This window comes from Chryseobacterium sp. C39-AII1 (assembly GCF_039672645.1).
Lineage (GTDB): Bacteria > Bacteroidota > Bacteroidia > Flavobacteriales > Weeksellaceae > Chryseobacterium.
In genome coordinates this window covers 181,438-239,108 of the sequence record NZ_JBDFPQ010000004.1, presented here as the reverse complement: position 1 = coordinate 239,108, position 57,671 = coordinate 181,438, and the positions used below count along the sequence as shown (strand labels likewise).

At 34.4% G+C, this 57,671-nt stretch carries 56 protein-coding genes (2 of these 56 only partly in view); 29 read left to right on the top strand and 27 right to left on the bottom strand.

The window, feature by feature from the left end; all coding sequences use genetic code 11:
• The 5 genes from ABEG63_RS09135 to ABEG63_RS09115 form a co-directional block, all read left to right on the top strand.
• A protein-coding gene (locus tag ABEG63_RS09135; protein ID WP_346584256.1) for an MFS transporter crosses the window boundary here: on the top strand, positions 1 to 1,110 show its 3' portion. The gene continues 57 nt to the left of window position 1, outside the view; the window shows 1,110 of its 1,167 coding nt (coding positions 58-1,167); its start codon lies off the left edge, out of view; it ends in the stop codon at positions 1,108 to 1,110.
• A gap of 76 nt (positions 1,111 to 1,186) precedes the next feature.
• Entirely contained in the window at positions 1,187 to 1,768 is a 582-nt protein-coding gene (locus ABEG63_RS09130; protein WP_346584255.1) for a 5'-methylthioadenosine/S-adenosylhomocysteine nucleosidase, read from the top strand.
• Positions 1,769 to 1,851: 83 nt separating this feature from the next.
• Complete coding sequence (locus ABEG63_RS09125) at positions 1,852 to 2,646, top strand: AraC family transcriptional regulator (RefSeq protein ID WP_346584254.1); 795 nt, start codon at positions 1,852 to 1,854, stop codon at positions 2,644 to 2,646.
• A gap of 65 nt (positions 2,647 to 2,711) precedes the next feature.
• Positions 2,712 to 3,719, top strand: coding sequence for a S41 family peptidase (locus tag ABEG63_RS09120; protein WP_346584253.1), 1,008 nt, complete (start codon positions 2,712 to 2,714; stop codon positions 3,717 to 3,719).
• 10 nt (positions 3,720 to 3,729) lie between these two features.
• A complete protein-coding gene (locus tag ABEG63_RS09115) occupies positions 3,730 to 4,251 on the top strand; it encodes a GNAT family N-acetyltransferase (protein WP_346584252.1) in 522 nt (173 codons plus the stop codon).
• Positions 4,252 to 4,254: 3 nt separating this feature from the next.
• Here ABEG63_RS09115 and pdeM read toward each other — a convergent pair whose 3' ends face one another.
• Complete coding sequence (gene pdeM / locus ABEG63_RS09110) at positions 4,255 to 4,899, bottom strand: ligase-associated DNA damage response endonuclease PdeM (RefSeq protein WP_346584251.1); 645 nt, start codon at positions 4,897 to 4,899, stop codon at positions 4,255 to 4,257.
• 225 nt (positions 4,900 to 5,124) lie between these two features.
• Here pdeM and ABEG63_RS09105 point away from each other — a divergent pair, with 225 nt between their 5' ends.
• The 4 genes from ABEG63_RS09105 to ABEG63_RS09090 all read left to right on the top strand — a co-directional run bounded on the left by ABEG63_RS09105 (position 5,125) and on the right by ABEG63_RS09090 (position 8,485).
• Entirely contained in the window at positions 5,125 to 5,637 is a 513-nt protein-coding gene (locus ABEG63_RS09105; RefSeq protein ID WP_346584250.1) for an FKBP-type peptidyl-prolyl cis-trans isomerase, read from the top strand.
• 81 nt (positions 5,638 to 5,718) lie between these two features.
• Entirely contained in the window at positions 5,719 to 6,756 is a 1,038-nt protein-coding gene (locus ABEG63_RS09100) for a peptidylprolyl isomerase (RefSeq protein WP_267403257.1), read from the top strand.
• A gap of 118 nt (positions 6,757 to 6,874) precedes the next feature.
• On the top strand, positions 6,875 to 7,450 hold the full coding sequence (locus ABEG63_RS09095) for a hypothetical protein (RefSeq protein WP_346584249.1): 576 nt from the start codon (positions 6,875 to 6,877) through the stop codon (positions 7,448 to 7,450).
• A gap of 264 nt (positions 7,451 to 7,714) precedes the next feature.
• A complete protein-coding gene (locus ABEG63_RS09090) occupies positions 7,715 to 8,485 on the top strand; it encodes a hypothetical protein (RefSeq protein ID WP_346584248.1) in 771 nt (256 codons plus the stop codon).
• Between the two features lie 70 nt (positions 8,486 to 8,555).
• Here ABEG63_RS09090 and ABEG63_RS09085 read toward each other — a convergent pair whose 3' ends face one another.
• Together ABEG63_RS09085 and ABEG63_RS09080 are read right to left on the bottom strand one after the other, a co-directional pair.
• The gene (locus ABEG63_RS09085; protein ID WP_312395331.1) at positions 8,556 to 8,807 is read right to left on the bottom strand and encodes a hypothetical protein; all 252 of its coding nucleotides are present in this window, start codon (positions 8,805 to 8,807) and stop codon (positions 8,556 to 8,558) included.
• A 19-nt stretch (positions 8,808 to 8,826) separates the two neighbouring features.
• On the bottom strand, positions 8,827 to 9,555 hold the full coding sequence (locus tag ABEG63_RS09080; RefSeq protein WP_346584247.1) for a DUF6261 family protein: 729 nt from the start codon (positions 9,553 to 9,555) through the stop codon (positions 8,827 to 8,829).
• 676 nt (positions 9,556 to 10,231) lie between these two features.
• Here ABEG63_RS09080 and ABEG63_RS09075 point away from each other — a divergent pair.
• Positions 10,232 to 11,071, top strand: a complete 840-nt coding sequence (locus tag ABEG63_RS09075; RefSeq protein ID WP_346584246.1) for a hypothetical protein — start codon at positions 10,232 to 10,234, stop codon at positions 11,069 to 11,071.
• Positions 11,072 to 11,628: 557 nt separating this feature from the next.
• Here ABEG63_RS09075 and ABEG63_RS09070 read toward each other — a convergent pair.
• The 6 genes from ABEG63_RS09070 to ABEG63_RS09045 all read right to left on the bottom strand — a co-directional run bounded on the left by ABEG63_RS09070 (position 11,629) and on the right by ABEG63_RS09045 (position 18,330).
• Positions 11,629 to 12,987, bottom strand: a complete 1,359-nt coding sequence (locus tag ABEG63_RS09070; RefSeq protein WP_346584245.1) for a M20/M25/M40 family metallo-hydrolase — start codon at positions 12,985 to 12,987, stop codon at positions 11,629 to 11,631.
• 1 nt (position 12,988) lies between these two features.
• Positions 12,989 to 14,395 (bottom strand): M28 family peptidase, encoded by a 1,407-nt coding sequence (locus ABEG63_RS09065; protein WP_346584244.1) that lies wholly within the window; start codon positions 14,393 to 14,395, stop codon positions 12,989 to 12,991.
• 55 nt (positions 14,396 to 14,450) lie between these two features.
• Complete coding sequence (locus tag ABEG63_RS09060) at positions 14,451 to 15,695, bottom strand: DUF1015 domain-containing protein (RefSeq protein ID WP_346584243.1); 1,245 nt, start codon at positions 15,693 to 15,695, stop codon at positions 14,451 to 14,453.
• 3 nt (positions 15,696 to 15,698) lie between these two features.
• Complete coding sequence (locus ABEG63_RS09055) at positions 15,699 to 16,661, bottom strand: D-2-hydroxyacid dehydrogenase (protein WP_346584242.1); 963 nt, start codon at positions 16,659 to 16,661, stop codon at positions 15,699 to 15,701.
• Positions 16,662 to 16,786: 125 nt separating this feature from the next.
• Entirely contained in the window at positions 16,787 to 17,851 is a 1,065-nt protein-coding gene (serC, locus tag ABEG63_RS09050) for a 3-phosphoserine/phosphohydroxythreonine transaminase (RefSeq protein WP_346584241.1), read from the bottom strand.
• Between the two features lie 128 nt (positions 17,852 to 17,979).
• Positions 17,980 to 18,330 (bottom strand): 4Fe-4S dicluster domain-containing protein, encoded by a 351-nt coding sequence (locus ABEG63_RS09045; protein WP_074228974.1) that lies wholly within the window; start codon positions 18,328 to 18,330, stop codon positions 17,980 to 17,982.
• Positions 18,331 to 18,389: 59 nt separating this feature from the next.
• On the opposite strand from ABEG63_RS09045, the gene ABEG63_RS09040 reads away from it, so the two are divergent.
• From ABEG63_RS09040 to ABEG63_RS09030, 3 genes are read left to right on the top strand one after another with little or no spacing between them, the layout of a single operon-like run.
• A complete protein-coding gene (locus ABEG63_RS09040) occupies positions 18,390 to 19,424 on the top strand; it encodes an acyl-CoA reductase (RefSeq protein ID WP_346584240.1) in 1,035 nt (344 codons plus the stop codon).
• Positions 19,425 to 19,470: 46 nt separating this feature from the next.
• Positions 19,471 to 19,932 carry a peptidylprolyl isomerase gene (locus tag ABEG63_RS09035; protein WP_346584239.1) on the top strand — a complete coding sequence of 154 codons (462 nt, stop codon included), beginning with the start codon at positions 19,471 to 19,473 and terminating at the stop codon, positions 19,930 to 19,932.
• Positions 19,933 to 19,949: 17 nt separating this feature from the next.
• A complete protein-coding gene (locus ABEG63_RS09030; RefSeq protein ID WP_346584238.1) occupies positions 19,950 to 20,636 on the top strand; it encodes a Bax inhibitor-1 family protein in 687 nt (228 codons plus the stop codon).
• 176 nt (positions 20,637 to 20,812) lie between these two features.
• On the opposite strand, the gene ABEG63_RS09025 is transcribed toward ABEG63_RS09030, so the two are convergent.
• The 6 genes from ABEG63_RS09025 to ABEG63_RS09000 all read right to left on the bottom strand — a co-directional run bounded on the left by ABEG63_RS09025 (position 20,813) and on the right by ABEG63_RS09000 (position 26,852).
• Positions 20,813 to 21,061 carry a hypothetical protein gene (locus tag ABEG63_RS09025; RefSeq protein WP_072959348.1) on the bottom strand — a complete coding sequence of 83 codons (249 nt, stop codon included), beginning with the start codon at positions 21,059 to 21,061 and terminating at the stop codon, positions 20,813 to 20,815.
• A 1-nt stretch (position 21,062) separates the two neighbouring features.
• Positions 21,063 to 21,368 carry a thioredoxin family protein gene (locus ABEG63_RS09020; protein WP_047402181.1) on the bottom strand — a complete coding sequence of 102 codons (306 nt, stop codon included), beginning with the start codon at positions 21,366 to 21,368 and terminating at the stop codon, positions 21,063 to 21,065.
• A gap of 130 nt (positions 21,369 to 21,498) precedes the next feature.
• On the bottom strand, positions 21,499 to 22,131 hold the full coding sequence (locus ABEG63_RS09015) for a peroxiredoxin (RefSeq protein ID WP_267403130.1): 633 nt from the start codon (positions 22,129 to 22,131) through the stop codon (positions 21,499 to 21,501).
• 249 nt (positions 22,132 to 22,380) lie between these two features.
• On the bottom strand, positions 22,381 to 22,578 hold the full coding sequence (locus tag ABEG63_RS09010) for a hypothetical protein (protein ID WP_346584237.1): 198 nt from the start codon (positions 22,576 to 22,578) through the stop codon (positions 22,381 to 22,383).
• 109 nt (positions 22,579 to 22,687) lie between these two features.
• A complete protein-coding gene (locus tag ABEG63_RS09005; RefSeq protein ID WP_346584236.1) occupies positions 22,688 to 25,627 on the bottom strand; it encodes an insulinase family protein in 2,940 nt (979 codons plus the stop codon).
• Positions 25,628 to 25,658: 31 nt separating this feature from the next.
• On the bottom strand, positions 25,659 to 26,852 hold the full coding sequence (locus tag ABEG63_RS09000; RefSeq protein WP_346584235.1) for a pyridoxal phosphate-dependent aminotransferase: 1,194 nt from the start codon (positions 26,850 to 26,852) through the stop codon (positions 25,659 to 25,661).
• A 140-nt stretch (positions 26,853 to 26,992) separates the two neighbouring features.
• On the opposite strand from ABEG63_RS09000, the gene ABEG63_RS08995 reads away from it, so the two are divergent.
• The 5 genes from ABEG63_RS08995 to ABEG63_RS08975 all read left to right on the top strand — a co-directional run bounded on the left by ABEG63_RS08995 (position 26,993) and on the right by ABEG63_RS08975 (position 32,265).
• Positions 26,993 to 27,823, top strand: a complete 831-nt coding sequence (locus ABEG63_RS08995; RefSeq protein WP_346584234.1) for a GLPGLI family protein — start codon at positions 26,993 to 26,995, stop codon at positions 27,821 to 27,823.
• A 96-nt stretch (positions 27,824 to 27,919) separates the two neighbouring features.
• The gene (gene rsmG, locus ABEG63_RS08990; RefSeq protein ID WP_346584233.1) at positions 27,920 to 28,555 is read left to right on the top strand and encodes a 16S rRNA (guanine(527)-N(7))-methyltransferase RsmG; all 636 of its coding nucleotides are present in this window, start codon (positions 27,920 to 27,922) and stop codon (positions 28,553 to 28,555) included.
• Positions 28,556 to 28,619: 64 nt separating this feature from the next.
• Positions 28,620 to 29,033, top strand: coding sequence for a hypothetical protein (locus ABEG63_RS08985; RefSeq protein WP_312395239.1), 414 nt, complete (start codon positions 28,620 to 28,622; stop codon positions 29,031 to 29,033).
• Complete coding sequence (locus tag ABEG63_RS08980; RefSeq protein WP_346584232.1) at positions 29,033 to 29,569, top strand: DUF922 domain-containing protein; 537 nt, start codon at positions 29,033 to 29,035, stop codon at positions 29,567 to 29,569. Before ABEG63_RS08985 ends, ABEG63_RS08980 begins: the two co-directional genes overlap by 1 nt.
• Entirely contained in the window at positions 29,566 to 32,265 is a 2,700-nt protein-coding gene (locus tag ABEG63_RS08975) for a PD-(D/E)XK nuclease family protein (RefSeq protein WP_346584231.1), read from the top strand. Before ABEG63_RS08980 ends, ABEG63_RS08975 begins: the two co-directional genes overlap by 4 nt.
• A gap of 57 nt (positions 32,266 to 32,322) precedes the next feature.
• Here the strand turns inward: ABEG63_RS08975 and ABEG63_RS08970 are convergent, their stop codons facing one another.
• The 3 genes from ABEG63_RS08970 to ABEG63_RS08960 all read right to left on the bottom strand — a co-directional run bounded on the left by ABEG63_RS08970 (position 32,323) and on the right by ABEG63_RS08960 (position 35,620).
• Entirely contained in the window at positions 32,323 to 33,501 is a 1,179-nt protein-coding gene (locus ABEG63_RS08970; RefSeq protein WP_346584230.1) for an acyl-CoA dehydrogenase family protein, read from the bottom strand.
• A 116-nt stretch (positions 33,502 to 33,617) separates the two neighbouring features.
• Positions 33,618 to 34,409 (bottom strand): NUDIX domain-containing protein, encoded by a 792-nt coding sequence (locus ABEG63_RS08965; RefSeq protein ID WP_346584229.1) that lies wholly within the window; start codon positions 34,407 to 34,409, stop codon positions 33,618 to 33,620.
• Between the two features lie 23 nt (positions 34,410 to 34,432).
• On the bottom strand, positions 34,433 to 35,620 hold the full coding sequence (locus ABEG63_RS08960) for an MFS transporter (RefSeq protein WP_267403119.1): 1,188 nt from the start codon (positions 35,618 to 35,620) through the stop codon (positions 34,433 to 34,435).
• A gap of 177 nt (positions 35,621 to 35,797) precedes the next feature.
• Between ABEG63_RS08960 and ABEG63_RS08955 the strand changes: the two genes are divergently transcribed.
• The 7 genes from ABEG63_RS08955 to ABEG63_RS08925 all read left to right on the top strand — a co-directional run bounded on the left by ABEG63_RS08955 (position 35,798) and on the right by ABEG63_RS08925 (position 47,691).
• Positions 35,798 to 38,707: a TonB-dependent receptor gene (locus ABEG63_RS08955; protein ID WP_346584228.1), complete on the top strand. Its 2,910-nt coding sequence runs from the start codon at positions 35,798 to 35,800 to the stop codon at positions 38,705 to 38,707.
• 12 nt (positions 38,708 to 38,719) lie between these two features.
• A complete protein-coding gene (locus ABEG63_RS08950; RefSeq protein WP_346584227.1) occupies positions 38,720 to 40,270 on the top strand; it encodes a RagB/SusD family nutrient uptake outer membrane protein in 1,551 nt (516 codons plus the stop codon).
• A 16-nt stretch (positions 40,271 to 40,286) separates the two neighbouring features.
• Positions 40,287 to 41,165, top strand: coding sequence for a hypothetical protein (locus tag ABEG63_RS08945; RefSeq protein WP_346584226.1), 879 nt, complete (start codon positions 40,287 to 40,289; stop codon positions 41,163 to 41,165).
• Positions 41,166 to 41,184: 19 nt separating this feature from the next.
• On the top strand, positions 41,185 to 42,639 hold the full coding sequence (locus ABEG63_RS08940; RefSeq protein WP_346584225.1) for a glycoside hydrolase family 30 beta sandwich domain-containing protein: 1,455 nt from the start codon (positions 41,185 to 41,187) through the stop codon (positions 42,637 to 42,639).
• 157 nt (positions 42,640 to 42,796) lie between these two features.
• Positions 42,797 to 45,019, top strand: a complete 2,223-nt coding sequence (gene bglX / locus ABEG63_RS08935) for a beta-glucosidase BglX (protein ID WP_346584224.1) — start codon at positions 42,797 to 42,799, stop codon at positions 45,017 to 45,019.
• Between the two features lie 372 nt (positions 45,020 to 45,391).
• Positions 45,392 to 46,201 carry a glycoside hydrolase family 16 protein gene (locus ABEG63_RS08930; protein ID WP_346584223.1) on the top strand — a complete coding sequence of 270 codons (810 nt, stop codon included), beginning with the start codon at positions 45,392 to 45,394 and terminating at the stop codon, positions 46,199 to 46,201.
• A gap of 50 nt (positions 46,202 to 46,251) precedes the next feature.
• Entirely contained in the window at positions 46,252 to 47,691 is a 1,440-nt protein-coding gene (locus ABEG63_RS08925) for a glycoside hydrolase family 30 beta sandwich domain-containing protein (RefSeq protein WP_346584222.1), read from the top strand.
• A gap of 202 nt (positions 47,692 to 47,893) precedes the next feature.
• On the opposite strand, the gene ABEG63_RS08920 is transcribed toward ABEG63_RS08925, so the two are convergent.
• The 6 genes from ABEG63_RS08920 to ABEG63_RS08895 all read right to left on the bottom strand — a co-directional run bounded on the left by ABEG63_RS08920 (position 47,894) and on the right by ABEG63_RS08895 (position 52,540).
• Entirely contained in the window at positions 47,894 to 48,934 is a 1,041-nt protein-coding gene (locus ABEG63_RS08920) for an alpha/beta hydrolase (RefSeq protein ID WP_346584221.1), read from the bottom strand.
• The gene (locus tag ABEG63_RS08915) at positions 48,935 to 49,642 is read right to left on the bottom strand and encodes a carboxymuconolactone decarboxylase family protein (RefSeq protein ID WP_346584220.1); all 708 of its coding nucleotides are present in this window, start codon (positions 49,640 to 49,642) and stop codon (positions 48,935 to 48,937) included.
• Entirely contained in the window at positions 49,642 to 50,070 is a 429-nt protein-coding gene (locus ABEG63_RS08910) for a cupin domain-containing protein (protein ID WP_346584219.1), read from the bottom strand. The genes ABEG63_RS08915 and ABEG63_RS08910 overlap by 1 nt, the downstream gene beginning before the upstream one ends.
• Positions 50,071 to 50,173: 103 nt before the next feature.
• Complete coding sequence (locus ABEG63_RS08905; protein ID WP_346584218.1) at positions 50,174 to 50,746, bottom strand: sugar O-acetyltransferase; 573 nt, start codon at positions 50,744 to 50,746, stop codon at positions 50,174 to 50,176.
• A 101-nt stretch (positions 50,747 to 50,847) separates the two neighbouring features.
• The gene (locus tag ABEG63_RS08900) at positions 50,848 to 51,672 is read right to left on the bottom strand and encodes an AraC family transcriptional regulator (protein ID WP_346584217.1); all 825 of its coding nucleotides are present in this window, start codon (positions 51,670 to 51,672) and stop codon (positions 50,848 to 50,850) included.
• Positions 51,673 to 51,757: 85 nt separating this feature from the next.
• A complete protein-coding gene (locus ABEG63_RS08895) occupies positions 51,758 to 52,540 on the bottom strand; it encodes an AraC family transcriptional regulator (protein ID WP_346584216.1) in 783 nt (260 codons plus the stop codon).
• A gap of 83 nt (positions 52,541 to 52,623) precedes the next feature.
• Between ABEG63_RS08895 and ABEG63_RS08890 the strand changes: the two genes are divergently transcribed.
• The 4 genes from ABEG63_RS08890 to map all read left to right on the top strand — a co-directional run bounded on the left by ABEG63_RS08890 (position 52,624) and on the right by map (position 56,186).
• On the top strand, positions 52,624 to 53,772 hold the full coding sequence (locus ABEG63_RS08890; RefSeq protein WP_346584215.1) for an Atu1372/SO_1960 family protein: 1,149 nt from the start codon (positions 52,624 to 52,626) through the stop codon (positions 53,770 to 53,772).
• Between the two features lie 18 nt (positions 53,773 to 53,790).
• The gene (gene dapB, locus ABEG63_RS08885; RefSeq protein ID WP_346584214.1) at positions 53,791 to 54,594 is read left to right on the top strand and encodes a 4-hydroxy-tetrahydrodipicolinate reductase; all 804 of its coding nucleotides are present in this window, start codon (positions 53,791 to 53,793) and stop codon (positions 54,592 to 54,594) included.
• An 81-nt stretch (positions 54,595 to 54,675) separates the two neighbouring features.
• Positions 54,676 to 55,356 carry a LexA family transcriptional regulator gene (locus tag ABEG63_RS08880; RefSeq protein WP_346584213.1) on the top strand — a complete coding sequence of 227 codons (681 nt, stop codon included), beginning with the start codon at positions 54,676 to 54,678 and terminating at the stop codon, positions 55,354 to 55,356.
• Positions 55,357 to 55,421: 65 nt separating this feature from the next.
• A complete protein-coding gene (gene map, locus ABEG63_RS08875) occupies positions 55,422 to 56,186 on the top strand; it encodes a type I methionyl aminopeptidase (protein WP_346584212.1) in 765 nt (254 codons plus the stop codon).
• A gap of 54 nt (positions 56,187 to 56,240) precedes the next feature.
• On the opposite strand, the gene ABEG63_RS08870 is transcribed toward map, so the two are convergent.
• The 3 genes from ABEG63_RS08870 to ABEG63_RS08860 form a co-directional block, all read right to left on the bottom strand.
• Positions 56,241 to 56,525 carry a hypothetical protein gene (locus ABEG63_RS08870; protein WP_346584211.1) on the bottom strand — a complete coding sequence of 95 codons (285 nt, stop codon included), beginning with the start codon at positions 56,523 to 56,525 and terminating at the stop codon, positions 56,241 to 56,243.
• Between the two features lie 194 nt (positions 56,526 to 56,719).
• Positions 56,720 to 57,004: a hypothetical protein gene (locus ABEG63_RS08865; protein ID WP_346584210.1), complete on the bottom strand. Its 285-nt coding sequence runs from the start codon at positions 57,002 to 57,004 to the stop codon at positions 56,720 to 56,722.
• 304 nt (positions 57,005 to 57,308) lie between these two features.
• Positions 57,309 to 57,671 carry the end of a TolC family protein gene (locus ABEG63_RS08860; RefSeq protein WP_346584209.1) on the bottom strand. It continues 819 nt past the right edge of the window, so only the last 363 of its 1,182 coding nucleotides appear in the window; the start codon falls outside the window, past its right edge; it ends in the stop codon at positions 57,309 to 57,311.

Sequence of the window (57,671 nt, the reverse complement as noted above, 5' to 3'; positions counted from 1 at the left end):
TTTGGAGTCATTGGAATTTTACCACAAATTGCCGAACATTACAAAATTAGCATCGATAAAGCGGGCTATTTATTAAGTGCTTTTGCTTTGGTAATCGCACTTACAGGTCCTTTTATGACTTTATTTACTTCGGGGTTCGACAGGAAAAATATCATGTTTACTTCAATTGCCATATTCCTGATCACGGGGTTTGTTTCCTCATTTTCACCTCCGTTTTGGGGTTTAATGCTGGTTCGGATTCTTCCCGCTTTTTTACAGCCCGTTTATATCGCAACAGCTTTGTCAGTTGCCGTTTCTAATGCTGAAGATAGTAAGAAAAATGAACTGATGAGCATTGTTTTCAGTGGAGTAACTGTAGCAATGGTTACCACGGTTCCTTTTGCTACCTGGATCTCAAGTTTGTGGTCTTGGGAATATTCATTTATGATTCAAACTGTTGTAAGCTTTATTGCATTAATCGTGATTTATTTTATGCTTCCTTCAATGCCTGTAAAAGAAAAGAAATCATACGGAACCCAATTAAAAATTCTTAGTCAGCCTACTTTTATTTTAAGTACGGCAGCCAATTTTTTCATGATTACTGCGTGGTTTTCAACGTATAGTTATTTTGCTGATTATCTGAATAAAGCGAAGGGAATGAATGAAACAATGGTAAGTTATATGCTATTTATTTTTGGAATTATTGGAGTTATCTCGACTTGGTTAGCTGGAAAAATGCTTAATAAAAATGTAACTAGAACCACAGCCTTTTTTCTTTCTGGAACATTGATTATTCCTATTTTACTGTATTTTTCAAATGGAAATTTATTATCGACCATTGTGGTCATCGGAATTTGGGGTTTCATGTACTCACCAAGCTTCCTGAATGCTTCTACTTACATGATCTCATCCGTACCCCATTCTCTGGAATTTGCAAACAGTTTGGCAACTTCATTCGGGAATTTAGGGGTAACATTAGGAACCACTTTAGGCGGCTGGATGATTGTAACTAAAGGAGTGGAATACAATCCTTGGATTGGCTTCGTGTTTGGTATTTTAGCTTTTTTAATGATGATGCTAAGAAGTTTTTACGAGAAAAAAGAAAGCAGAATATTGGTTTGTAGAGAATAAAATATATTGTTAAATCACTACCTTTGACAGCAGATTTCAGCAATAAAGTTGATTAAATTTTAATCTTAAATTATATATGATAATTGTAAACGAAGGACAGCAGTTTGAGATTTCAGAAACCCTTTTTGTTTTCGCTTTAGACTCAGAAGCGGGAAAAGTGTTTGATGATAAAAATAAATTGGTCACAGGTATCGGAAAAGTAAATGCTGCGATGGAATTAACGAAAGAAATTCACCGTAAAAAGCCAAAATTAATTGTTAATTTAGGTTCGGCAGGAAGTAAAAATTTTCATAAAGGAGACGTAGTTTGCTGTACAAAATTCATTCAGCGGGATATGGATGTAAGAGGGTTGGGATTCAGTTTGTATGAAACTCCGCTATCTGGAATTCCACCTGTTTTAGAATATGGTTTACAAAAAGAAAACCTTCCTGAAGGTATCTGTGGTAGCGGTGATAGCTTTGAAATGAATCATTCTGAAACTGCCTATAATGTTGTTGATATGGAAGCTTATCCATTAGCTTTGATTGCAATGAAAGAAGAGATTCCGTTCCTGTGTTTAAAGTATATTTCGGATGATGCAGGAAGTGAGGCGGCAGACGATTGGTCTGTTCAGGTTCATTTGGCATCAGAAGCTTTTAATAAAATTTTATTTTCATAAATTCATAAGATCTGGAGAATTTTCTTCAGATTTTATTTTTGTTATTATTATCTTGTATTTAAATGTTTTAGAGAAAATTTTTAATGAAAATCAATTTTTATAAGCCTAATCATCCCATCTTGAAAAAGTATATCGAAGGATATTACTTCATGGCAAAAGATGATAATGATGAGCCTTTGAAATATTGTACTTTTCCGGATAATTACTTCATTATTTCGGCTTGTCAGAATATTACTTTCTCCCGAGAAAATAATACTATTGAAATTGATTGTTCTGAAGAAGAAAATCTCATTATAGACTTTGTTTCCCGTTGCAATTCGCCTGTTGAAGTTCATTATAAAAAATCAATTAATGAAGTAACTGTTTATTTTAAACCGTTGGGGATTTATCATTTTTTTGAAGCGAATGAAGCCCAGTTTTTACAAGATGAAATAATTTCTTCTGATTTTGAAGAATTCATGAAAAATATTTTAAATGAAACTGATCAGAAAATTCAAATTGAAAAATTGGAGAATTACTGGCTCTCAAAATTTCAGGAAAAAAATTTAGAAAAAATTGAAAAAATTATAGAAGATTTAGATTCTGATTTAAATATTGAAAAAATAGCAAAAAAGCATCAAATTTCCCGTCAGTATTTAAATAAAATATCAACAAAATATTTGGGAAAACCAGCTTCAGAATTTAGAAAAATTCAACGTTTTAGAAATTCTGTAAATCAGAATAAAAATGTTAAAAATTTAACGGAACTTTCTTATGAAAATCTTTTTTATGATCAATCGCATTTCATTAAAGATTTTAAGGATTTAACGAAAATTCAACCGAGAAAATTTTTCGAAAAAGTGAATACAGAACAGAAAAATATTTGGTTGTTTATCTAGTTTCCATTTTTACAATTTTAATCATCTTCATTGAAATAATTTTGCTTAAAATAAAATAGCATTCAATGAGAAAAATAAGTTTTCTAATTCTCACATTATTCTGTTCAGCAGTATTTGCGCAAACTGACAGAACCGAATTGTTAAAAGAAATTTCAGTAAAAATCAAAGAAAATTACATTAATGAAAATGTTTTAAAAAGTATTGATTCACTATTTCAAAGTGAAATTAAGTCAAAAAATTTTAATGCTTTAAACGAAAAAGAATTTACAGAAGATTTAACCCGAAAATTAAGATTTGTTGCTAAGGATAAACATTTTTTCATCAAATATTTAGAAAATTATACATCTCAAAAAAATATTAATGATACAGAGCAACAAAGACTAGATAATTATCATAATAGTCTGGAAAATTTCGGTTTTGAAAAAGTAGAACGATTAAAAGGAAATATTGGATACATTAATTATAAGGGATTTGCAGAAAAAAAATCGAGTCAAAAATCTTTAGAAGCTGTGATGAATTTTGTCTCTAATACGAATTCGTTAATTTTTGATTTAAGAGAAAATGGAGGCGGTGATAATAATATGTTGATCTTATTTTGTAGTTATTTTTTTAAAGATAAAAGCAATTTATATCAAACATATTTTAGAAATTCAGGTAAAACGGTTAATAATAGAACCAAATCAAAAGTGAAAGGAGAAAAATATCTTAACAAAAATATTTATTTCCTGACGAGCGAAAAAACATTCTCCGCAGGAGAAGCTTTGGCGTATTTTTTACAGGAAAGAAAAATAGCAAAAGTAGTTGGTGAAAAGACAGGTGGTGCTGCTAACCCTGTTGATCATTTTTTCATTCAGAATAAATATATTTTGCTGGTTCCGACCGGAAACATAACGTCTACTTTTTCAGGAAAAAACTGGGAACATGTTGGGGTTATTCCTGATGAAACGGTAAAGACTGAAAATGCTCTTAAAGTAGCTTACAGTTTAGCTTTGAAAGAAACTCTAAAAAATAAAATCAAAACGGAAATTTCTGAAACTGAAATGCAAAATCTTATCACTAAATTAGAAGAATAAATCAAGAAAAATGAAGTTGATTACAATAAAAAAAGCTTCCACTGCAGAGTTGGAAATCATTCAAAAGCTTGGAAGAGAGACCTTTTACGAAACTTTCGCGCCACATAATTCTGAAGAACATATTCAAGAATATCTTGCAGAAAGTTTTGCTTTTGAAAAGTTAAATGAAGAATTAAATAATCCTGATTCTCAATTTTTTGTTGCTTATGAAAAAGAAGAACCCATCGGTTATCTGAAAGTAAATTCAGGAAAAGCGCAAACTGAACTTCAGGATAAATCTTCTCTGGAAATTGAAAGAATTTATGTAAAAAGCTCGCATCATGGAAAAAAGGTTGGTCAGCTTTTATATGATAAAGCTTTGGAAATTGCTTTAAATGAAAATAAAAAATACCTTTGGTTAGGCGTTTGGGAAGAAAATCTAAGGGCAGTTAATTTTTACAAGAAAAATGGTTTTATAGAATTTGATAAACATATTTTTAAGCTTGGAAATGATGAACAGATTGATCTGATGATGAAAAAAGTTTTAGAATAAATCTTAAATTTCATAGATTTCAGTATCTGTAAAAACATAGAATCTTCCTTTTTTAGGGAGATTTTTAGTATCCAATCCTGTAAATTCACTAAAAGCGGGAAGTAATAATTGATTTTCCGTTGCCACAAAGCAAGGCAGTTTTATTTTTTTTACCGGAGAATTAATAACAAATCCGGGATGGATATGCCCTGTAATCTGAAATTTTGGTTGTTTTTTTTCAAAATCGTGAATGAAAATAAAATTCTCAATTTCTAATGTTTCAGATTTAAAATTTAAACATAATTTAGATTCCAATTTTTTAGAAATTTTATCGTGATTTCCTTCAATCAAATAAAATTGTAAATCAGGATATTGACTTCTCCAGATACAGAAATCGTCAACATCCGAGTTATCACCAGCATGAAGTAAATCACCAACAACAATAAACTTTTCAGGTTGAAAATATTCAATTAAAACTGATAATCTTTCCAAATCACTTTTCATAATATGATTAGCCAATGCAATACCATTTTTTCGGAAATGAGCTGTTTTTCCGATATGTAAGTCTGATAGAATCAATGCTTTTTCTTTCTTCCAAAAAGCAGCACGCTGATTGGTTAAGGTGAAAATTTCGTTTTGGATTTTTATATTTTTTGTTGATATGTTCATTTTTGTTAGTAAGACAGTATTTAGATATGATTATTCTATTGACTAAAACAAAGATATGGAAAAGTAAAAATTATATTAAACGGCTGAAAATGCTAGTTTGTGGTAATCAAAAACTGATTATATTTGAATTAACTAAATAAAAATTGTAATCCATCAAAAATCTCAACCAATAAACCCATCAAGTTTTGTAATTAATTCCCGAAATGCGTATTTTCGCAAAAGTTTATGAAAAAATTACTCTTCATATCGGTATTGGGATTGCTGAGCTGCAATAGAAATACTCAACAAGCACACCCTCCGGTGGGTGGTGTTTTAAGCCAAAATGATCTGGATGTTTCGAAACAGCGAATGAGAAATCTGAACGATGTTGAGAGAATCCATATGCAACACTGGATAGACGGGCAGTCTGTAAAATATTATCAGATGCCTTTGAATTATTGGGTGAGCATAGAAAATTTTAGCCAAAGAGAAAGAAGACAGGATAATACACTGATTTCTTATTCTTATGATCTGTATGATTTTGATCAGACTAAAATTTACGATCAGCCGATAGAAAGAAGAGATGCCAAATTCGGACATTTTGATGAAATAAAAGCTGTAGAAGATGCTTTGCGTTTTATACATGATGGTGAGGAAGTTACGCTTTTGGTTCCATCTTCTCTTGCCTACGGAACGTTTGGTGACGAGAAGAAAATAGATAACGACGTACCTTTAATCATAAAATTAAAAGCATTATAACTAATGAAATTGTTTAACAAGAATATAATTCTGGCGGCGGCAAGTGTTTCGCTGATGAGTTGTACACCAATTTATAAAAAAATGAACGTAGACAAAGAAACTTACGAAGGGCTTAAAGACGGACTTTATGCTAATATCCAAACTACAAAAGGTAACTTAATTGTACAGTTTGAAGACAAAAAAGCACCGGTAACGGTAGCAAACTTTATCGGTCTTGCAGAAGGTAAAATCGATAACAAGGCGAAAGCTAAAGGAGTTCCTTATTATGACGGAACAATTTTCCACAGAGTAATTAAAGATTTCATGATCCAAGGGGGAGATCCTCAGGGAACAGGAATGGGAGATCCTGGATATAAATTTGAAGATGAAAGAAACGACCTTAAACATACAGGAAAAGGTATTCTTTCTATGGCGAATTCTGGTCCAAATACAAACGGTTCTCAGTTTTTCATTACAGAAGTGGCTACACCTTGGTTAGACGGAAGACACACGATCTTCGGAAAAGTTGTAAAAGGTGAAGATGTAATTGATGCCATTGCAAATGTAGAAAAAGGTGCGCAGGATAAGCCTAAAACTGATATCGTTCTTGAAAAAGTAGGAATTTTCAGCAAAGGTGATGAGTACAAAAACTACGATGCAGCTAAAACTTTCAACGAAGGAAAAGCTAAAATCGCTGAAAATAACAAAGCTTTTATTGCTAAAGAAGAGGCTGAAAAAAAGAAGAAAGAAGAGGAGTTTAAAGCAAATCAGTTGAAAATGGTTGATGATTTAAAAGCTGGAATGCAGGTAACTGAATCTGGTCTTTACTACAAAATCACTAAAACAACAGACGGAAAAGCGCCTAAAGCAGGTGATAACGTATCTGTACATTATGCAGGTAAGTTAGTTGACGGGACTAAATTTGATTCTTCATTCGACAGAAATGAGCCTATCGAAATTCCTATTGGGATGGGTAGAGTAATCAAAGGTTGGGACGAAGGTATCATTTTATTGAAAGAAGGTGAAACTGCTACTTTATTGATTCCGCCAGCATTGGGTTATGGAGAAAGAGGTGCAGGAGGAGTTATTCCGCCAAATGCATGGTTAGTTTTCGATGTTGAGCTTGTAAAAGTAAAATAATTGAACCTTAAAAATATACTGAAAAGCTGTCTGAAAGGATGGCTTTTTTGTTTGATTGAGTTGTAACGATTGGTCTGAACCGTGCGACAGATTTAGTTACAATTTATATTTAATCATCATGAGAACCAAATCACTTTTATTTCTATTTATTTTTCTATCATTCATATCTTTTGCTCAAACAAAAGCAAATCCGGACGATGCAGCGATAAAAAAATCATTCACTTATTTCGTTAACAGCATCAAAGCTAAAAAAATAGATCAGGCAGTAAACTGTATTTACCCCAAATATTTTACTATTATTTCTAAAGAACAAATGACTCAGGTTTTAGAAATGACATATAATAATCCGTTCTTAAAAATTGAGGTACAAAATCTTCAATTCGGAAATATAGAAAAGCCGGAATTGATTAATGGTGAATATTTTTCCATTACAAATTATCTATTTAAATTAAAATGTGATGTCAGTTCTTTAAATGATGACATGAAAAAGAAAATAAATACAGCTTTAATCTCAAAATATGGAAAAAATAATGTGAAATATTTAGCAAACGAAAATTCATATCTCATCAATGCCAATATGAAAGCTTTAGCAATTTCAAAAGATAAAAAAGCTTGGAAATTTATTATTGCTGAAAAAGAATATAAACCCCAATTAGTGAAAATTTTACCTAAAAAGATTATTGATAAGATTTAAAATTTAAGAAAACGCTTAAAATTATTTGGCAGTAAAAGCTTTTTTGTTATTGAAATAATCTAAACTTACATTAGTTAAATAAAATGATTATGTCAAATCAATGTATTTATTTATAAAAATATATCAATCTCTATAATGTGTGAATTTTTAAAAATTAAATTTACGAATTAACTAATTTTTTATTTTAAAAATTATCTGTAATTTATTGATTAAGGTGGTTTTGGTGCGAAAAAATTAAAAACTTACTACCTTTGCAAAAAAAGTATGAAAAAAATTATGGGTGTAGCCTTTTTAGGAAGTGCTATGATGATGTATGGTCAGGTTGGTATTAGCACTGCTTCCCCACAGGGATTATTTCATGTAAATGGAGGTGCTAGTGCAACCGATAACAATCCGAGTAATGATGTGGTTATTACAAAAGCAGGAGATATGGCGATAGGGCATCATTCACCTTCTGTGAAACTTGATATTAAAACAGCAGGAACTTCTACAAATCCTGTTTATGGCTTTAAGCTTGCAGATGGTAATCAAGATGCTAACAAAGTTTTGTACAGTGATACAAATGGAGTAGGAACATGGAAGGAACTTTCTATATTTACAGGAACTAATATCGTAGGAAATTTTACCTGGGCAGCTAATACAGAAATCGGGAATACAAATTGGAACAGAATTGCCACTCTTACGATTACTCCCGGAACGCACATGATCTATACCAAAATACATATCCTAAACAGCGCAAATACAGGATACGTAAGAACCTATATCGGAACGAAAAACGTAGGAACAAACAATGCAAATCCGCAGGATACTCCCATTTTAGGAAGCACAGACTTTCAACCATTACGAGGTAGAGATTTTGAAATGAATCAGTCGTTTGTGTATAATAACTTAACGAACTCAAACGTAACGTTATATTTTGTACTTCAATCTGATAGCAATAACATCAGCCGAAGTGTTTATACGTTTAACAATCAATCATCATTTAAAGGAGTTAATTTGATAGAAAACTATTTTTTCTCAACTCCGGTTGATTAATTTAAGTGTATTAAAAATCAAAACCCGTTCAAAAATTGGACGGGTTTTTTAGTAAAATTAAATAAAAGAGTTATGTGTGTCTGTCAAGTCTCTTTTTTATTTGCATCGGGTGGTTGGTCTCTCTTAAAGAGCTTATAAATACAAGGCTGAAGCCAATGTATGCCCCGAAGGCGATTAGATATATCATCAAGTTGCTTACATTTAATTTAGACATATAGATTAATACCGAGAAAAGCGCAAAGCCAATCAACAGTACAATGCTCCAAATAGTCATTGTTGCAGAAACTTCCTGAGTTTTCAATCTTTCAAAATACTTCATCATAATTAAACTTTTTTGGTTGTTAAACATCTTTTTTATTTCCAGTACGTCTGGAGAGAACAACAGAGGAGAAGTAAGTTCTTCCGTTATTCAGGGCTGCAAGTACATCTTGGTAAAAAGTATCATCTTTTACGTTGGCTAAGGTCAGGATGTAGCTTGCCATTTGTTTATAATCTTGAGTGAGCAATTTTCTCAGCTCTTTCACATCAAAATTGGTCTTCTTCGCTTGCTGAAAAGATCGTATCCCAAATGTTCTGTTGAAATCGTTGTTAGAATCAGACAAATGATTCGCAAACTTTATGATTCCCAATACTGAAACCTGAGAACTGTAATCCGAAGACAACAATTTTTCAACAAGTGTATTTACACGGTTGGTTTCCTCTTCATAAGAAGCATGTTGCACTTTTTTGTACTGATCCAAAAGGATTTTTACAGAAACATACGCATCTTTTTCAGTCTGCGTTTTGGCGTTCTTGTAAGGCTTTAGAGAATCTCTCAGCGCTTGCAGATCGGCATCACGAATCACGTCTAATTCAGCTATTTTAGCAGATTCTTCATTAGCTCTTATTTGATCGAGAGCACCATTGTATGTTGGGATTTGAGCCTGAATTGCATCAAGCATTCTTTTGAAATCCGCGTCTGTACCTGTATTTACAGAAGAACCATCTAAGTCTTCAAAAAATCGTACGATGAGTTGGCCGAATTCGGCGTGATGGAGCCTCGGAAGATCCAAGGATACGAGTTTTTTCATCGAGTTTATTGTGTTTTTAATTTTTAAACTTTTTAAATAGCCATTATCATGCCAAAGTATAGTATTTAATGTTAATTATGAGTGAGTTAATTAGCTTAATTAAATTTAAAGAGTAATATTGTTTATATTATAAAAGAAAAAATAATTTTCCGTCTGAGGTTCAGACGAGTCAACATTTTTTATTCTCGTCTGAACTTCAGACAGGCAGAATTACTATTTGGTGAGCATTTCTGAAAATCAGACGACTAAAACTAAAATAAGTTGAGACTTTCTGAAGTTCAGACGGGCAGAAACAATATTGGTTTAAACAAGTTTTGTTCTCAGACGATAAAAACTAAAATAGATTGAAGTATTCTGAAGTTCAGACGAAACAAACCAATATTTCTTACAAATGTTTTAATAAAAACTCAAGATTTGAAAATAATCAGAAAAAATTATTTAACTGAATAATTATAGATCACATTTTATATGAAAAACTAATAAGTGCCAAAAAATGTTAATGTATATATTATAAAAATAAATATAAAGTTTTCCTGTGATACAAAGTGTTAGGAGTATGAAATAGCGTTGAAAAATTATCACAAAATCGGTTATTTAATTGTTAATTTTTTTTAAAAAATTGATTAAATCATGAATATTTAATTATATTTGCCTCAGTTTATAAAACCTTATTGAAATGAAAAAAATGTTATTATCGACGTGTATATTCGTGTGCACAATTGTCTCGGCGCAAGTAGGTATTGGTACAAACAATCCTAACAATTCAGCAATTTTAGATGTGAATGTAGCTAATTTGCCAGCCAACGGCAAAAAAGGATTACTTCTTCCTCAGGTAGCTCTTACTAGTGCTACAGACATTGTTACAATTCCTTCTCCCGCAAATGGTTTATTGATTTATAATACCGCTAATGCAGGAACGTCTCCTAATCAAGTCGTTGCCAATAGCTATTATAAATACAGTACGACAAATAACAGATGGGAGCTCATGGTAGATCAAAACTCTTTGGCTGGTTTAAGTATTCCTAGTGTTGCCTGTATATTGGGTTTTAAAGCCACAGGAAATGATACAACTTATTTAGGACCAGATTTATCTTCAAGTATTAGGCAGGTACTGTATGATGATGTAAAACTGCAATCATCTATAATGTCATATGATACTACAACCAATGAACTTATAGCCAATAAAACGGGATATTATAATTTTCAGGTAAATCTTGTTCCGAGAGGGCCGTACAATAACACGGCAAGGTTCGGAGTTTCAAGACCTTATACGGGAGCAAAACCAACTACTGCAGCCAATTCTACGATTGCATTTTTATCAATGCATACGTATAATGTAGATAATCTTACACCAATGCCATTGCACGTAAGCGGACTTCTATATATGACCGCAGGGCAGAAGGTGATTATTTTAACGAGATTTATTGATCCGACAGTCAATACATTGAATGTGGAGGCTATTAATTATAACAGAACATTTTTGAATTCGCTGGATGTGACCTATTTTTCTAACTAAAAGTTTATCAAAATACAATTTATTACCATAAAAGTTCCCTCTTGAAATGGATTAAGCTCTCTTTTACAGGGAGCTTTTTAATGTTTAATAGTAATCTTGAAGTATAAAATATTATTATTGATGTTGAGCAAGTTATTTAGCTTATTTTATAGGCAGGTAAGTTATTTCATTAACTTGTGCCCCAGTCACTTCGAGTAACGCAGCGAAGCGAAGTGTATCGAGAAGTTTTTGAATAGAAGACCTTATTTAAAATAACTAAACTTCTTCGATGTATGTTTTGAAAAGCCACTTCTCGATACGATTTTTTCAAAATCTACTCGAAGTGACGACGCAGAAACGTATAAAGATTTGCCATCTATTCATAATGACATTCGAACGTTTTATTTGTAAATACATTCTCAGTTTATGATACACCGTCACTTCGAGTAACGCAGCAAAGCGAAGTGTATCGAGAAGTTTTTAAATGAAGGGTTTCATTAGAAAACATGATCCTTTAAAAATAAAAAAAGTTTAAAAGATAAACAAAAACCGCCCTTTTAAAGGCGGTTTTTTTATGCTTACCAATTCTTATCTATCATATAAATAAGTTGGGTCATTACAGTTGCACCGAGCAATAATTCTCTTCGGTTCACCTTTTCAAAAGTATCTTCTTCCGTGTGGTGAATATCAAAATATCGCTGAGAATCAGGCATCAATTCGGCAGTCGGAACACCCATGTCATGAAGAGGATAAATATCTGTTCCCGAATATTTTTCATCAAAATCATATGCTCCATACGGTATAAAAAGATGCTTCCAACTTTGGATTTCTTTTCTTCTTAAATCTTCCATGTTTAATGCAACACCTCGCGGCGAAAAACCTCCGGCATCAGATTCTATTGCAAAAAGATGTCTTTCCTTTTTTTCTTTGGCTATTTTTCCGTACTCAATACCACCTTTCACGCCATTTTCTTCATTGGCGAAACAAACCACACGTATGGTATGATTATTTTGAATACCTAAGTTTTTAAATGTTCTTAAAACCTCAATGCTCTGAACGATTCCGGCTCCGTCATCATGCGCACCTTCACCTACATCCCAAGAATCCAAATGTCCACCAACAACGATGACGCTTTGATCTTTTTTACCCGTCAGCTCACCAATAACAGAGTGGGAGAGTTTCTCGCCCTTCATGCCGCAGTTAGAATTTAACTTCACGGTTACGGTTTGCTTTTGTAACATATTTTCCAACTCATCAGCAGTGGTATTTCCGACGGCAACAGCAGGAATTTTATCTACTTTTTCTTCATAACGCATAGCTCCCGTGTGAGGCACATCATCAAAAGCCGAAGAAAGCGAACGAATGATTGCAAATTTTCCACCTTTTTTAGCGGTTAATGCCGCAGCGTTGACTCTGTATTTTGCTGCATCGCCATAACCGTTAAAAGTCTGAACAAAAGACTGGCTAAAAGGGTAGTTGAAGAAAACAATTTTGCCTTTTACTTTTTCTGCAGAAAGTTTTTCATATTCTTCCATAGATTTTACCATGATGATTTCTCCGGAAACATCATTGCCGCCCGTTCCTTCAGAGTTTCCTAAGGAAAGCATTTTCAGACTTTTCCATTTTCCATTGGCGCTTTTTATCTGTAAAGATTCTTTTCCTCTTTCCCAAACCGGAACCATTACTTCCTGAAGCCAAACTTTGTCTGCCCCTGCATCACGAAGTTTTTGCGCTGCCCATTGCACCGATTTTTCATAAGCCGCGGAACCGCTTAAGCGGTGACCAATGTTTTTCGTTAAATCTCTTAACTCGGTGTATGCTTTTCCTTTATTTAATATTTCAATTGAAATTTTGCTGAACTGTATTGAATCTTCTTTCGCCTGCCCGAAAACGGCTAAGCTGAGAAGCAATAATGAAGTTTCTAATATCTTTTTCATTTTACCAATTTTTATCAATCATAAGAATCATTTGTGTAAGGGCAATCGCTCCCAGAAGGAGCTCTCTTTTATTTACTTTATCAAAAGTATCCTGTTCGGAATGGTGATAATCAAAATATCGTTGGGTATCTACCACCAGTTCTGCCAACGGAATATCCAGTTTTTTCAACGGGGAAATATCCTGAATGGCATCGGTCTGGTCAAAATCATAAACCCCATACGGAAGGAAATAATTTTTCCATTCAAAAACCTGTCTTCTTCTTTGTGGCGACATATCTAAAGAAAATCCTCTTGGAGAATATCCTCCGGCATCAGTTCCTAAAGCAAAAACGTGTTTTTCTTCTTTCTTTTTTACATAAGCCGCGTAGGTCTCCCTTCCTTGTCCGCCATTTTCACTATTAGCATACAAAACCACTCGTATTGTATGATTATTTTCATAACCTAACGCTTTTAATGTTCTTAAAACTTCAATGCATTGGGCAACCCCGGTTCCGTCATCATGTGCGCCTTCAGCAAAATCCCAGGAATCAAGCTGAGCGCCTAAAACAATAACTTTAGAATCTTTTTTACCGCCAATTTCAGCGATGATATTCGGGTTTGTGGTTTCACCTTTGGATTCGGCAGACATATTGATCTTAGCCGTTACTTTTTGCTTTTTTAATAAATTTTCAAGTTCATCGGCTGAACGAACACCAATAGATAATGCCGGAATTTTCACTTTATCATCAGCCTCATAATAGATCATTTTAGCATGAGGTGTATCATCATTTGCTGTCGTTAATGATCTTATGATTAAAGCTTTTGCACCTGTTTTAGCAATAACAGAAGCTGAAATTAATTTTGATTTTGCCGTACTTAAATAAGAGTCACTCGTATTAATGATTTTCGGATCCATCGGAACATTCACGAAAACAATTTTATCTTTCAACTTTCCAATCGATAGTGCATTAAGCTCAGCAGTTGAATTAATGAGAATGATTTCTCCGATAAGATCTTTTCCGCTGGTTCCTTCAGAGTTTCCGAAAGAGAGCATCTTTATATTTTTCCAGTCTCCATTGGCGGCTTTTATCTGCAGAGATTCTCGTCCCCGTACCCAAACAGGAACTCTGGCTTCTTGTCTCCAAATCATTTCAATGCCAATATCTTTCAGCTTTTTTTCAGCCCATTGCGCCGCTTTTTCATACCCGGGAGTTCCACTGAAACGTGATCCCACACCTTTTGTGAGTTCTCCAAGATTATCGTATGCCATTCCGTTGGTCATAATCTCATCTGAGATCTTTTTAAACTCATCGTGATAGTTGAATTTTACAACGGTTGTTTTTTTGATAGGATTTTTTTTCTGAGGTTTTTTTTGAGAAAATAAAATTCCACCCAAAAAGAGTGGAATTATAATGAAGACTTTTTTCATTTTTTATAACCTTTTCTTTTTCCGCTGATAAAAATAGCGAAAATAAAGGAATATTTTAAGGTTTCATATCGTACATTAACAATGCTGTAACCAATTTAGGCTCAATGAATGTGCATTTTGGAGGCATGCTTAGTTTTAGATCTGAAATTTTAATCATATCGTTAAAACTTACCGGAAAAACTCCGAATCCTACTTTTCCTTCACCTGCATCTATTTTTTCTTTCAAAAGGTTAATTCCTTCAATATTTGAAGTTCCTTTTACATAAGAAATTTTGTCTGAACTGTCGGAATTTTCAATTTTCAAAATATTCTTAAAGATATATTTATCCAAAAGATGATGATCTACATTATCCAAAGACATTTCAGCAGAACGAAGGTCGTGCTTCACGTGAAGCGAATAGAATTTGCCATCCAGATACATTGAAATGTGAAACTTCTGAGATGGATAATAAGGGGTCTGATCTTTTTCGTGAATAAGGAAATACTGTTCCAATTCCTTCAAAAATTCTTCCGTCGACAACCCGTTGATATCACTTACAATTCTGTTATAATCATGAATTTTTATCGATTGGTTGGAAACGATGAAACTGTATACAAAGTTGTAAAGCTCGGTTCCGTTATGTCGCTTATTTTTGTCTTTCTGATGTTTGGCATTCAATGCCGTAGAACCAATTCTGTGGTGTCCGTCGGCAATGTAGAAAGAATCGATCTGATCAATAACTTCTTTAAACTGCTGAAGTTTCAGACGGTTATCAATTCTCCAGATTTTATGTCTGATTCCGATGCTGTCTACATGATTGAAAATAGGAACATTTTTCTCCTCATGGTTCATCAGCAATTCAATCTTTGAATTGGAAGGGTAGGTAAGCAATACAGGATCTGCCTGAAGGTTTACTTTCTCAAGATAATGCGCCAGCTTTTCCTTTCTTTGAGGAATAGTGCTTTCGTGTCTCTTGATTTTCCCGTTCCAGAAATCTTCAATGCTTGCTAATCCTAAAAGGCCTCTGAAAACCTGTTTATTCGGGTATATTTGCTCATAGAGATAGTAAGCAGAACTGTCCTGGACGAGCTTTTTCTCTTCCATTAATTCTTCAAATGTAGAACGGATTTTTCTTAAATTCCTATCAATATCTTTAGATTTACTTACAACATAAGGCTTTATCATATTAATGTAAGTATTTTCCACTTGAGCTTTTTCCGCTATCTGCTCTTGGGTAAAATTATCCAAAGGGTGAGTAGGGAAGGTGCTCTCATGATCTTTATGAGGTCTTATTCCACGAAAAGGTTTAAAAACAGGCATATTTTAGTTTATAGTTTCTTTTAACTTAATAATTTGTTCTGCAAGTTCAACTCCGATTTTTTCCTGAGCATCTACTGTATTTCCTCCAATGTGCGGAGAAAGTGACAGCGCAGGGTTCATTAGCAATGGAAGCTCCGGATTCGGCTCGTTTTCAAAAACATCCAGAGCGGCTCCTGCCACTTTTCCTGACTCAATAAAATCAATCAGAGCAACTTCGTTCATCACACCGCCTCTTGCAGTATTTACTATGTAGACTCCGTCTTTCATTTTTTCAAACTGAGGCGTGTCTATTACATACTCATTCGTCTGAGGAGTATTAATGCTTATGAAATCTGCATCTTTCAAAAATGCATCTGTATCGTTGGTAGAAGTGATTTCAAAATTCACCGACTGTCCGTCGAAGAAACTCAATGTAAGAACTTCTGTTCTGGGTTTTCTGCTTAAAACTTTTACCTTCATACCCAAAGAAATTCCTATCTTTATTACTTCCTGCCCGATACTCCCAAAGCCAATAACTCCTAAGGTTTTCCCTGAAAGTTCATAAGCATTGCTGAACGATTTCTTCATGGCATTGAAATGGGTTTCCCCTTCCAAAGGCATTAATCTGTTTGATTCGTGAAGAAATCTAGCCAGAGAAAAGAAATGCCCGAAAACCAATTCTGCAACCGATTTTGAGGAAGCAGTCGGCGTATTGATCACATATTTACCTTTTTCAATAGCATGTTCAACATCTATATTATCCATTCCGATGCCGCCTCTTCCGATAATCTTCAGGTTGGGGCAGGCATCAATCAGGTTTTGCTTTACTTTCGTAGCACTTCTTACCAAAAGAACATCTACATTGTTTTCGTTGATGAAATTGATTACGTGATCCTGAGCAACTCTGTTGTCCAACACTTCAATTCCCGCATCTCTCAATGCCTGTTCTCCTGCTTTCGAAATTCCGTCGTTAGCTAAAACTCTCATGGTACTTTTATTTAATTTAAATTTTTAAAGATTGGGTTATTTTAAAAAATTAAACAGTTGCGCAAATTAAGAAATTTTAAAATAACACCCAATAATCTTTAAGTATATGAATATTAAATGTTTAATTATTTAAGTGATTTCATTACATCTACCAAAACCTGTACGCTTTCGATTGGTAATGCATTATACAAGCTGGCTCTGTATCCTCCTAAACTTCTGTGACCGTTCAAACCGCTTATATTAGCTGCTTTCCACGTATTGTCGAAGGCTTCTTTTTTGCTTTCGTCAGTCAGTTTGAAAGAAACATTCATTAAAGAACGATCTTCTTCCACACAGAACGTTTCGAATAAAGGATTGCTGTCGATCTCATCATATAAAAGTTTTGCTTTTGCTTCGTTTCTAGCTTCGGCAGCAGCAATTCCTCCGTTGTTTTCTAAATGCTGTAAAGTCAATAAAGACGCATAAACAGGGAAAACAGGTGGCGTATTGTACATAGATTCTTTAGCAATATGCTGAGAATAATCTAAGATTGAGAACATATTTTTTCTTCCTGTTTTTCCTAAAATTTCTTTTTTAATAACCACTAAAGTTACTCCAGCAGGCCCCATATTTTTTTGAGCTCCGGCGTAGATCAAATCAAATTTAGAGAAATCTAATTGTCTTGAGAAAATATCAGAACTCATATCGCAAACCATCAAAGTATCAACTTCAGGGAAAGATTTCATTTGAGTTCCGTAGATTGTATTATTTGAAGTACAGTGGAAATAATCGTATTCTGCACCTACCGTATAATCTTTTGGAATGAAAGAATAATTTTCTTCTTTTGAAGAACCTACAACATCTACCGTTCCTACTTTTTTAGCTTCTTTAATCGCTCCGGCAGCCCAAGTTCCTGTATCTAGATAAGCCGCTTTTCCGCCAACTTTCATCAAATTGTAAGGAACCATCGCAAACTGCAAGCTAGCACCACCTCCTAAATATAAAACTTCGTAATCATCTCCAAGATTCATCAATCTTTTCACAATCGCGCGTGCTTCGTCCATTACGGCTACAAAATCCTTACTTCTGTGTGAAATTTCAAGAAGAGATAAACCGATTCCGTTAAAATCTAAGATCGCCTCAGCCGATTTTTCGAATACTTCTTGAGGTAAAATACATGGTCCCGCGCTAAAGTTGTGCTTTTTGCTCATATTTTTATTTTTTTGGATTTTCTGTAAAAACATTTTGCCCTTACAGCTTCATTTTTAGATTCTTATTTGAAATTTATGACTTTTTATATACAAAAAACCGTCTCATAATTGTATGAGACGGCAGTTTTTTATTCTCCGTGTAAAAACGCTTTTTTATTTAGCAGCGCTTCATCAGATTCTACATGGTCTTCATCCGGAACACAGCAGTCTACCGGGCAAACGGCCGCACACTGTGGCTCTTCATGGAAGCCTTTACACTCCGTACATTTATCTGTTACAATGAAATAAACATCATCACTCACCGGCTCCTGTGGCGCATCTGCATCCACGGTAAGGCCTGAAGGCAATGTTACAGTACCTGAAAGTTCGGTACCCTCTGAAGCTTTCCAATCTACCGCTCCTTCATAAATTGCATTGTTTGGGCATTCCGGTTCACAGGCTCCGCAATTAATGCATTCATCAGTTATTTTAATAGCCATCGCTAATTTTTTTTAAATTTGCACAAAATTACAAAATATTCCCCAATTTAAAAGTAATTATGAATATTGAAAATCAAGTTTTAGGACTTACAAGGCTTAGCCATTATATTAAAGACTTTTTAGCGAAAAATGAGGCCGATTATAACGAAAATGATGCTGATTTTGAACTGCTTTTACAGAAATCTAAAGTAGAAAATCAATGGTTTACTATTGAAAGTCAAAAGTTTGCCTTACAGCAATGGGCAGATCTTTTAACGGAAGAAAATATTAAAAACTGGATTTCGAATTACTCAATATCGAAAATTTCTAAAAGAGTAGGACTTATTTTAGCGGGAAATATCCCGTTGGTTGGTCTTCATGATGTTATTTCTGTGGTGTTGAGCAATCATATTCCTGTTATTAAATTATCCTCAAAAGATCGCTATATGATTCCATTTTTATTAAGAAAATGGAACGAATTTTCTGAAGGAAGCGTTGAGTTTGAATTTGTTGAAAAACTGGAAAACTTTGATGCCGTAATTGCTACAGGAAGCAATAATACAGCACGTTACCTTGAATATTATTTTAAAGACCGTTTGAATATCATTAGAAAAAATAGAACTTCTGTTGCTGTTTTAAAAGGTGATGAATCTGATGATGAGTTAAGATTATTAGCGAAAGATATTTTCCAATATTATGGTTTAGGTTGTAGAAACGTAACCAGATTGTTTATTCCTCAGGATTTTGTGATTGACAGGTTGTTTGAAAACTTTTTAGATTTTCAGGAAATCATCAATCATAATAAATATGCTAACAATTATGATTATAACAGAGCGGTTTATCTTTTGAACCAGGAAAAATTCTGGGATAATAATTTTGTGATGCTGAAGGAAGATGATAAATTGTTCAGTCCGCTTTCGGTAATTAATTTCAGCAGATATTCTTCTTTGGATGAAATGAAAAACTTTCTTGCCGAAAATGAAGAAAATATTCAATGTGTCGTGGCTAAAAATGAATTAGGCTTAGAGTCTATTGAATTAGGTGAAGCACAAAACCCAGGATTGGATACTTACGCTGATAATGTTGATACCATGAAATTTTTAGAAATAATTTAATTCTTTGTATCTTCAACAAAATATTTCACCAAATCACCAAAATCATATGAAAAAATTATTTCTAATTCTAAGCGTTTTCATTGCGGAATTGGCTTTCTCGCAAACCGTGAAAAGCATTAAAATTGAAAGCGGAGAAACTAAAGAAATGAAATTTGATGCATTAAGCAAAGAGAAAATCACTTCTTTTGATGCTAATTTTTCAAAATTTATTACTGCTTTGAAAGCTTCCGACCGAAAAACTTCCGATGCTTTGTTGTCGGAAAAAGCAAGAATGGTTGTAACGGATAATGTGTATAAAAAACTTTCAGCAGATATTAAATTTAATAAAAAACTGGAAATTTATAAATCAGGTTATAAGATTTTAAAAGACGGAAGCAGCTATCCGATGATTCAGTATAAATATGCTGATGATAAAGCGGAAACGCCGAGTGAAATTGTTACCGCAGTTTTTGAAGAAAACGGAAAAATATTAGGAATAAAACCTGCAAAAACGAATAAAGTAAAATAATTAAAAACAATAAAACTATGATGACAAATGTTTTGGTCGCGCACGCCAAAGATGTAGAAAAGGCGGATTTTTACAAGAAAACCTATTTGCATGTTGCTTTAGCAATTCTTGCATTTATTGCCGTGGAAACCGTTTTAATAAACATCGTACCACCAGAAATTATAGGATTGATGTTTACTCAGAAATACACGTGGTTACTAATCATTGGTGCTTTTTGGCTGGCATCTATTCTGGCAAATAAATGGTCTTTATCACAAAGCAGATCGACTCAGTATTTAGGGTTAGGAGCCTATGTTTTCATTGAAGCTATTATTTTCCTTCCACTAATTTACATTGCTGTTTTTCAAGCTGGTGGAGTAGTGATTTATCAGGCTGCAATGTTAACGATTGCGATGTTTGCTGGGATTTCTGTAGTTGCTTTTACTTCTAAAAGAGATTTTTCTTTCCTCAGAAACATTATTGTAATTGGAGGATTTATTGCTCTGGGATTAATTGTAGGAGGAATGATTTTCGGATTCAACCTTGGACTTTGGTTCTCTGTAGGAATGGTGATTTTAGCCTCTGCAACCATTTTATATCAAACAAGTAAACTGAAAGATGCTTACACAACAGATCAATATGTTGGTGCTTCTTTACAGCTTTTTGCTTCTATTATGTTGCTCTTCTGGTATATTTTAAGAATTTTAATGAGCAGAAGAAGCTAATTTTATTAATGAAGAATTTTATCCTTCATTTTTATAAACCCAAAAAATCCTGATGTCTTTTCATCGGGATTTTATTTTTGGTAGTTTAAACACAAATAGTACTAAATCAATCACAAATGACTCGATTTTTAATCTAAATATTTGTGAAAAATATTCGTGGAATTAGTGTTTAAATATTATTTATCAATCGATCCAAGAACCTTTTGAGCAAATGAGTTTAAAGCATCCTTTTCGCTCATTCCGTTTTGTACGTTGGCGTGAACTTCCAAAGCTCCGCAGATGTTTGTAATTAACTCTCCTGCAACGTTCATATCTTCTTCTGTTGTTCCTCTGAACTCTGTAAAGCTTTCTAAAACTTCTAACGTCTTTTCAAGATTTTCAGGAGTCTGATTCTGGAAAAATTGTCTGATTACGGGTAACTTCATCTTATAATTCGTTAAATAAATTAATTAAACTTTCCGCCTGATTAGACTGCACCTGATTCACCAATTCACCATTTTTGAAGATCGCAAAAGTAGGTAAGTTATCCACTTTAGCCAATTTTCTGCTTTCCGGTAATTTTTCTGCATCTACATAAAGGAAAGGAATGCTATCATTTTCAGATGCTAATTTTTTGAATTTAGGCTTCATGATTCTGCAGTTTCCGCACCATGTAGCACCATATTGTACAACTACTTTTTCGTTATCGCTTACTATATTTTGAAGGGTATCTTCTGTTAATTCTGTATACATAAGTTTATTTTTTAGAATAAAAAATAAACAATGTAGCAATCTAATAATTTACCAATCTAACAATAAGAAAATCACTTTTAAAATTGTTAAACTATTAAATTGCTACATTGTTATATTAAAAATTAAGGTATTAATTTTTTGCTAAATACTCAGCAGTAGAAGTTCTGTCAGCTTTCATAGCTTCTTTACCTTCTTCCCAGTTTGCAGGGCAAACTTCACCATGCTTTTGTACGTGAGTATAAGCGTCGATTAGTCTTAAATATTCTTTTACGTTTCTTCCTAGAGGCATATCGTTTACAGACTCATGGAAGATTTTTCCAGTTTCGTCGATCAAATAAGTTGCTCTGTACGTTACGTTAGAACCAGTGAAAACTTCTTCACCTTCTTCATTGTATTCGAAATCCTGATCTACAATTCCTAAAAGGTTAGCCAATTGTCTGTGTGTATCAGCTAAAAGTGGGTAAGTAACCCCTTCAATACCTCCGTTATCTTTTGAAACGTTCAACCACGCAAAGTGTACTTCGTTGGTATCGCAAGAAGCACCGATTACTTTAGTGTTTCTTTTTTCGAATTCACCTAAAGCCTCCTGGAAAGCGTGAAGCTCAGTCGGGCATACGAAAGTGAAATCTTTTGGATACCAGAACAAAATAACTTTTTGTTGGTTTGCTGTTGCTTCTTCAAAGATGTTGATTCTTAGATCGTCACCCATTTCAGACATTGCGTCTACCGTTACATTCGGGAATTTTTTTCCTACTAAAGACATAATTTTCTCGTTTTTATATTTAAATTTTCTGGTACAAATATAAAGACATTTCATCTATCGAACAAATCAATATTGATAAATAAAATCTATAATTGTTTTTGATGTAAAATAGAATAAAATGTCCTTAAAATCGTGTTTTTCATTATATTAATTAGTGAATTTTCTTTTCTGATTTAAGTTTATATCTATGATATCCAAAAAGAAAACCTAAGCGTTAACTTAGGTCTTCTTTTATTATTTTTAAATGAATTAATTAATATCTGTATTCGGAACTGTGGCACAGCTTCCATTTGAATTGCCACATTCGCTGCTTATAGAATCTATAGCGCCCTGAAGACTATCTGATACAATGGTTACTGTTTTTCCGTTACCACAGAAACAAGCATATCTTGTTCCTCCTTGAAATACTTTTAATTCTTTTCTCGTTAACTTCTTTAAGTTTTTCATAATGTAAATAGTTTTAATTAATTCTAAATTTAGTGATTAAAATCTATTTAACAATAATTTTATGCATAAAAAAGACTGTCTTTTTAGGACAGTCTTTAAATTATGTATCTTAATATCCGAATATTTCGGTTAAGTTTAGTTTTTTTACTTCTCCAAGCTTCTGCATATCGGCTTCTTGTACTTTATCTTGTGATGCTACAAGACAATATGTGAAATTTTTACCTTTCATCTCTTTATCATGGAAGCTGTTGATGTCTGCAAACGTTAATTTCGGAGCCTGCTCGTAGGTGTTTTTTCTGATATCAAAATTATTTCCAAGCTTTTGAGCTTTCAGATAAGAGAAAATAATTCCGTCCTGAGTAATTCTTTCCGCAGCAATTGATTTCTTTAAACCACTTTTTGCCGTTTCGAAAAGTTGCTCAGATTTTGGAAGATTGGTTAAAAGCTCGTTCATTGCCGTTGTAGACTCACTGAATTTATCTGCCTGAGTTCCTACATACGCCATAATCATATCTTTATCATCTTTTTTTGAAGGTAAAGAGAAATAAGAATACGTAGAATAAGCCAATGCCTTAGATTCTCTAATCGTCTGGAATACAATAGATCCCATGCCACCGCCGAAATAATTATTAAATAAACTTACCGTCGGAGTGATCGCAGCATTGTACTGATCTGCATTTCTGATCCAGAAAATTTCAGCCTGAACCATGTCATAATGCGCAAACAAAACCTTGTTCTTATCCGTGGGAACTTGTGCAAAAGTTTTAGACTTCGGCATTTCTTTCAACGAGTTGGATACTTTATGAATCGGCGTTAAAGAAGCCGTAACTTCATTTCCGGATTTTGGACCGTAATAAAGTACTTTATGTTTAAAATTAAATAAATCATGAAGTACATTAATTAAATCTTCTGCTTTCAACGCGTCTAATTCAGCATCGCTTAACACATTATTAAACGGATTTTGAGCACCATACTGAGCATAGCTTCTTAAGCCACTCATTATAGTTGATTTATTCTGTTTAGCATTTGCTCTTGATTTCTTCAGTCTTGCTTTATAAGAATCTAATGCCTGTTGATCCGGCTGACAATTTTTAATTAAATCTTCAAATAAAGCGGCGGTTTTATCAAAATTTTCATTTAAACCTTCTAAAGTTACATACGTTTCTTCGTTCCCGGCACTTACATTAAAGCTTGAAGCCAATTTGTAAAATTCTTTACTGATGTCTTCTGAAGATTTATTTTTTGTTCCTAAATATTCTAAATATTCTGCAGCTAAAGGAAGAATTTTATTATTCCATTTTCCTGAATCGAAATGATAATATAATCTGAATAGCGCATTATCTGTATTTTTTACAGAAAGTACATCTACACCGGATAATTTATTTTTAGCAATATCTTTATCAAAATTCAGCCAAACCGGAGAAATTGTAGCTTCCGGCATTGCTTCCACTTTTTTCAGGAAAGTCGACTGATCGTCTCTGTTCACAGAAACCGGCGTAATCGTTGGTTTATCAACCTTTGCAATGTTTTTATCTTCACCTTTTCTCTTGTAAACCGCTACATAATTATTATCCTTAAGATATTTTGTAGCGAAATCCATGATGTCTTTTTTCGTAAGTTTCGAGATTTCCTCAATATATTCCAGCTGAGTTTTGTGATCTACTTCAGACGTAAATTCATCCATCAAAGATTCTGCTCTCGAAGTATATTTTTCATACTTCTGAATTACATTTTTCTTCTCGTTGTTTACAATCGACTGAATAAGATCATCAGAAAATTCACCTTTTCTTAATTTATCAATTTCCTGAAGCAATAAAGTTTTTACTTCATCCAAAGATTGTCCTTCCGTAGGATTTCCCTGAACCAAAAGAACCGAATAATCTTTTAAAACATAAGGAAAAGCATAAGCTCCTAGTAATTTTTGCTTCTTAACAAGATCAAGATCAATTAAACCGGCTTGTCCGTTTGTCAGCATACTTCCTACAAAATTCAGCAATCTTGCATCTTTTGTTGTAGCTCCGGGAAACCTGAATCCAAGCATTATATTATCCGGATTCGGGCCAAAAACTTCTCTTGTAACAGGCGATGTAATTGCACTTTCCTGACCAACTTTATATTCAGGAATGGCCTTGTTTTTCATATAAGAGAAAGACTTGTCGATTTTTGCAATCATCTCATCAGGATTGAAATCTCCCGACATGATAATTCCCATATTGTTGGGAACATAATAGTTATTGAAATATTCTCTGATCGCTTTTAGAGAAGGGTTTTTCAAATGTTCAATCGTTCCGATCGTGGTTTGTTTTCCATAATTATTATTTGGGAAAATCGCTTCAAACATCGATTCGATTACTTTTCTTCTGTCGTCATCCAAACCTCTGTTTTTTTCTTCATAAACAGCTTCTAATTCGGTATGGAAAAGCCTTAAAATAGGTTGTCTGAAACGTTCTGCCTGAACGGTTAGAAATTTATCCGTTGCATTCGCAGGAATATCTTCTGTATAAACCGTCTGCTCAAAAGAAGTGAATGCATTCGTACCATCTGCGCCCATTCCTGTCAACATTTTGTCGTACTCATTGGCGATGGCATATTTTGCAGCTTCTCCTGAAACTTTATCGATTTCCTTATAAATCTCTTTTCTTTTCGCTTCGTCTTTTGTAGAATTATATTTCTCGTAAAGACCATCGATTTTATCTAAAAGAGGTTTTTCTTTAGCCCAGTCTTTAGAACCAAATTTATCAGTTCCCTTAAAAAGCATGTGTTCAAGATAATGCGCCAAACCGGTGTGATCTGACGGATCGGTCTTGCTTCCTGCTTTTGTAGCAATAAAAGTCTGAATCCTAGGCTCTTTTTTTGTCGGACTTAAAATAACCGTTAAACCATTTTTCAGGGTATAATATCTCGCTGAAGTAGGGTCGTTGGTTACGTATTTATAAGTATAACCGTTAGATTGTGCTTCTTTCCACTGGAAGTCCTGCCCGTAAGCATACCCGCAATAGCTTGCTGCAGCGATGCTTGTGGCAATGGTGAGTTTCTTTAAAAAGTTCATTGTTTAATTACTGTTGAGTTTTAATTATTGTTTAGTTAAATTTATCCAACAACTCTTTAATTCTTCTCATCGCTTCTCTCAATTCCTCTTCTGAAGCGGCATAAGAGAATCTGATACATTCCGGGCTACCAAAAGAAACACCACCTACGCAACCAACGTGAGCGTGCTCTAGAAGGAACATGGCGAAATCATCAGAATCTTTAATTTCAACTCCATCCAACGTTTTTCCGATGTAATGAGAAATATCCGGGAAGAAATAGAACGCTGCTTTTGGTAAAAGAACTTTAAATCCTGGGATTTCTTTCATCAAATCATACACAAGATCTCTTCTTACTTTGAAGGCATCAATCATGTATTTATACTCTGAAGGATCTGTATTTAAAGCGACGATAGAAGCTCTTTGAGCAACAGTATTGGCACCGCTCGTCATCTGTCCCTGAACTTTTTCACAAGCTTTCGCTAACCATTCCGGACAAGCAGAATAACCGATTCTCCAGCCTGTCATCGCAAATGCTTTAGACATTCCGTTGATTACAGCGGTTTGTTCATACACTTCCGGAAACTGTGCAATAGAAGTCGTTTTTGTTTCGTAATTGATATATTCGTAGATCTCGTCTGAGATAATAGTAACGTGAGGATATTTAGCAACAACTTTTGCGATCGATTTTAATTCGTCATAGGTATAATAACCACCAGAAGGGTTACATGGAGAACTGAAAAGGATTGCCTTAGTTTTATCAGTAATCACTTCTTCCAGTTGCTCTGCCGTTACTTTAAAATCTGTAACATAAGAAGTTGGAAGCATGACAGAATTTCCACCCATCATTTTCACCATTTCGTCATAGCTTACCCAATAAGGATTTGGAAGAATAACTTCGTCACCGTCATTCACAAGCGCTGCCAAAACATTAATAATAGATTGCTTAGCACCGTTCGCAACACAAATTTGAGATGGCTTGTATTCTAAGTTATTGTCTCTTTTAAGCTTGTTAACTATCGCTTCGCGAAGTTCTAAAAATCCGGGAACAGGAGAGTAGTGACTGTAGTTTTCGTTAATGGCATCAAAAGCAGCCTGTTTAATATTATCAGGAACATCGAAATCTGGTTCACCCAATGTTAAACTAATTACATTGATGCCTTTAGCTTTCATTTCTCTTGCTTTGTTAGACATTACGAAGGTTTGTGAGTAACCCAATCTATTTACTCTGTCTGAAAGTTTATTCATTATATATCTACTTTTTTTTGCTTTTCGAACAAATATATGATAAAAACGTCAATTTTAGTATAATATTGAGTATTATTCGGGGTTGTTCAGGAAAATTCTTATTCCTATTTTTGAAAACAACTAATAATTATTAACATCAAATGTATAAACTACTATTTTTACTTTTTGCATCATTTTTTTCAGCTCAGAATTATCGTTTTGTGTATGAATACAAAATGAAACCTGACGTCAATAAAAAAGATTCTCTGATCACAGATTATATGAATTTAGACACCAACGGGAAAAAATCTTTTTTCTATAATGCGGTAAAATATGAACGGGATTCTACTTATAGCAAAGATCAAAATTATGGTCAGTTGCTGACTTCAAAAAAGTATGATAGAAATTTAGGCTATCTTATCGAGAAAGATTATGCTAAAAAAGCAATGAAATTCTATGATAAATATAAAAGTGTTCAGTTGATTATTCCTGATTCTGAAATACCAAAATGGAATATAGAAAATGAATTCACCACAATTAATACTTTAAAATGTCAAAAAGCAACAACCTTTTATAAAGGAAGAAATTGGGAAGCGTGGTTTAGTAAAGAGTATCCGATCAGTGATGGACCTTATAAGTTTACAGGGCTTCCCGGATTGATTGTTAAAATGAAAGACTCAGATTCTGATCATGAATTTAATTTAATTCAAATTAAAAAAATAAAAAATATTTTCTCATTAATTCCTAAAAATGGTAAATCGGTTACCTCAAGTGAATATGTGAAATATCTGAAGAATGATTCCGGAAATATTAATGATAATATTGAAGCAATGAATATGAATTCTAAAAATGGAACGATGGGAGTTCATTTGAAAGACGGATATATTTCTACATTAGACCTAAATGAATTAAAAAAATCAAAAGATTTTGATGCTGCGGTGGCAAAAAAACTTCAGAGAACCAACAATCCTATTGAGAAGGATATTAAATAAATTACAAGGCTGTCTTCGGGCAGTCTTTTTTATTTACGGATTTACAGTTTGAATAACGCTAATAAAAACTTATTTTTGCGTTTTATAATAATTCAGATGTCTACAACGTTACTACTAAAATACTTTCCCGATCTTACAGAGAAACAGATTGAGCAATTTTCAAAGCTGGAAACTTTATATAATGAATGGAATGAAAAAATTAATGTGATTTCCAGAAAAGATATGGAATCTCTGTACGAAAAGCATATTTTGCATTCATTAGGAATTGCAAAAGTGATGGAATTTGCACCGGGAACAAAGGTTTTAGACATTGGAACGGGCGGCGGATTTCCGGGAATTCCTTTGGCTATTTTATTTCCTGAATCTCAATTTACTTTAATTGATTCTATTGGGAAGAAAATTACAGTCGTAAATGCAGTAGCTGAGGGTGTGGGATTAACCAACGTAACAGCTATTCACGGAAGAGCGGAAAAATTAAAGGAAAAATTCCATTTCGTAGTAAGTCGTGCCGTAACGCAAATGCCTGAATTTTTGAGATGGCTAAAGGGAAAGTTCGAAAAAGAGCAGTTTAACCCAAAACATAATGGTATTTTGTATCTAAAAGGTGGTGATTTGGCTGAAGAACTTGCCGGATTAAAATGTGAAATTTTTAATCTAAAAAACTATTTTGATGAAGAATTTTACGATACTAAAAAAGTAGTTTATTTATCAAAAGGTAATTTTAATTCTTAATTTAACATAAATAAGGAATAATTTTTGCTAAAAGTAATTATCAAAGATTTAAAGTGTTTATATTATGAAAAAGTTTCTCAACATTGGTTTTTCTGCTGTAATTTTAGGCGTGATTTTTATCTCGTGTAATGATGATGATGAAAATTATCAAACCATTAAAGCGGTAGAAAAAATAAAAATAGACAGTGTAAATATCCCTCAGGATACGATGCAGGTACTTGGTGTGCAGGCTATAAAAACATTTTCGACATATACATCTATGTGTGAAGGATTTTATGGATATGATTATGTAAGCGGTGAAAATTTAACAAGGACAGTAACTTCTTATAAATATATTACAGACGGAGTTTGCAGCACAAATAATCATGCTGCGTCTGGACAAATTAATTTCAGTCCGCAGGAAGCAGGAACTTACACCTTTAAATTTTGGACTGGCGGAGATACATGGCTTACAAAAACAATTATTGTTAAACCTTAATGAGATTAAAATTTTTAACGTTTTTACTTATTTCAACTCAAATTTTTTGTCAAAAAATTCCTTGGAATGAAAATCAAAAATTGGTTTGGGATAATTTTAAAAGTACGGTTAATCGTCGTGGTGGAGCAGATGTAGTTGCCTATACCAATTGCGGAATTCAATATGAAGTTGTCAAGTCTTCTGATCTGAAAGTGCCTGTGAAATTGACGATTCAAGCTGTTTTTAACGAAGAAAAGTCATGGAAAGATACAAAACGTATTACAGATTATGTTTTGGTTCATGAGCAGAAGCACTTTGATATTGCTGAAGTTTTTGCCAGAAAACTGAGAAAGCAAGTTTCGGAAAGAGTGAGAACTTCTGGAGAATTCAATAAATATTTTCAGGCAATTTATCTCAAAACGTTAAAAGATTACCAAAATTTTCAGATCAATTACGATAAAGAAACCCAACACGGTGTAAATAAAGAAAAACAAGCACAATACAACCAAATTATTTCAGACGAATTAGAAAATTTAAACAGCTTTAAAACCTCTTGAAATTCCTCAATAAAATCATCAGCGAACTTCTCGCACAAAACTCGGATTTATCTGCGTTCAACATTGTTTTGCCCGGAAAAAGACCGATTGTATTCATTCGAGAGATCTTAGAAAAAAATAATTATTCAGGGTTTTTACCTAATTTTTTCACCATTGAAGAACTGATTGATAAAATTGCAGATAAACAGCCTATTCAGGGGATTTCTTTATGGCTTTTCGCTTTTGATGTTTATAAAAGTCTGAATCTTATTCCCAATGATGATTTTGCCGATTTTCTAAAATGGTTTCCCACACTACAAAAAGATTGGGATGATATTTTAAAATTTTCCGACAGCGACCAAGCGGTTCTTCAATATATGTTTGATGAAGAGCGTATTAAAGAGTGGGCGCAGGATTTGGGGGAAGATGATGATGTGCCGAGAAAAAAGTTTCTTAATTTCTGGCAGAATATGAATATTTTTCTTCCTTCGTTGAAGCAAAAACTGAACGAAAGAAACTGGGCAACATCAGGAATGATTCACGAAACGGCAAAGGCTCAAATTGATGGTTTTGCTAAAAATACTTCTGAACAATTTGTTTTCTGTGGATTTAATGCATTTACGCCCGTTGAAGAAAAGTTAGTACGAAGTCTTTTACAATATAATAAAGGTCAATGCTTTTTTCAGGCAGACCGTTATTATTTTGATGATGAAAGGCAAGAAGCCGGTAAGTTTTTAAGAAACCATAAAACGTGGAAGGAATTTACCGATACACGTGAGTTTAACTGGATTGAAGATGATTTCAATCAGCCTAAAAATATAAAAATATATGAAGTTTCCGGAAATATTACCCAAACGAAAATTTTACCGGAAATCTTTAAGCAAATAGAAAATAAAACATTTTCGAATACAGCATTGGTTTTGCTTGATGAGAATTTGCTTCCAGCAAGTCTTGATGTAATGCATACGGTTGAAAATTTGAATATTACGATGGGGTTTCCATTGAAGAATCTTTCTTTTTCAAATGCTGTAAAACAATTGTTTTATCTTCAGAAACAATTAGAGAAAAATAAATCTTCCTATTATTACCGAGATCTGTTTCCTATTTTGGAAGAACTTCCGAAATCAGTTGAAGATGAATTGATTATCAATGATTTTAAAACAAAAATTGAAGAAAGGAATATCGTTTATATTTCAAAAAAACTTCTTCAGGAATTGTTAGGAGAATTGTCTTATTATGGTTTGTTACAAAAGGCAATTTCTACGAGTGAATATTTAGACTTATTGATAGCTTTTTGTCAGAAAATCAAATGGTTGGATATTGATGATATTCAGTACGAAAACGTTTCGCATTTCGAAAATTCATTCAGGATTATCAAAAATCAGCTTTCACCTTATCGTTTTGAGATAAAAATGGAAACGCTGGAAATTCTGATCAATCAGCATATTAATTCTGAAAGTATTGATTTTCAAGGGGAACCTTTGAGGGGTTTACAAATTATGGGATTGCTGGAAACGCGTCTTCTGAATTTTGAAAATGTAATTCTACTTTCTGTAAATGAAGGTAAATTACCTCTCGGAAATTCACAAAATACGTATATTCCTTTTGATATCCGTCGATTTTTTGATCTTCATACGTTTTTAGAAAACGACAGCATTTATGCTTATCATTTTTATCGATTGATTCAGGATGCAAAGAATGTTCATCTTTTATTTAATGCGTTAAGCTCTGGGGTAAATACGGGTGAAAAAAGTAGATTTATTACCCAAATAGAAATGGAAAGTTCTCATGAGATCGAACATTTGATTATTGAAAATTCTTCCGAGCCAATTATCACACAACCGATCGAAATTTCCAAGACAAATATTGTTCTTGAACGATTGACAAAATGGAAAGAAAAAGTGTCGGCCTCACACCTTACAAGTTACCTTTATAATCCGATTGATTTTTATCTCTCGAAAATCTTAAAGACTTCTGAAACAGATGAAATTGAAGAGGAATTATCTGTAAGAAATTATGGAAATCTTGTTCATTATTCACTTCAAGAAATATATGAAGAAATAAAAGGTAAGGTATTAAAAGAAAGTGATTTACAAAATTCAATTAAAGCAATCAATAAATACATTGATATTGCTATAGAAAAGCTGAAACATCAGCCTGAATTCTATGAAAAAGGAATGAATTTTATTCATAAAGCCATCGCAAAAAAGGTTATTGAAAACATTCTTAATCATGACCTCGAACTGGTGAAAAGCGGAAACAAATTAGAGATCATTGATATTGAAAGAAAGTTTGAAAATGTAGATTTTTATCTGGATGAATCTACAAAAGATAAAGTTTCGTTTTTAGGATATATTGACAGAATTGATAAATTGAACGGAACCGTACGAATCATTGATTATAAAACGGCAAAAATTAAAAATCTTATCGTAAAAATTGATGCTGAAAATGAAGCGGAATATTTCCATAACAGCGATCGGAAACAGGCTTTGCAGTTGTGTATTTATCAGTATGTGATTCAAAGTTTACCAGAATTTTGGGGATTGCCGGTAGAAACAGGAATCTGGAGTTTTGCAGAAGCGAGAAAAGGCGTTGTATCATTACAATTTGAAAAAGGAACGATTGACAATGCCATGGAATCTGTTAAAAGTTTAATTCTGGAAATTTTAAACCCTGATATTAATTTCATAGAAAAAATTAAATCTTTTTCAAACTAAAAAAAGCCTGATCAATGTGATCAGACTTTTGTCTATATAAATATTTTCGTTTTAAAATTAAAAAGCGTTAATGCCAGTAATATCCATTCCTGTGATTAATAAGTGTACATCGTGCGTTCCTTCGTAAGTGATTACAGATTCTAGATTGGCCGCGTGGCGCATCATCGGAAATTCTCCCATAATGCCCATTCCTCCAAGGATCTGGCGTGATTCTCTTGCGATATCAATGGCCATTTTTACGTTATTTCTTTTCGCCATAGAAATTTGTGCAGGCGTTGCGGTATGAGCATTTTTAAGATTTCCTAATTGTAAGCAAAGGAGCTGAGCTTTAGTGATTTCCGTTAAAAATTCTGCTAATTTTTTCTGTTGCAACTGATAAGAACCGATGGGTTTTCCAAACTGTTTTCTTTCTTTAGAATACTGAACAGCAGTACAATAGCAATCAATCGCTGCTCCGATTACACCCCATGAAATTCCGTATCGTGCTGAATTTAAACAAGATAAAGGACCTTTTAATCCAGTAACGCCCGGAAGAAGGTTTTCTTTAGGAACTTTTACATCATTAAACACCAATTCTCCTGTTTTTGAAGCTCTTAAGCTCCATTTATTATGCGTTTCAGGAGTTGTAAAGCCCTCCATACCTCTTTCAACGATCAATCCCTGAACTTTTCCTTCTTCATTTTTAGCCCAAACCACAGCGATATGGCAAAGTGGTGAATTGGTGATCCACATTTTAGCACCATTTAAAAGATAATGATCGCCCATATCTTTAAAATAAGTTTCCATAGATCCCGGATCTGAACCGTGATTAGGCTCTGTTAACCCAAAAGACCCGATCATTTCACCGGAAGCTAATTGTGGTAAATATTTTTTCTTCTGTTCTTCCGAACCGAACTCGTTAATAGGAAACATCACCAAAGAACTTTGCACGGAAGCGGCAGAACGTACGGCAGAATCGCCTCTTTCCAGCTCCTGCATAATCAAACCATAAGAGATTTGATCCAGCCCTGAACCTCCATACTCAACCGGAATATAAGGACCAAGCGCTCCAACTTTCCCCAATTCTCTCATTAAATTAGGAATATCTGTATGATCTTGTGCGGCCTGATCGATCTTCGGCATTACAAAACTTTCTACCCATTCTCTGATCGATTGGCGGATAAGCTTGTGTTCTTCGGTAAGTAAAGCATCAATTCCGTAATAATCGGGGATGCTTGTAAGAGGATAATATGACATGATTTTTTGATTTGACTAAAAGTAATACTTTTCGCGATGTTTGCGAAATTTTTTTTGAAATGCTTTTATCGATTGAAAATCAGAATGTTTTAAGCTTGTTATTCAAATATAAACAGTTAAGCCTCTTCTTCGTCATTCGAAATAGGATATTGACTGGTGGAATTATGAACTTTATTTTTAAACTTATACAAATAAGGCGCTTTGTTGGCGGAACCATCATAAAGTTTTTCCAGTCGGTCTAAAATATTTAAACTTAAAATTTTTCGCTGAAAATTGTTTCTTCTGAATTTTTGTCCTAAAATGGTTTCATACAAACATTGAAGATCTTTCATGGTAAACTTTTCAGGAAGAAGATTACTCGCGGCAACTTCTGTATTGATGTTCATTCTGAGATATTCCAGCCCATCTCTTATAATTCTGTCGTGATCGAAAGCCATGTGAGGAAGATTATTAACTTCAAACCACTCACAGGTCTCATTGAAGTTGTCCGGAAAAGTATTGGTAAGGGAAAAATCGATCAAGCTGCAATAGCCCACAGTAATAAATCTCTGGAAAATCCAGTGATCTTTAGGGACTTCAATTCCTTTGTTGTTTAATAATATTTGATGAACATTATTTTCCGTTCTGTCGATTCTGCCGAATGTATGAAACTGTTTTAAGAAAATATCTTTCAAATGTGTTCTTTCATATAAAACGCGTTCGGCGGCTTCTCTTAAATCTTCATCATTAAAGACAAAACCTCCGGGAAGTGACCATAAATTGAGATCGTGATACTTCAGCAGCAAAACCTTCAAAATATTGTCATGAAAACCAAATATGGTGCAGTCTACAGACACATGTGCTACAAAGTCTTTTGTATCAATAAGTTCCTGAAGGGTTTCTTTGTTTTTTTCGTTCTTGATTTTCATGGCAGTAAAAATAAAATTATTTTCTAAATATTTTTCTTAACAGTGTTAAAATATATCAAACTGATTGTAAAAAGCAGAATGACAGCGAATAAAATGTATAATGAATAGTAGTCTAAAAGCCCTTTTCCGAACAAAATAGACATGATGATGGAACTAACCGAGCTTCCCAACGACGAGAAAATGACAATTAATGAAGTAAAAAGATTAATTTTTTCTTTATCGACCAATGCAATCATTTTGGAATTGACTACCGGGTAGAGTGGTGATAAAAATAACCCAATCACAGGAAATAAAAACAATAAGACTCCCGAATCTTTTGAGTGTAAAAACTGTATTCCTAAAATGACCCCTAAAACAATAACGATCAGTACCAGAGAGGTTTTGTAATATCTTGATAATGAAAATTTATGAATGATATTGGCGGTAATTGTTCTTCCGGTATAGGAAAATAAGGCTAAAAATGAAGTGGCCTGAAGTGCAAAAAATGAATTAACCTTTAAATGATTTTTATAAAAGGAAGGCAGCCATGAATTGAAGCTTTGCTCTACAAAAACAATACAGAATATAACCCCTAAAAATAATAAAACGGTTTTGTTAACGACTTTTAAAAGGTCTGAAATGATTCCTTTATTTTCCGTTTTTTGAGGTTCTGAGATCTGTAATCTTGAAAATAAAATAATGGTAATGAATGAAATAACTGAAATTCCTAAAAAGCCAAATTTCCAGTATTCTGAATATTCGCTGGAGATGAGCCAACCAAACCCTGTATTGACCACAAAAATCCCGATCATAAAGGAAGCTTCCACATTATTCATCGTTTTTGCTAAAGATTTTTCCTCTGAAATATTGTTACGAATAATTCCGAAAACACAAATCTTTCCCAAAGCAAAACATGTCCCGATAATGGCAAACCATAATTTGTAAAACCAAAAAACTTCAACAAAAGGTAAAATGCAGGAGCAAATCCCAACAATTGTTAATGCCAAAATCAATGATTTTTTTGTTCCGGTTTTACTGATAAAATTCACTGCAAAAAGTGAAATAAATGCAATTGGAAGATCTTTAAAAGATTCTAAAAAACCCAACTTTTCATAGGTGATTTTTGCCTCCGAAAGTTGAAGAATGATAATGCCCATGCAGTTTAGCACCATCGAAAAAATAAGGAAGGTTAACTTAAGCGGAAGGGATATTTTGGTGAGCTTGCTCGTCATTTTGGGGAAATATTTTATTGAATTTTTACGATTTTTAATGAATTATGACAACAAATTTATGCCTTTAAACCCCCAAAAATAAACGAAAAAGTAAAATATTTATTAATATAATGTTAATTATTTGAAAAAAAATATATTTTTATTGTCTCAATTTGAGAATTAAAAAACTAACTGTATATGAATGTAAGAATATCTAGAAGTTTAGGGCTTGTTGCTGTGCTCTATTTTACAGCCAATTTTAATGCCCAGAAAACTGCCAACGACACGCTTCCAAAAGAGCAAAAAATTGAGGAAGTTGTAATGATTGGTTACGGTACCCAAAAGAAGAGTAATGTAACGGGAGCAATTTCCAGCATCAAGGCTAGTGATATTGAAAATGCTCCGGTAGCAGGTAGACCAGAGCAAGTTCTTCAGGGAAGGGCAGCGGGTGTATCCGTAGTATCCAACTCTGGGCAGCCGGGTGCTGAACCTACTGTACGTGTTCGTGGTATTACCAGTTTTGGTGCCGGAAGTAATAATCCGCTTTGGGTAGTAGACGGCATCGTGGTAGATAACATCGGATGGTTGAACCAATCTGACATCGAAGGAATGGAAATTCTGAAAGATGGTGCTTCTGCGGCTATTTATGGGGTTTCTGCTGCAAAAGGAGTAATCTTGATCACCACTAAAAAAGGAGCTAAAGGAAGAATGAACCTTTCTTACAGCGGATTCTTCGGGGTAGGAAATGCTTCAAGAAAACTTGATCTTCTGAATGCAACACAATATGCAACGATCATGAATGAAGCCAACGTAAATGACGGCCACGCTCCAACATTTGCAAATCCGAGTTCTTTGGGAACAGGAACAGATTGGCAAAAACAGATTTTCAACAGTGCCCAGAGACAGTCTCATGAATTCAGCATTAATGGGGGAAATGATAAATCTACATTCTATACTTCATTCGGATATTACGATCAGCAGGGTATCGTTTTAAGAGATATTTCAAATTATAAAAGAATTAATGCAAGATTTAATTCAACTCATAAGGTTTTCGACTTTTTAACGATTGGGCAAACTTTTGCTTATACACACGTAAAAGCACAGGGAATTAATGATAATAATGAATTTGGTGGGCCATTAAGTTCTGCTATCAACCTTGATCCGACAACTCCGCTTGTGGTGACAGATATCGCAAGCCAGCCGTTCCCGAGTGATTATACCAACAATGCAAACATCATCAGAGATCCCAACGGTAATCCTTACGGAATTTCTCACTGGGTAAGTAAAGAGATGAGCAATCCTTTGGCTTTCCAGGAAACGCAGAGAGGAAGATACAGATGGTCTGATGATATTGTAGCGAATGTTTTTGGAGATTTAAAAATCAATAAACATTTAAGCTTTAAATCGAGTGTAAACGGAAAATTGTCTTACTGGGGAAATCAGGCGTTTACTCCTCAATCTTATTTAAGTTCGGCTAATTCAAACAATACAAATAGCTTATTCCGTGAAATTCAGAAAAAATTTGAATGGAATACAGAAAATACGCTTACCTATCAGAATAGATTTGATAAACATAATTTAAGTGTTTTATTAGGTCAGGGATATTACGAATACAACATTTCTTACGGACAGAATACAACGTACAAAAATCTTCCTACCAACGACTGGAGGGAAGCTTCTTTCAACTTTGATATTGCAGCATCTGATAAATCTTCAAACGCTTGGGACGGAAAAGAGACGCACAAAGCTTCTTATTTTGCGAGAGTTGTATATGATTATGATAACAGATACCTTTTTACAGGTACAGTGCGTAGAGATGGTTCTTCAAAGTTTGGTAAAAACAATCACTGGGGAAATTTCCCGGCAATGTCCTTGGGTTGGAATGTATCTAACGAAAGCTTCTGGCCAGAAAATAATGTTGTAAACAGTTTTAAATTAAGAGGAGGATACGGGGTTTTAGGAAATGATGCGATTGCTGATTTTCAATATGCCAACTTCTTAGTTTCAGGAAGTAATTATACTTTCGGAGACAATATTATCCGTGTAGGTTATGCGCCAAGTACATTAGAAAATCCGGATTTGAAATGGGAAAGAACTTCTCAGTTTAACATTGCAGCAGACCTTAGGATCTTTAAAAATTTTGACTTAAGCGTAGATGTTTACAGAAAGAAAAGTACAGATATCTTAAGACAAGTGGAAGTTCCTGGATATTTAGGGTTAATAAATAATCCGTGGAGAAATATCGGGGATATGAACAATGATGGTATCGAAGTAAGCCTTGGATATAAAAAGAATTGGGGCGATTTTGGCTTGTCAGCGAATGGTAATTTCGGCTATTTAAAGAACGAAATTACACGTCTTGAAGGAGGAAAAGAGTATGTAAACTTTGCTTCTTTCCAAACTTTAGGTACAGTTTCTAGATTACAGGTTGGCCAGTCTTATGGTTCTTTTTATGGTTTCCAAAATTTAGGTGTTTTCCAAAATCAAGCGGAAATTGATGCATACAAAAATTCAAACGGAGCTTTAATTCAACCAAATGCTAAGCCTGGAGATTTCAAAAGATTAGATGCAAACGGAGATGGTAAAATTGATGAGAACGATTATATCAATCTTGGTAATTCTGTACCGAAGTATACTTTTGGTTTCACATTAAACATGAACTATAAGAATTTTGATTTGATGGTATTTGCTCAAGGGCAGGCTGGAAACAAAATTTTCCAAGGTCTGAGAAGACTTGATATTCCGGAAGCTAACTATCAAACAGCAATTCTTGATCGTTGGACAGGTGAAGGTAGTACGAATACAATGGCGAGAGTAACAAAAGACGACCCAAATCAAAACTACACCAGAATGTCTGATTATTATCTTCAAAAAGGTGATTATCTGAGAATTAAACTCGTTCAGATTGGTTATACGCTTTCTAAAGATGTAGCAAAAACTATCGGAGCTTCGAAAATCAGATTTTATGTAACGGGAGAAAACCTGTTCACTTTAACAAAATACACAGGTTATGATCCGGAAATTGCAGGAGCAGATACTTTTGGTATAGACAGAGCTTTCTATCCGCAGGCAAGAACTTTCCTTTTTGGTGCTAACGTTCAATTTTAATTAAGAAAAAAAATGAAAAATAAAAGATTCATATATAAAAGTGTTGCTGTTTTAATGCTTGCCGGAGTTGGTTTCGGTGCAATATCTTGTAATGACAGTAATCTCGAAGATGTAAAAAATACAGGAACCTTTGATTCCAACAACTATTTCCAAAATGAAGAGCAGTCTTACTCTGGTTTGGTTGCTACTTATGATATGCTGAGAAAATATTCAGGAGGATTTGAAAATATGGTAACATTTTTCAATGGCGCTTCAGATGATTTTTATTCAGGAGGAGGAAATTCTTCGGACGGCGCTGGTATTCAGGGCTTTTCAAATTATTCAATAAATCCTGTTATCATGCCTGCGAGCTATTGGAAGGATTATTATCAGGGAATTGCTAAAGCCAATTTATTATTAGACAGAATTCCTGCTGCCAATATGAATGATCAGACAAGAAACAGATTCATTGCAGAAGCAAAAGTATTGAGATCATTATATTATTTTGAATTGCTACGAACGTTCAAAAATATTCCTTTGATTCTAAAGCCTATTTTAGTTTCGGATGATTATTATAACATTCCTCAGGCAAAACCAGAAGATGTTTATACTCAGATCGAAGGTGATATTTTAGCTTCGATCAATGATCTTCCAGCAACTATCAATTCTGCGAATAAAGGTGAAATTGGAAGAATTACCCAAGGTTCAGCGCGTGCTATTTTAGGTAAAATTTATTTGTATGATAAAAAATACAGTCAGGCAGCAGATCAGTTTCAGATGGTTAACGGAACTCCGGGAGGAACCAGCCAATACGGTTATCATTTATTAGATAAGTTTGAAGATTTGTGGAAGGTTGATACCAAATTCAGCACAGAATCTATTTTGGAAGTAATGCATACCAATGCGAGTAATGCAGACTGGGGCTTTTGGGGTACGGGAAAAGACGAAGGGAATTCTATTAACCAAATGGTCGCTATTATTTCTTATGGTAAAGTTACATTGCCCGATAATGCTGTAAATAATGCGCCAAGTATCCATAAAGGATGGGGTTTCAATCCTGTTACCAATGATTTATTTAATTTCATGCAGGGAGATCCTCGTTTAGATGCTACAATTTTCAATGCTAAAGCACTGGTGCAGGAAGGAAAAGTAACCTATTCACCAGGATTTAGAGACACAGGATATTTCTTAAATAAATATTTACCAAGAACGACGGATGAGACGACTTTACCAGGAGCGGTAGAATTGAATTTCCGTCAGAATTATGTGGCAATCAGATTAGCTGATACCTATTTAATGGAGGCAGAAGCGTTAGGAGGTTCAGGTGCAAGAGCTCAGGCATTATTAGATGCGGTAAGAGCTAGAGTAGGATTACCATCAGTTGCCGTTTCTATGCAGGCGATTAAGGATGAAAGAAGAAGAGAGCTTGCTGGTGAAGGGCACAGATGGTTCGATTTGGTAAGATGGGGTGATGCTCCGGCGAAATTAGGCGCAAGAGGATTTACTACTGGTAAAAATGAAATTTTACCAATTCCTTTTAATGAACTGACAAACACTGCCTTGAAACAAAATCCAAATTACTAATAATTAAAATTTAAACATGATAACTAAATATATTAACAAAGGCTTATTATTAAGTTCGGCAGTTTTTTTCCTAGCAAGTTGCTCTCCGGATAATCTTGAAGGTGAAGGAAACGGTCTTACTCAACCTGCTGTAGATGCTTCTTTTACTGTAACCAAAACAAGCGAAAACAGATATCACTTAAAGGCCGTAAATGATAATTATGTAAACTTTATTAATTCTCAATGGAATATTGATTATGATGGGTTTAATAATGGAAAAAACGAATTAGATATTTTCTTGCCAGATGCAGGAACTTATGTTGTTCAGCGCAATACGGCAGGTATTGGCGGTCAGATCGGTGGTACGGCAAGTCAGACTATTGTTGTTCCTACTTCCGATCCTGTAGCGGGAAATATTATCCAAGGAGGAAGATTTGATACTCCGGCTGAAGTGGCAAAATGGACAATACATCCGATTAGCCCGACGAAGGCACAATGGGTATTTAGTAATGACGGAAATGGTAATGGTTATGCCACTATTGTTGCTTCAGAAGGAAGTCAGCAAGCTTTTTATCAAGCGGTACATGTTGAAGCAGGACAAAAATACTCTATCGATATGGTAGCCTCTTCAGCAACAGCTTTGGAAGATGCATGGTTTGAAGTTTATATGTTAGACAGTGTGCCAGCGCCAGGAAGTGATGTAAGTGGTACGGTTTACAGAAACATTAATACTTGGGATGGTTGTGGTAAAGCGGCATTCGGAGGAAAAGTTTCAAGTGTAGGTTGTAATAGTGACAAAAATAAAGGTATTTATACTGCGACAACTACAGGAACAGTCTACTTATTTATTAAATGTGGAGGCAAAAAAGTAAGCAGCCTTAGCGTTGACAAAGTTGAACTAAGAAAAACTACTTAACCTTCACAAACAAAATGATATGATTTCACATTCATATAGTTTCGTACTTAGAAGTGCTGCACTTTGCGGTGTAGCGCTTCTTTCTTTTTTAAACTGCAGCAGCACCTCTTCAGATCTTGCCAATAATGATAATTCCGGAAACGGAAATTCTACAGGCGATCCGGTAAATGTTTGGCTTACAAAAGGAGACCAGTCGATAAAACTACAACAACAAAACACAGTTTATTTCTCATCAGCTATCAATAATTATTCAACTATTGAAATTGATCCTTCCCAGGTTTTCCAGACAATCGATGGTTTTGGATATACCATAACGGGGGGAAGTGTAGAAGTAATCAACCAATTAAGTGCTGCCAAAAAACAGGAATTACTGAATGATCTTTTCAGCAGTTCAGGAATTGGGGTAAATTATTTAAGAATAAGCATCGGTGCTTCAGACTTGAACAGCGAAGTTTTCACTTATGATGATATTCCGGCAGGGCAAACAGATCCTATGCTTGCACAATTTACTTTAACTAAAGATCAGGCTTTGATTCAAATGCTAAAGGATATTTTAGTAATTAATCCTAATATTAAAATTCTTGCCACCCCTTGGTCTGCGCCGGTTTGGATGAAAGACAACGGAAACAGTAAAGGAGGAAGTCTAAAACCTGAATATTACGGAGTATACGCTCAATATTTTGTAAAATATATTCAGGCGATGAAAGCACAAGGGATTAAAATTGATGCCGTTACGCCACAAAATGAGCCCTTACATCCCGGAAATAATCCAAGTATGTACATGACGGCAGGAAATCAGGCTACTTTTATTAAAAATAATTTAGGTCCCGCTTTTCAGGCAGCCAATATCACCGCTAAAATTATTGCTTACGATCACAATTGTGACGATCCGGCGTATCCTTTGGCTATTTTAAATGATCCTGCGGCAAATCCTTATGTTGATGGATCAGCATTTCATTTATACGCGGGAGATATTTCGGCTTTGAGCACGGTTCACAATTTATTTCCATCTAAAAATGTATACTTTACAGAGCAGTGGACAAGCTCTACGGGAGGTTTTTCAGGAGATTTAGATTGGCATATAAAAAATGTCATCATCGGATCCATGAGAAACTGGAGCAAAACAGCACTAGAATGGAATGTTGCAAACAACGCATCCTTCGGACCTCATACGCCAGGCGGTTGTACACAGTGTAAAGGTGCAATCACGGTGAATGGAGCTTCTGATTACGAAAAAAATGTTGCTTATTATATTATTGCCCATGCTTCAAAATTTGTTCCTGCAAATTCTCAGAGAATTGCGTCTACACAAGGCGGAAATCTTTCAACCGTTGCTTTCAAAACTCCTGAAGGAAAAACGGTTTTAATTGTTCAGAACAGCAATACTAGCGAAAAGTCATTTAATATTAAATACAATCAGAAAACAGCTCCAGTAACGATTTCAGGAAGCTCTACCGCAACCTACGTATTTTAAATTAAAGAGTCTTACATTAAATAATTTTATTAAAAATCTTTGTGATCTTATTTAAGTGAAACGCCTTTGCGGACTTAAAATCAACAGAGTATTTTAAAAAAAAACTTTGTGAACTTTGCGTTAAAATTAATTAGCTAAACAAATTATTAAAGTAAAAATGAAAAGAGTTTATTTCTTATTAGCAATTACAGCATTTGGGATGAATGCATTCGGACAAAAAACAATCGATCAGAGAGTTTCTGAATTATTGTCGAAAATGACGTTAGAAGAAAAAGTAGGGCAGTTGGTTCAATACAGTGGTTTTGAATATGCAACAGGTCCTCAAAATTCCAATTCTGCAAATGTTTTAAATGAAATAAAACAAGGTAAAGTCGGTTCCATGCTGAATGTAGCAGGAGCAGAAGAAACCAGAAAATTTCAGGAATTAGCTTTAAAATCTAGGTTAAGAATTCCATTATTGTTCGGTCAGGACGTAATTCATGGCTACAGAACAACATTTCCCGTGAATTTAGGTCAGGCTGCAAGCTGGGATTTAAAATTAATTGAAAAATCAGAAAGAATTGCAGCAACAGAAGCTTCGGCGTACGGAATTCACTGGACATTTGCGCCGATGGTCGATGTTGCAAGAGATCCGAGATGGGGAAGAGTAATGGAAGGTTCTGGTGAAGATACGTATTTGGGCACGCAGATTGGCTTGGCAAGAATCAAAGGTTTTCAGGGAAAAGGTCTTGGAAATCTTGATGCCATTATGGCTTGTGCAAAACATTTCGCAGCATACGGAGCGGCAGTTGGCGGAAGAGATTACAATTCTGTTGATATGAGTTTAAGACAATTAAACGAAACGTATTTACCTCCTTTCAAAGCGGCTGCAGAAGCGGGAGTTGCGACTTTTATGAACTCTTTTAACGATATTAATGGGATTCCGGCGACGGCAAACAAATACATTTTAAGAGATTTATTAAAAGGAAAATGGAACTACCAGGGTTTTGTGGTTTCGGATTGGGGAAGTATCGGCGAAATGGTTCCTCACGGTTATGCCAAAGACAATAAAGAAGCGGCGGAAAAGGCCATCAATGCTGGAAGCGACATGGATATGGAAAGCCGTGCTTACATGGCTGAACTTCCAAAATTGGTTCAGGAAGGAAAGGTTGATCCGAAGTTGATTGATGATGCAGCAAGAAGAATTTTGGTTAAAAAATTTGAGATGGGATTATTCGATGATCCTTACAGATTTAGCAACGAAAAGAGACAGAAAGAGCAATTAAATAATCTGGAAAACAGAAAATTCGGAAGAGAATTTGGTTCAAAATCTATTGTTTTGCTTAAAAATCAAAAGAATATCTTACCTCTTTCAAGATCGACGAAAACGGTTGCTTTAATTGGCCCTTTCGGAAAAGAAACTTCTGCCAATCACGGATTCTGGTCGATTGCATTTAAAGATGATAATCAAAGAATCATTACTCAATTTGACGGAATTAAAAATCAATTAGATAAAAACTCAACATTGTTGTACGCAAAAGGTGCAAATGTTGATGATCAGGATAAATCTATGTTTGCAGAAGCAGTGGAAACAGCTAAAAAAGCAGACGTTGTGATCATGACTTTAGGCGAAGGTTCAGCAATGAGCGGTGAAGCGAAAAGCAGAAGCAATCTACATTTTACAGGTGTTCAGGAAGATTTATTGAAAGAAATTGCTAAGACAGGAAAACCGATTGTCTTAATGATCAATGCAGGCAGACCTTTGGTTTTTGATTGGGCAGCAGACCATATTCCGACGATCGTCTACACTTGGTGGTTGGGAACGGAAGCAGGAAATTCTATCGCGGATGTTCTTTTCGGAACGGTAAATCCTGGCGGGAAACTTCCAATGACTTTCCCTAGAAATGAAGGGCAAATCCCTGTTTATTACAATCATTACAACACGGGAAGACCAGCAAAAAATAATACCGACAGAAACTACGTTTCGGCTTACATCGATTTGGATAATGACCCGAAATTTCCGTTTGGTTATGGTTTAAGTTATACTCAATTTAAATATTCTGATATGAATTTAAGCTCAACAAATCTTAAAGGAAATCAAAGTTTAAATATCAGTGTAAATGTTTCCAACACCGGAAATTATGATGGGGAAGAAGTGGTGCAATTGTACATCAGAGATCTTTTCGGAAAAGTGGTAAAACCTGTAAAGGAATTGAAGGGTTTCCAAAAGGTTTTCATTAAAAAAGGAGAAAGTAAAACGGTCAATTTCACTTTAACTCCGGAAAATCTGAAATTTTACGATGATCAATTGAACTTCGATTGGGAAGCGGGAGAGTTCGACATCATGGTCGGAACCGATTCTCAACATGTTCAGACAAAAAAAATTAACTGGTCAAAATAAATATAAGTTTTTACAGTCAGGAGCGGGATAATACCCGCTTTTGGCGGCAGAAGACATTAATTTTTATATAAAATCAAGTATGGTAATTGTCATTTTGAAAGAATCTGAATAAACTTTGTAGAGATGCTTTCAGCATGACAAATTTTGAGAATAAAAGAATAATTCATTTTGATCATAATTAAATTTTAGACGCAAGATTTATTTAAAGAAATCTTGATTTTAAGGAGGCAAAGAATAATCAACAAAGTTGATTTGATGAAGCTAACGTTTACATAATGCTTCATCAGCGACTTGTCGCCACCTTTGCTCACTAAATGTTTTGTTTAATTAAAATAAATCTTTGCTTTAAATATAAAACTAACACTGTAAACTTTGAAAATAAAATTTCAGCATATTTTTAATTTAATCGTAGGAGGAACTTTAGTTTTTTCATCATTACATTGTGCTTCAAACAAACCCGATTCCAGCAGAAAATTGATTTGGAGTGATGAATTTAACGGAAAAGGACTGCCGGATGCTACAAAATGGAATTATGATGTGGGTGGCGACGGTTATGGGAATGACGAATCTCAGTTTTACACAAAAAACCGATTAGAAAATGCGAGAATTGAGAATGGAAAGCTTATTATTGAAGCCCGAAAAGAAAATTGGGAAAAGAATAAGTATACATCAGCAAGATTATTAACGAAAGGAAAGTTCTCCTTTCAGTACGGAACCATTGAAGTAAGGGCAAAACTTCCTAAAGGTCGTGGTACATGGCCTGCTATCTGGATGATGAGTGAAAATATGAAGAAATGGCCGGATGATGGCGAATTGGATATTATGGAGCATGTAGGGTTTAATCAGGGGTATATTCACGCTTCGGTACATACCCAAAAATATAATCATAAAATCGGAACTCAGAAAACAGATACGCTCATGGTAAAAGATGTAAGCGAAAAGTTTCATGTATATAAAGCAGACTGGACGCCTGAAAAAATTGACGTGTATATCGACGATCAAAAATTTTTCACGTACGAAAATAAAGAGAAAACGTATGAAGCGTGGCCTTTTGATCAGCCTTATTTTATCATCTTAAATCTTGCCATTGGTGGATTTTGGGGCGGAAAAGAGGGGATAGATGATCGTATTTTTCCACAAAAATATGAGATCGATTATGTAAGGGTTTATCAGAATAAATAAAATTTTCACTTTGAAAAGAGTAGTGGCTAATATAGTAAAGAAAGGAAATTATGAAGAAATTAATCGTAAGTTGTTTTGTTATTGGACTGGCTTTTAATGCCAATGCACAAAACTACTGGAAAAAAAACACAGGAAAAACAGCAAAAATTTTTCTTACCAATTCTAAAACCCACGAAAAAATGGTGGATAAAGGAACGGTAAAGTTTGAAAAATTCGGTCAGCCTAAAGAAACAGATGCCTGCATTTTTGTAGATCCGGATTTTAAATATCAAAAACTGATCGGAATTGGAGGTGCCATTACAGATGCCTCAGCAGAAACATTTTACAAAATGCCGAAAGCTAAGCAAAAAGAAATTCTGGAAGCTTATTACGGTAAAAACGGGCTGGGATACACGGTGGTGCGTACCAATATGAATTCTTGCGATTTTTCAAGCGATTCTTACACGTATGTTCAGGAAAATGACAATTCTCTGAAGTCATTTAATGTAGCTCATGATGAGAAATATAAAATCCCGATGATTAAAGCGGCTCAAAATGCAATCGGAAAAGATTTTACATTTTATTTTTCTCCGTGGAGTCCGCCAGCATGGATGAAATCGAATAAAAGTATGCTGAAAGGTGGAAGATTAGAAAATGTTTTCTATCAGACATGGGCCGATTATTATGTTAAATTCATCAAAGAATACGAAAAAAGAGGAATTAATGTTTGGGGATTAACCGTTCAGAACGAGCCAATGGCTACACAAACCTGGGAATCATGTATTTATACAGCGGATGAAGAAGGCGATTTCTTAAGGAATAATTTAGGCCCGACACTTTGGAAAAACGGTTATAAAGACAAAAAAGTAATGATTTGGGATCATAATCGTGACTTGATTTATCAAAGAGCAACTACAACGCTCAGCGATCCTGAAACTTCAAAATATGCTGCAGGAATCGGTTATCACTGGTATGAAACGTGGAATAATAAAACGCAGCTTTTTGATAATTTAGCAGAAACTCAAAGAGCTTTTCCTGATAAATTTTTAGCCTTTACGGAAGGTTGTAAAGAACAATTTGATCTGACTAAAATTTACGATGTAAAGTTAGGCGAATTGTACGGCAGAAATATGATCAACGATTTTAATAAAGGAACTGCACTTTGGACAGACTGGAATTTACTTCTGGATGAAACCGGCGGTCCGAACCATGTTGGAAATTTTTGTTTTGCACCAATTATTGCAGACACGAAAACCGGAGAAGTTCATTATACTTATGAATATTATTATGTAGGTCACGTTTCAAAATTCATTAAGCCAAACGCGCAGCGAATCGGAAGTTCTTCCAACAGAATCGCTTTAACATCTACAACATTTATGAATGAAAACGGACAATTGGTTACCGTTATTATGAATGATACAGATGATGATATTGATACAAATCTGTGGATTGAAGGCATGTCTGCCAAGTTATCTGCGCCGGCTCATTCTATACAGACCGTAATTTTATAAAAACTTCATATTAATATATTTTATTCGAAAATCAGCGATATTTTGTGTGTCGCTGATTTATTTTAAATAACTATAAAAAGTCCTATAATTTATATTATGTTAAATTGTAATTATTTCTAGAAACTCCAAAAAACAGCAAACCACTGACAATGATTATCCTAAATGCTCTATTGTCAGTGGTTTATAACCTTTGGTTTATATCTTATTTCAAATTATCCTTAAAAAACTGTTCCAGCTTATTAAACGGAATAATATTTACTTTATCATACAAATCAACATGCACTGCATTAGGAATAATCATTAATTCTTTGGGTTCTGCAGCCATTTTATAAATATCTTCACTAAAATATCTTGAATGCGCATTTTCTCCGGCAATAATTAAAATAGGTCTTGGCGAAATTTCTTTTAAATAAGTAAGAATCGGCATATTCATCAAAGAAAAACCACTTGTCGCTGCCCAAGCACCGTTGGAGTTTATAGATCGCTCATGAAAACCTCTCGGTGTTCTGTAATAATCAAAATAATCTTTAATGAACTGTGGTTCATCGCCTTTTAATTTTTCTGCATTAGAGCGTGGTCCGGCTGCGGCTTTACCAGATTCCGCATCTTTCCAGCGCTGTTGGCTCATTTGTTCTAATGTTTTTGTACGCTCTTCCAACGTCACCTTATCATAATATCCTCTGGAAGCCACTCTTGGGATATCGTACATACTCGTGGTAGCAACTGCTTTTACACGTTTATCTACTGCTGTGGCATTTAATGCAAAACCTCCGAAGCCGCAAATTCCTATAATTCCGATTTTATTTCGGTCTACGTTTTTCTGTAGTCCTAAAAAATCTACTGCTGCGCTGAAATCTTCAGTATTAATATCTGAGGAAGCTACATTGCGCACTTCTCCTCCACTTTCTCCTGTAAAAGACGGATCGAAAGCCACGACCGCAAAACCTCTTTCAGCCATCTGATTGGCATACAACCCCGAAGATTGTTCTTTCACTGCACCAAAAGGCCCGCTGATAGCCAATGCTGGCAGTTTTTCATTTCCTGTATTTTTTGGTAAATAAATATCGCCAGACAGCGTGACTCCGTATCTGTTTTTAAAGGTAACTTTCTGGCGGCTCACTTTTTCGCTTAATGTAAATGTATAATGGTCTGTTATATTCATCGTGGTAGATTTTTTTTGGCTGAATGATTTTGAACTTAAAATAAGCATTGCAACCATTGATAATAATTTTATATTTTTCATTTATTTTAAAGAATTTTCATTAATAATTTTTCTAAATATCTCTGCTTGAGACAGATTAACTGTTCTTGCTATCAACTCTGCCGATTGAATTAACTGATGATCTGTAATTCCCGTATTTTTTCCAATTCCAATATGTGCTTTTAGCTGTGATTCTAAACCTTCTATCGATGCCAATGCCGAAATGGTTATTAATTCTCTTTGCTGATAAGTCAAAACATCACTTGCAAAAATGTCTGCGAATAAATGTTCTTTTAGAAAAGCATCAATTCTTGGGGCAAATTCACCAAACCCTTTTGCAGGCTTAGTTTGTGGAGTTTTTGTTAAAATTTCAAGTACTTTCCTTCCCTGTTCATATTTATCAGGCGGGTTATTTTCAACACTAATTTCTTTACCTTCCACATCTGCAATTCCATTCGATTTTCTTTCATCTAAAACTGCTTTAAATTCGTTAATAGCGTTCAAACTTCTCGGAAAACCGCAATACGCATACAGTTGAACCAATGCTTCTTTGATTTCGTTCACGGTAAGACCGTTATTCAAACCTTCATTCAGTTCAATTTTCAACTGATCGATGTTTCCTGTAGCAGTTAATGACGAAATTTTAACTAAACTTTCCTGCGAAACCATTAAATTTATTTTATCCTGTGCATTCATAGATGAAGTAATTAAAGCAAATACAAAAAGTAAAATCTTAAAATTTGTATTCATTATTTTTTAATCTGAAGATTAGCTTCATTATAAATTTCGTCGGTCACGGGTTCAAGCCATTTATTTTCATTGGTTTGAGGATTTCCGGTTGTTGCCAGATGCGAAAACCAAGTAGTGGCTGTTGCACCATGCCAATGCTCTACATTTGGGGCTATTTCTACAATATCACCTGATTTCAGATATCTTGCGGGCTTTCCTCTTTCCTGATAAAGCCCTTCGCCACCAACAACAATTAACAACTGACCGCCAGTATGACTATGCCAGTTGTTTCGGCTTCCCGGCTCGAAGGTAACGTTAGACAAAGGAACGTTAAGCTCTTTACTTTCCGTTAAAGGCGCCAGCCATGATTTTCCTATGAAATATTGTGCATACGCTGTATTTTCTTTCCCTGCAGGAAAATCGCTTATTTTAGGAACTTCTGTATTCATTTTATTTTGACTTTTTAATGAGTTGCAATCTATCAGCGAAAAAAATAAAACACTAATAGATGCAACACGAGTTAAACTTTGTATAATCATTTTAAATTAATATCTAAATTTTTTTGATAATTTTTGAAGGAACTCCTCCCACAACTGCATGATCCGTTACATCTTTAGAAACTACCGCGCCTGCCGCAATCACGGCATTTTCTCCAATGGTGACACCCGGTAAAATGGTGGCATTTGCTCCGATCCATGCATTTTTCTTAATGTGAATGGGTTTGGCTGTTAATCCTTTTCTCAGTTTCGGATCTAAAGGATGGTTTTCTGTAATTAAACTTACTTTTGGACCAATCAAAACATCATCCTCAATTGCAATTCCGCCAAGTGCTAAAAATGTACAATCGAAATTAATAAACACGTTTTCTCCGATATTGATATTTTTTCCATAATTGATGTAAATTGGAGTAAAAACAGCTACATTTTTCAGTTTTTTATCTAAAATCTGGCTCAATTTCTCAAGAATGTATTTAGGATCGGCAGCATTATTGATATCAATTAATACTTTCTTCGTTTCATAAGATTCTTTTAACAATACTTCCATTTCAGGATCATTCGGTAAAATAGTTTCGCCGTTTAATAATCTTTTAAAAATGTCATTGGTATTTAATATTGTAGAATTCATATCTTTTAAAATCTTAATACAAAATTAAAACGAAAGCCCCGCAGTGATCTTTCTGCGAGGCTCAAATTAGTTTTCTGTAAAGCTCATTTTCTTAAATACCGTTAAATTTCTGTGGGAGAAATTCCGTATTGCTTTTTAAAAGCTGTTGAAAAATGTGAGGGATTTTTAAATCCGACTTCCATATAGACATCATGCACTTTTTTATTTTCTTCTTTCAGCTTAATATAAGCCATTTCGAGACGTTTTTTATAAAGCCATTTTTGTGGAGTCAGATTACTTACCTTTTTAAAATCTCTTTTAAAAGTAGCCAGACTTCTGCCTGTAAAAGAGGCTATTTGATCCATCGAAAGATCATCCATATAATTATCATTAAGGAATTCCAGAATGTCTACTTTCCAAGGCTCAGTAAAATCGAAAAGAACAGGATAAAATGCTTCATTATTATTCAGCAAAGCATAAATTCCTTCCAATAATTTAAGATGTGTAATGCTTTCCGTTGGCTTCACATTTCCGTCAAAATAAGGTGTTAATGACTGAAAAAGACTTGTAATAGCAGCATCGGGCTCCATTTTAAAAACATTCTGATCCGAAATTTCTACTTTCGCTGGAATGTCTGCTTTGTTTAAATTGCTGTAAAATTCGCGTAAAATACTTCGTTTAAATGTAAGTGAAATTCCTTTGTAAAGATCGTCACCGGTTCCGTTTTTATACATTTTAAGCCGATGATCTCTGCGAACAAGCGCGCACTCTCCTGCTTTTAAAACGATGGTTTTGTTACGGTCTTCAATAATTTGTTCTCCGGAATATAGATACACCAAAACATGCTCCGGCGTAGAATGAATGCATTTCGTGCTTTCTTCAGAAAAACAGGAAAGAAAAATCCCGGAATAGCTTATGGTTTTTAAGGCTTCTGTTGGCTCCATCATAAAATGTTTTACATATTATATGGAACAAAAATATTAATTAATACTATTTAAAATCTTTCTGTAAAGCTCAAATTTCGATCTCCATTTATTTTATATTCACTTTTTCTTTCATCACAGAAAAATAAGAAGTTGTAAAGGCTGCCAAGCTTTTGTAGCCTACTTTATAAGCGATTTGGCTTAATGTATATTGCTTTGTATTAATTAGTTCAATACTTTTCAGAATTCTGATGAGCTGTGCATACTTTTGAAGGGTAATTCCTGTTTCTTGTTTGAAAATACGTTGCAGACTGCGTACAGACATCGTTGAAAGATCTGCAAGACTTTCTATGCTAAAATTTTCAGCATAATTTGTATTGATATAATTGCAAACCGGCAGCAACCGTTGATCATTCGGAATCGGGATATGAAGACATTCTTTTTCCTGACAAAAATGGGGCAAGCTGTTCAGCAAAGCTTTCAGGAAATAACTTTGCTCTTCATTTTCTTCCATCTGCTGATTCCATTTCGCAGCATATTGCAGCATTTCTTTTAAAACTGGCGGCGCAGAAAATACGTGAATATTTTTATAAAAATCGTTATCAAACACAGTTTTGAATAAAACCACCATAAGATTTACGGTTTTTGCTTCAGTTTCTGTACGATGTTTTACACCGGAAGGAATCCAGATCAGATGATTCTGAGGAACCAGATAAATTTTATTTTCAATATGCAGATATTGATAGCCTTCTTCCACATACGTAAGCTGATATCGTTGATGAATATGGTCGTAATCATCATGTATCCAGTTCTTTTCATACCAGATAAAAGCATCAATTTTACTTTCATCATCAAAGACTCCTCTCCTTCTCTCGATTAATCCGCACTTCATAAAATGGCGTTTTGTATAATAATTTTGGCAAATTTAATAAAAACGTATGTTTTAATTTTGTAAATGAACAAATTTTTAATGATATGAAAAACTTAACTACTTTTTTTTCAGGAGTTTTACTCTTTTCAATCAGTTTTTTTACGGCTCAGGAACGCTCGGCAAATGTTTTGGTATTAATTCATTCAGATAACGGCGGAACGTATGAACTGGCAAAAGAAGTCGCCAAGGGCATTGAAAGTGAAAAAAATGTAAAAGCTGTGATAAAACAGGTTAAAGAATCGTCTAATTCAACGCTGAAAACTCTTCCGGTAGCTTCGGTGGATGAGCTTAATTCTTATGACGGAATTGCTTTTGGCTCGCCTATTTATTTTGGAAATATCAGTACGGCAATGAGTGAGTTTTTGTCTAAAACGACCAGTTTATGGACTCAACATGCCTTGGAAGGAATGCCTACAACGGTATTTATGTCTGCGGGAAGCGGCGCAGGTCGGGATCTTGCATTACAATCTTTTTGGAATAGCTTGGCTGTTCACGGAATGATAATGGTGCCCAATGGAATAAGAGGTAATGAAAATATAGATAAAAATATACCTCAGGGAAACAGTGTATTGGGAACGACAAGTTTAGCATCTTTAAAAAACGTTGAAAGACCTACCCAAAGTGAACGTTATCTTGCTGAACTGCAAGGCAAAAATTTTGCAAAAGTGGCATTGGCTTTAAAAGGAACATTTCAAAAAAATAAAACGGCATCGGCTTCAATCAATCAAAATAAGCGTGATGTAAATCTTGTTTTAAAAGAAAAAAATATTGTTTTGCCACAAGTTCCAAAACCAGCAGGGAATTATCAGCCTTTTGTACGTTCGGGAAATTTGATTTTTATTAATCAATATGCTTTAAAAGACGGAAAAATTTTAAATCCTGGAAAAGTTGGTAAAGATGTTACCGAAGATCAGGTAAAAGAGGCAGCAAAAGTTACTATGCTGAATGTTTTATCTGTGTTGAATCAAGCCGTTGACGGAGACTTAAACCGCGTAAAACAATGCGTGCAGTTAACCGGAATTTTTAATACTACCGAAAATTACAGCAAGCATGCAGAATTAATGAATGCCGCATCAGATCTTGCCGGAGAGATATTCGGTGAAAAAGGAAAACATGCGAGAGCAACTCTAGGAGCCTATTCTGTGCCGGGAAATTCTCCCGTGGAAATACAGGCGATTTTTGAAGTAGAATAATCTTAAAATAAAAATAATATGAAAAAAGTATTGGTAGCCGGAGCCACAGGATGGGCAGGTTCTGAAATTAGCAAAGCTATTCTGGAAAATAGTGAAATGACGCTTACAGGAGGACTTTCACGAGCTCACAATGGTAAAAATCTTAAGGAAGTTTTATCGTTAAAAAATAATCAGACTGTTCCGCTATTCGACACGATTGAAAATGCCATGGAGCATGTTGATTTTGATATTCTGATTGAATTTACCAAGCCACAGATTGCAAAGCATAATATTATATCTGCATTAAAAAAAGGTAAAAAAGTGATCGTGGGAACTTCAGGTCTTTCAGATGAGGACTATGAAGAGATCGAAAAGATAGCTTTGGAAAATAATACATCGGTTCTTGCTGCAGGAAATTTTGCCATTACGATGGTTTTATTGCAAAAATTTGCAGAAATGGCAGCTCAATATATTCCCAATTATGAAATTATAGATTATGCCGATGAACAAAAAATTGATGCGCCGAGCGGCACTGTGGCAGAATTAGCATTTCGACTTTCAAAAGTTCAGCAGCCTAATATTGCAGTTCCGATTGAAGAAACTATTGGCAATAAAGCGACACGCGGGGCAACTATCAATGGCATTCAGGTACATTCTGTAAGATTGCCGGGTCATATTATAAGCGTTGAAACTATTTTCGGATTAAAAGGTGAAAAGCTTATCCTTCGTCATGATTCTACCGAAAGTGCCGAGCCTTATGTGAAAGGTGTACTTTTAGCGATTCAAAATATAGAAACTTTTAAAGGTTTGAAAAGAGGATTAGACACAATTATGCAGTTTTAATCGGTTTTAGGCAAACTTAATGCGCTATAAAATTGCTGATGTTTTTAAACAATCGTATTTTTGTTGTTCTAATTTTTACGAATGTCAATTTTTTCAGATAATATAAGGTTGTTGAGGGCTAAACATGGGAAAACTCAACGCGAAACAGCCGATCATTTAGAAATTTCCCGTTCACGATATATTTCCTACGAAAACGCCAGATCAAAACCTCCTGTGGATGTGATGATCAGAATGTCTAAGCATTTTCATGTAAGTATCGACCTTTTATTGTCTGTAGACCTTACAAAACATCCTTTGGAAGATATGCTGAAACTACCGGACAACCGTATTGTATTGCCTGTGGTGATAGATCATGAAGGCAATGAAACGATTGAAATTGTTCCGCAGAAAGCCTCTATGGGTTATTTAACCGGTTACAGTGATCCTGAATATATCGAAAGTCTGCAGAGAATTTCTCTGCCTTTTCTTAAAAATGGTAAGTTTAGAGCTTTTCCTGCCAATGGAGATTCTATGCCACCTTTTAAAGACGGATCTTTTATCGTTGGAAAATATGTTGAAAGCCTAAATGAACTGAAGGAAAATAAAACCTATGTTTTTGTAACTTCTAACGATGGAATAACTTATAAAAGGTTTAAAACAAGAAAAATTCATGCTATTACAGTAGCTGCAGATAATTCATTTTATGATCCTTATGATATTCCATTGGAAGAAATTCTTGAAGTTTGGCAATATGCTTCGGGCATTTTTCCTGAAGATTTTTAAATATAGAAAACGGAAAAGTTTAATTAATTATCTTTGAATACATTTAAATTTTAAATATCTTCATTATGTCAATAACCAACGAAAGTGAGATGATCGGAATGCAAAAAGTAAGTGAAGCTGTTGCTTATACACTGAAGGAAATGGTGAATTACGCTAAACCTGGCATGACGACAAAAGAGATTGATGAATTTGGAGCCAAAATTCTTTCTGATTTCGGAGCAAATTCTGCACCTTTTCTTACCTATGGATTTCCTGGTTACGCTTGCATAAGTCTTGACAATGAATTTTGCCACGGAATTCCTTCCGATAAAAGAATTTTAAAGGATGGCGATTTGCTTAATATTGATGTTTCTGCAGAGCTCAATGGATATTGGGCCGACAACGGAAGTTCTTTTGTAGTAGGAAAAGATATTAATCATCATCAAAAATTGGTAGATGCTTCTAAAGATATTTTACAGAAAGCTATCAATAATATAAAAGGCGGTGTAAGAATTGCAGATATCGGTCATCTTATGGAAACGGAAGCTAAAAAGAGAGGTTTTAAAGTAATTAAAAATCTCGGTGGACATGGCGTAGGAAGAAGTTTGCACGAAGAACCCGATGAATTACTGAATTACAGAAATAGATTTGATAACAGAAGGTTTAAGAAAAATTCGGTTGTTGCTATTGAAACATTTATTTCCACCGATTCGAACATTGCTGTAGAGCTCAATGACGGCTGGACGATGGTTGGAAGCAAAGGTGGTTACATGGCACAGCATGAGCACACCATTTTGATAACAGACGGGAAACCCGTTATTCTCACTCAGATGAATGAAATTTTAAATTAATCATCAATAAAATAGCCGCTTCAGAAAAGCGGCTACTATTTTTTTATTTTTCTATTAGCAAGGTGCTCCGCAAGCAAGAAGTTTGATTTCGATTACTCCGCTTACTACACATTGTACGTTGCATAAAGTACCTTCCAGTACTCCTCCAACACCAGTTACAACACCACCAACGATGGAACCTACACCACCGACAACGCCTCCTACAACGCCACCGACACCTCCAATAGCACCACCAACTGCGCCGCCAATACCGCCGATTAATCCGCCAAGGCCATCAAGAAGTCCGTCTCCTGAAATTGTTTTTAACTGGTCTCTGTCTAATTTTTTGAAATTTTTCATGACTTATTTATTTGAATGATTAATACATCACTAAGATAGGAATAATTATAGTATGATAAAAATATTTTCAATAAAATAAACAAAAGCACTTATTATTTAATTTTTCATTAATATAAATGATAATTTATACATATTGAAAAATAAAAAACCGCTCTAAAAAGAGCGGTTACACCTTTACTTTACTTGTTTTTTAATTAGCAAGTAGATCCGCAAGCTAGCAGTTTAATTTCAACTACTCCACCTACAGCGCACTGTACTTGGCACAAAGTGTTTCCTCCTACTGCTCCGATGCCGCCTACAGCACCACCAATAACACCACCAACGCCACCTACAACGCCACCTACAACACCGCCAACACCGCCAACAGCACCACCGATAGCCCCTACAAGGCCACCTACTAATCCTCCGATGTTGTCAAGTAGTCCGTTACCTGAAATAGTTTTTAACTCGTTTCTGTCTAGTTTTTTGAAGTTTTTCATGAATCTTTTTTTATGTGATTAATACATCACTAAGATAGGAATAATTACAATACTATGATATTATTTTCAAAAAAATATTAAAATTAACTTATAATTTAATATTTCATTAATATAAACGTAAATTTTTGCGGAAATCATTCCCTAGTTTATTTATTTGATTTTGTTTATGTTAAAAATAATAATTCTAAATTTTGTGATTTGTTTTTCAAAGTTAATTTTTTTTAAACAAAAGCCTGTTTTTCAATTAAAAACGGACTTTTTCAGATTGATTTTATTGAAAAATATAATGAGTTTCATCGTATTTTCATTCAACACCGCCTCCTAACGCTCGAAAAAGATCAACTTCAGTATTCAATTTTTCTAAAATTACGGTGTTTTGTTCCAAATCATTTTGAAGTTTATTGTTTTGTGCGGTGATCACTTCAAGATAAGTTGCCATTCCGCTTTTATACAATTTTAAAGCATCGCTGATTCCTTTTTCAAGAATCAGAGTTCTTTCATGCAATAAAGCTAGCCTTTCGTTACTACCTTTAGATTTTGCCATCGCATCGGAAACTTCACCAACAGCTGTCATCATTGTTTGTTTAAAGGTAATCACTGCCTTTTCCTGTTCTATAATGGCTGTTTCATAAGCCGTTTTCAATTGTCTTTTCTGTAAAAGAGGCAT

What these genes read in the sequence shown, in the direction of transcription:
- map (WP_346584212.1), top strand. Translation starts at nt 55,422, where the DNA reads ATGTCAATAACCAACGAAAGTGAGATGATCGGAATGCAAAAAGTAAGT.
- ABEG63_RS08940 (WP_346584225.1), top strand. Translation starts at nt 41,185, where the DNA reads ATGATTTCACATTCATATAGTTTCGTACTTAGAAGTGCTGCACTTTGC.
- ABEG63_RS09095 (WP_346584249.1), top strand. Translation starts at nt 6,875, where the DNA reads ATGAGAACCAAATCACTTTTATTTCTATTTATTTTTCTATCATTCATA.
- ABEG63_RS08970 (WP_346584230.1), bottom strand. Translation starts at nt 33,501, where the DNA reads ATGTCATATTATCCTCTTACAAGCATCCCCGATTATTACGGAATTGAT.
- ABEG63_RS09035 (WP_346584239.1), top strand. Translation starts at nt 19,471, where the DNA reads ATGAAAAAATTATTTCTAATTCTAAGCGTTTTCATTGCGGAATTGGCT.
- ABEG63_RS08955 (WP_346584228.1), top strand. Translation starts at nt 35,798, where the DNA reads ATGAATGTAAGAATATCTAGAAGTTTAGGGCTTGTTGCTGTGCTCTAT.
- ABEG63_RS08870 (WP_346584211.1), bottom strand. Translation starts at nt 56,525, where the DNA reads ATGAAAAATTTCAAAAAATTAGACAGAGACCAGTTAAAAACAATTTCA.
- ABEG63_RS09130 (WP_346584255.1), top strand. Translation starts at nt 1,187, where the DNA reads ATGATAATTGTAAACGAAGGACAGCAGTTTGAGATTTCAGAAACCCTT.
- ABEG63_RS08985 (WP_312395239.1), top strand. Translation starts at nt 28,620, where the DNA reads ATGAAAAAGTTTCTCAACATTGGTTTTTCTGCTGTAATTTTAGGCGTG.
- ABEG63_RS08965 (WP_346584229.1), bottom strand. Translation starts at nt 34,409, where the DNA reads ATGAAAATCAAGAACGAAAAAAACAAAGAAACCCTTCAGGAACTTATT.
- ABEG63_RS09000 (WP_346584235.1), bottom strand. Translation starts at nt 26,852, where the DNA reads ATGAATAAACTTTCAGACAGAGTAAATAGATTGGGTTACTCACAAACC.
- ABEG63_RS09120 (WP_346584253.1), top strand. Translation starts at nt 2,712, where the DNA reads ATGAGAAAAATAAGTTTTCTAATTCTCACATTATTCTGTTCAGCAGTA.
- ABEG63_RS09060 (WP_346584243.1), bottom strand. Translation starts at nt 15,695, where the DNA reads ATGCCTGTTTTTAAACCTTTTCGTGGAATAAGACCTCATAAAGATCAT.
- ABEG63_RS08980 (WP_346584232.1), top strand. Translation starts at nt 29,033, where the DNA reads ATGAGATTAAAATTTTTAACGTTTTTACTTATTTCAACTCAAATTTTT.
- rsmG (WP_346584233.1), top strand. Translation starts at nt 27,920, where the DNA reads ATGTCTACAACGTTACTACTAAAATACTTTCCCGATCTTACAGAGAAA.
- ABEG63_RS09020 (WP_047402181.1), bottom strand. Translation starts at nt 21,368, where the DNA reads ATGTATACAGAATTAACAGAAGATACCCTTCAAAATATAGTAAGCGAT.
- ABEG63_RS09115 (WP_346584252.1), top strand. Translation starts at nt 3,730, where the DNA reads ATGAAGTTGATTACAATAAAAAAAGCTTCCACTGCAGAGTTGGAAATC.
- ABEG63_RS09015 (WP_267403130.1), bottom strand. Translation starts at nt 22,131, where the DNA reads ATGTCTTTAGTAGGAAAAAAATTCCCGAATGTAACGGTAGACGCAATG.
- pdeM (WP_346584251.1), bottom strand. Translation starts at nt 4,899, where the DNA reads ATGAACATATCAACAAAAAATATAAAAATCCAAAACGAAATTTTCACC.
- ABEG63_RS08865 (WP_346584210.1), bottom strand. Translation starts at nt 57,004, where the DNA reads ATGAAAAACTTCAAAAAACTAGACAGAAACGAGTTAAAAACTATTTCA.
- ABEG63_RS09080 (WP_346584247.1), bottom strand. Translation starts at nt 9,555, where the DNA reads ATGAAAAAACTCGTATCCTTGGATCTTCCGAGGCTCCATCACGCCGAA.
- ABEG63_RS08950 (WP_346584227.1), top strand. Translation starts at nt 38,720, where the DNA reads ATGAAAAATAAAAGATTCATATATAAAAGTGTTGCTGTTTTAATGCTT.
- ABEG63_RS08945 (WP_346584226.1), top strand. Translation starts at nt 40,287, where the DNA reads ATGATAACTAAATATATTAACAAAGGCTTATTATTAAGTTCGGCAGTT.
- ABEG63_RS09105 (WP_346584250.1), top strand. Translation starts at nt 5,125, where the DNA reads ATGAAAAAATTACTCTTCATATCGGTATTGGGATTGCTGAGCTGCAAT.
- ABEG63_RS08925 (WP_346584222.1), top strand. Translation starts at nt 46,252, where the DNA reads ATGAAGAAATTAATCGTAAGTTGTTTTGTTATTGGACTGGCTTTTAAT.
- ABEG63_RS08960 (WP_267403119.1), bottom strand. Translation starts at nt 35,620, where the DNA reads ATGACGAGCAAGCTCACCAAAATATCCCTTCCGCTTAAGTTAACCTTC.
- serC (WP_346584241.1), bottom strand. Translation starts at nt 17,851, where the DNA reads ATGAGCAAAAAGCACAACTTTAGCGCGGGACCATGTATTTTACCTCAA.
- ABEG63_RS09070 (WP_346584245.1), bottom strand. Translation starts at nt 12,987, where the DNA reads ATGAAAAAGATATTAGAAACTTCATTATTGCTTCTCAGCTTAGCCGTT.
- ABEG63_RS09030 (WP_346584238.1), top strand. Translation starts at nt 19,950, where the DNA reads ATGATGACAAATGTTTTGGTCGCGCACGCCAAAGATGTAGAAAAGGCG.
- ABEG63_RS08915 (WP_346584220.1), bottom strand. Translation starts at nt 49,642, where the DNA reads ATGAATACAAATTTTAAGATTTTACTTTTTGTATTTGCTTTAATTACT.
- ABEG63_RS08995 (WP_346584234.1), top strand. Translation starts at nt 26,993, where the DNA reads ATGTATAAACTACTATTTTTACTTTTTGCATCATTTTTTTCAGCTCAG.
- ABEG63_RS09025 (WP_072959348.1), bottom strand. Translation starts at nt 21,061, where the DNA reads ATGAAGTTACCCGTAATCAGACAATTTTTCCAGAATCAGACTCCTGAA.
- ABEG63_RS08880 (WP_346584213.1), top strand. Translation starts at nt 54,676, where the DNA reads ATGTCAATTTTTTCAGATAATATAAGGTTGTTGAGGGCTAAACATGGG.
- ABEG63_RS08910 (WP_346584219.1), bottom strand. Translation starts at nt 50,070, where the DNA reads ATGAATACAGAAGTTCCTAAAATAAGCGATTTTCCTGCAGGGAAAGAA.
- ABEG63_RS08895 (WP_346584216.1), bottom strand. Translation starts at nt 52,540, where the DNA reads ATGAAGTGCGGATTAATCGAGAGAAGGAGAGGAGTCTTTGATGATGAA.
- ABEG63_RS08905 (WP_346584218.1), bottom strand. Translation starts at nt 50,746, where the DNA reads ATGAATTCTACAATATTAAATACCAATGACATTTTTAAAAGATTATTA.
- ABEG63_RS09010 (WP_346584237.1), bottom strand. Translation starts at nt 22,578, where the DNA reads ATGAAAAACTTAAAGAAGTTAACGAGAAAAGAATTAAAAGTATTTCAA.
- bglX (WP_346584224.1), top strand. Translation starts at nt 42,797, where the DNA reads ATGAAAAGAGTTTATTTCTTATTAGCAATTACAGCATTTGGGATGAAT.
- ABEG63_RS09045 (WP_074228974.1), bottom strand. Translation starts at nt 18,330, where the DNA reads ATGGCTATTAAAATAACTGATGAATGCATTAATTGCGGAGCCTGTGAA.
- ABEG63_RS08890 (WP_346584215.1), top strand. Translation starts at nt 52,624, where the DNA reads ATGAAAAACTTAACTACTTTTTTTTCAGGAGTTTTACTCTTTTCAATC.
- dapB (WP_346584214.1), top strand. Translation starts at nt 53,791, where the DNA reads ATGAAAAAAGTATTGGTAGCCGGAGCCACAGGATGGGCAGGTTCTGAA.
- ABEG63_RS08900 (WP_346584217.1), bottom strand. Translation starts at nt 51,672, where the DNA reads ATGATGGAGCCAACAGAAGCCTTAAAAACCATAAGCTATTCCGGGATT.
- ABEG63_RS09040 (WP_346584240.1), top strand. Translation starts at nt 18,390, where the DNA reads ATGAATATTGAAAATCAAGTTTTAGGACTTACAAGGCTTAGCCATTAT.
- ABEG63_RS09075 (WP_346584246.1), top strand. Translation starts at nt 10,232, where the DNA reads ATGAAAAAAATGTTATTATCGACGTGTATATTCGTGTGCACAATTGTC.
- ABEG63_RS09065 (WP_346584244.1), bottom strand. Translation starts at nt 14,395, where the DNA reads ATGAAAAAAGTCTTCATTATAATTCCACTCTTTTTGGGTGGAATTTTA.
- ABEG63_RS09125 (WP_346584254.1), top strand. Translation starts at nt 1,852, where the DNA reads ATGAAAATCAATTTTTATAAGCCTAATCATCCCATCTTGAAAAAGTAT.
- ABEG63_RS09090 (WP_346584248.1), top strand. Translation starts at nt 7,715, where the DNA reads ATGAAAAAAATTATGGGTGTAGCCTTTTTAGGAAGTGCTATGATGATG.
- ABEG63_RS09055 (WP_346584242.1), bottom strand. Translation starts at nt 16,661, where the DNA reads ATGAGAGTTTTAGCTAACGACGGAATTTCGAAAGCAGGAGAACAGGCA.
- ABEG63_RS09085 (WP_312395331.1), bottom strand. Translation starts at nt 8,807, where the DNA reads ATGATGAAGTATTTTGAAAGATTGAAAACTCAGGAAGTTTCTGCAACA.
- ABEG63_RS09100 (WP_267403257.1), top strand. Translation starts at nt 5,719, where the DNA reads ATGAACGTAGACAAAGAAACTTACGAAGGGCTTAAAGACGGACTTTAT.
- ABEG63_RS09005 (WP_346584236.1), bottom strand. Translation starts at nt 25,627, where the DNA reads ATGAACTTTTTAAAGAAACTCACCATTGCCACAAGCATCGCTGCAGCA.
- ABEG63_RS08920 (WP_346584221.1), bottom strand. Translation starts at nt 48,934, where the DNA reads ATGAAAAATATAAAATTATTATCAATGGTTGCAATGCTTATTTTAAGT.